The following is a 57,069-nucleotide window of genomic DNA, read 5'->3' as shown; positions in this document are numbered from 1 at the left end:
CTCATTGGGACATGGAACAGACGCGAGAAGTTTTCTGTGGTCGCTGCAGCCAGGGTTTCGATATCAACACCTTTCAGCACAGCCATATAATCCGCGACATCGCGCGTAAAGGCAGGCTGGTTTTCTTTGCCACGATGCGGAACCGGCGCCAGATACGGCGAGTCGGTCTCTACCAGCATGCGATCCAGCGGCACGTAGCGCGCGGCATCACGAATCTGTTCAGCATTGCGGAAGGTCAAAATGCCGGAGAAGGAGATATAAAAACCCATATCCAGCAACTGCGCCGCAGTCTCTTTATCTTCAGTAAAGCAGTGCAGAACGCCACCACACTTTTCCACCTGCTCTTCACGCAGGATTGCCAGCGTGTCTTCACGTGCATCACGGGTATGTACGATGATCGGCTTATTCAGCGCGATGCCGGTACGGATGTGTTCACGGAATGAGGCTTGCTGCTGCGCTTTGGTCTCCTGCTGATAGAAGTAATCCAGCCCGGTTTCACCCAGTGCAATCACCTGCTCTTCAGCTGCCAGTCGACGAAACTCTTCGACATCGTACGGTGCTTCCTGATTTAACGGATGCACGCCGCACGCCAGGGCAATGTTTTCCCTGTCGCCGACCAGTTGCTTGATCTTGTAGTAATCCGGCAGCGTGGTGGCAATCGCCAGCATAAACTTCACGTCACGCGCGGCGGCTTTGGCGATCACATCGTCCAGATCGCGGTGCTGCTTCTCATAATCCAGGCCATCAAGGTGGCAGTGCGAATCAACAATAAACATACTTCTCTCTTTTACGCTTAGCCGACCGCCGTGGGCGACATTAAGCGTCCCCAGGCTAACAGGCGATCGGTCAAAATCAGTTCACGGTTCAGGGCGGCGACATGCAACAGTTGCTCACGACATTGCATCCACTGCTGGGCGCTGGCGTTGAGCGCACTGCTGTTAAGCTGCTGAGCCAGTTGCGATACGACCTCAGGATGGTCGCCGTTGCTTAACCAGTTGCTGGCACCCTGCTGCACTTTCATTGCATCCACCAGTAATGAAATCAGCCAGCTGAGGCGCTCTGCCACATCGTCGCTGTTCAGCGCGGGCAGCAGCTGCAGTACATCGCTGTTCAACGCGTTGAGCAAGGTTTCACACAGCTTCTCACGTGCCTGCCAACGCTCAGGCTGCAGCAGGGTCAACGCCGCAGCAGGTGCGCCATTGCTCAAGCGCAGAGCGGCTCGCAGTACTGGCTCGGATTGCGGCAGCTGTTTCTGCAGCCATTGCAAACTGGGCAGCTCTTCTGGTGGGGAAAGATGCCATGTCATGCAGCGGCTGCGCAATGTTGCCAGCAAACGTGATGGCTCACGGACGCTGAGGAAAAACCAGCAGTTGGCAGGAGGCTCTTCCAGCGTTTTCAACAACGCATTGGCGGCGGCTTCAGTGAGCTGCGCTGCATCCGGCAACCAGACAATCTTTGCTCCGCCCTGCTGAGCAAAATGGTAGAGCTTCTCGGTGACGTCACGTACCGCATCAATACCCAGTGAAGATTTGCCTTTTTCTGCTTCCAGACGATACCAGTCAGGATGCGTCTGCGCCTGCATCAGCTGGCAGCCGTGGCAATGGCCGCAGCTCTTCAAGCCTTCCGGATGTTGGCACATTAACCAGCGGCTAACACCCCACACTAACGCATCGTCACCCATGCCATTAATGGCCTGTATCAGCAAGGCATGGTGTGCCTGACCGCTTTGATGACGGCTGATAATCTGCCGATAGGGCTGATTCAGCCACGGATACCAGTTCATGCCGCCTGACCTGCCAGCCATTTTTGTAGCGCTGATTTAAGTGACGATGTCACTTCTGCAATATTTTGTGTGGCATCAATGGTTAAAATGGTGTCATCGCTGGCAGCCAACGCCAGATAACGGTCACGTGTGCGTTCAAAGAAACGCAGTGATTCTTGCTCAATACGATCGAGTTCCCCGCGAGCACGCGCGCGTTGCAGGCCAATTTCCGGTGTCACATCCAGGTAGAGGGTCAAGTCCGGACGGAAGTCGCCCAATACCGCATCGCGCAGGGTGGTCATCAACTGCGTATCCAGGCCACGGCCACCGCCCTGGTAAGCCTGGGATGAGAGGTCGTGACGATCACCAACCACCCACGCGCCACGCGCTAACGCAGGCTTAATCACGTTCTCGACTAATTGAACACGGGCGGCATACAGCATCAGCAGTTCGGCTTTGTCTGTCACCTGTTCGCCATCAATTCCCTGCTTCACCAGCACGCGTAATTGTTCTGCCAGCGGCGTGCCGCCGGGCTCACGGGTGAACACTACATCGTCGATACCCTGCTCATGCAGCACCGCCACAATGGCATCACGCGCAGTGGTTTTGCCCGCACCTTCAAGGCCTTCAATGACGATAAACTTACTTTTCATTTTTTTCCTTCATAGCCAGCCGATAGACCTGCACCGCTTTATTATGGCTGGCGAGATTGGTGGTAAAGGTATGTCCGCCTTTGCCATCCGCGACAAAATAGAGATAGTTGGTTTTTTCTGGATGCGCCGCCGCTTCCAGCGAGGCTCGGCCTGGCATCGCGATAGGACCTGGCGGCAATCCGCTAATCGTGTAGGTATTGTAATCGGTCGGCGTTTCGAGGTCTTTACGCGTAATGGTACCGGTGTAGTTATCCCCCATACCGTAAATAACGGTAGGGTCGGTTTGCAGCTTCATGCCGGTGCGCAAGCGATTAATAAATACCGAGGCAACGCGCGCGCGCTCTTCCGTCACGCCGGTCTCTTTTTCAATAATCGAGGCCATGGTGACCAGATCTTGCTCATTTTTATAGGGCAGATTGTCCATCCGCCCCTGCCAGATCTCATCCACCAGTTTATTCATGCGCGTGTGTGCCCGCTCCAGCAGCGATATATCACTGGTGTTAGCCGTATACAAATAGGTGTCGGGATAGAAAGCGCCCTCAAGCTGATTTGCATCCATTCTCAGCGCAGCGGCGACAGTCGCAAACTGATCGTCAGTTAGCGTATGTTTGATATAGGGCGCTTGACGCAGTTCGGCCAACCACTCCTTCAGGCGTGAGCCCTCGACAAACCGTACCGGAAATTGCGCTTCTTTACCGCTGGCCAGTAACTGCAACAGCTGTCTTACCGTCATATTGCTTTCCAGTCGGTAGGTGCCGGCTTTGAACTTCGCGAGTTCAGGCTCAAGTTTCAAAAGCGGCCCAAACCAGATACTTTCCGGAATGATGTGCTGGCTTTCCAGTTGCGCTTCCAGCACGACCCGACCACTACCCGCGGGCAATGTGTAGATCGTTTCCTGATTAATGGTTAAAGGGGTATCGGCAAAACGTTCAATCTGCCAATAACTCAATGCCGCCGCGAGGCCGGCAATCGCCACAGCGCTGGCGAGTATTTTTTTCATTCGGGTCATGATGCTTCCATCTTCTGGCAACTGTTATACAGCTGCTGGTACAGCGTGCGTGCGGTGAACGAAACATCGTCAATTTTCCGCACAGGTAAAACCGGCATCAGGGCATTGCAGATCACCACTTCATCGGCGTTCAGCACATCCTCCCTGCTTCCTTCAATCAACTGACAAGCCTGGCCTTCCGACGCTATCTGCGCCATCAGATAACGGCGCATAATGCCATCGACACCCGCTTGCTCAAGACGCGGCGTGAAAACCTGATCACCTTTGCGCCAGAATAAATTGGCCGCACAGCATTCCACCACCGTCCCTGCAGTGTCAAGCACCAGCGCCTCATCAGCATCGGTGTGGTCAAGCTGCTGACGGATCAGCACCTGTTCCAGTCGGTTAAGATGTTTGAGGCCGGCGAGCAGTGGATTGCGCGCCAGTCTCACTGGGCTGGTTATGAGCGCTGCACCCTGCTGCTGCAAAGTGGTGTAGTGTTGCGGCCACGGAGAAAGGGAGAGGATGCGCGTCGGGGTTGTGCAACCGGTTCGGCTATATCCCCGTCCACCGACGCCTGGCGTCAGAATCACTTTTAAAACGGACTGGGTTTGACCATTGGCGGCATGCTGCATCTCCTCGGCCAGCTGCGCCATATCCGGTAAGGGAATGAATAAACGCTCACAGCCTTCCTGCAATCGCTGCAAATGGGCGTTCAGCAGTTGTATCTTGCCTGCCACTACCGCAGCAGTGGTAAAACAGCCATCACCAAACTGCACCGCGCGATCGCGCGCAGAAAGTTCGAACTGCTCTACGCCGTTTATCCACATACCGCTCACCTTTGGCTACCCTGCCAGTCTGAATATCACTGACAGCGGTAAGAATCCACGCCACTGCGTGACAAAATATAAAAAAGGCCCGCATTGCGGGCCTCTGTTTGGCTGGGTAAAACTTAGACCTTGCGGAAGATCAGCGAGCCGTTGGTGCCGCCAAATCCAAAGGAGTTACACAGCGTGTAATCCAGTCCGCTCACCTGACGTGCTGTATGCGGCACGAAGTCGAGGTCACAACCTTCATCTGGGTTATCCAGGTTGATGGTTGGCGGAACCGCCTGGTCGCGCAGCGCCAGAATCGAATAAATCGCTTCTACCGCGCCTGCTGCACCCAGCAGGTGCCCAGTCATGGATTTGGTAGAACTCACCATCACGCTGTGAGCCGCTGCACCAAATACAGACTTGACCGCCTGAGCTTCAGCTTTGTCACCCGCTGGCGTTGAGGTGCCATGCGCGTTGACGTAGCCAATCTGTTCAGCATTCAGCTGCGCGTCACGCAATGCATTCACCATCGCTGCTGCAGCACCTGAACCGTCCTCCGGTGGAGACGTCATGTGGTAAGCATCGCTGCTCATGCCGAAACCGATGATTTCAGCATAAATTTTCGCACCGCGCTTTTTCGCATGCTCGTACTCTTCCAGCACCACAATGCCTGCACCATCGCCCAATACGAAACCATCACGGTCTTTATCCCACGGACGGCTTGCCGCCTGCGGATTATCGTTATTGGTTGAGAGCGCACGTGCAGCACCAAAGCCACCCACACCTAGCGGGGTACTGGCTTTTTCAGCACCACCGGCCAGCATGACATCGGCGTCGTTGTACGCAATGATACGCGCAGCATGACCAATGTTGTGCACGCCTGAAGTACAAGCGGTTGCAATAGAAATGCTTGGACCTTTCAGACCGTACATGATGGTCAGGTGACCTGCCACCATGTTAACAATGGTAGAAGGAACAAAGAACGGGCTGATTTTGCGCGGACCGCCGTTAACCAGTGAACTGTGGTTGTCTTCAATTAAACCCAGTCCACCGATGCCGGAACCGATAGCTGCGCCGATGCGACCGGCATTCTCATCAGTCACGACCAGACCGGAGTCCGCCATAGCCTGAATACCAGCCACAATGCCGTATTGGATGAAGTCATCCATCTTGCGCTGATCTTTGCGCGAGATGAATTCATCGCAATTAAAATCTCTTACTAAGCCCGCAAAGCGTGTTGCGTAGGCACTAGTATCAAAATGGTCGATCAGGCTGATGCCGCTCTGACCGGCAAGGAGAGCACTCCAGGTAGACTCTACGGTATTGCCGACAGGAGACAACATGCCAAGACCAGTCACAACTACACGACGCTTAGACACGTACGTCCTCCAGGGAGGGAAAAAATAACGCTATGTGGGGCAAACATAAAACTCAGGCGGTCGAGGTGACCGCCTGAAGATATTCATTAGCCTTGGTGGCTATTGATGTAATCGATCGCTGCCTGAACGGTAGTGATTTTCTCAGCTTCTTCGTCTGGAATTTCAGTATCAAACTCTTCTTCCAGAGCCATTACCAGCTCAACGGTGTCAAGAGAATCTGCACCCAGGTCTTCAACGAAAGAAGCAGTGTTAATCACTTCGTCTTCTTTAACACCCAGCTGCTCAGCTACGATTTTCTTAACGCGTTGTTCGATATCGCTCATACTATTTAATTTCCTATCAAAACTCGCTTTCGCGATGGTTTTCGTAGTGTATAAAATGTTGAAAAAGATGCAACAAAATCCCGGCTGGTCGAACCACGATTTTGCGCTATTCTGCGGTGTTTACCGCAGATAATGCAAATGTTTTCGTGATTATCAGACCATGTACATGCCGCCATTGACGTGGAGCGTCTCACCCGTGATGTAAGAGGCTTCGTCAGAGGCTAAGAATGCAACAGCATTGGCAATCTCCTGCGGGTCGCCTAAACGACCTGCCGGCACTTCTGCCAAAATGCCCGAGCGCTGATCTTCGTTCAGTGCACGCGTCATGTCCGTCTCAATAAAGCCCGGAGCCACGACGTTTACGGTAATGCCACGTGACGCGACTTCTCGCGCCAGTGATTTGCTAAAGCCAATCAAACCTGCTTTTGCTGCCGCATAGTTTGTTTGACCCGCGTTACCCATGGTTCCAACTACAGAACCGATGGTAATGATACGGCCCACGCGTTTTTTCATCATGGCACGCATAACCGCCTTAGAAAGACGGAAGACTGATGTCAGGTTGGTATCGAGGATATCCGCCCACTCATCGTCCTTCATGCGCATCAACAGATTATCACGCGTAATGCCTGCATTATTGACTAAAATGTCCACTTCGCCAAATTCAGCGCGAACTTTCTCGAGCACGCTCTCAATAGAGGCCGCATCGGTCACGTTCAACAGCAGACCTTTGCCGTTATCGCCGAGGTAAGCACTGATTGCTTCCGCACCGCTTTCGCTGGTGGCGGTTCCCACCACTTTCGCACCACGCGCAACCAGCGTTTCCGCGATTGCACGGCCAATGCCGCGGCTTGCGCCAGTCACCAGCGCTACTTTACCTTCAAAGCTCATGTTTTTCCTCTTATTCCTGTGTAAGCGCAGCAGAGAGTGACGCAGAATCGTTCACGGCTGCAGCGGTCAGGCTATCCACAATACGTTTGGTCAGACCGGTCAGGACTTTACCTGGACCGATCTCCAACAACTGGCCAACGCCTTGGGTGGCAATAAACTCAACGGCTTCGGTCCAGCGCACCGGGCTATACAACTGGCGAACCAGTGCACTGCGAATCGCAGCGGCATCGGTTTCACACTTGACGTCTACGTTATTGACGACAGGCACACCAGGTGCATTGAAAGTAATATCTTCCAGTGCCACAGCCAGTTTATCTGCTGCGGGCTTCATCAACGCGCAATGCGAAGGAACGCTCACAGGTAATGGCAACGCACGCTTGGCACCGGCCGCTTTACAGGCAGCACCTGCACGCTCAACCGCTTCTTTGTTACCCGCGATAACCACCTGGCCTGGCGAATTGAAGTTCACCGGCGAAACCACCTGACCTTGCGCGCTTTCTTCGCACGCTTTACGGATAGACTCATCATCAAGCCCGATGATTGCCTGCATGGCACCGGTCCCTTCAGGAACCGCTTCCTGCATCAGTTTGCCGCGTAATTCGACTAACTTGATTGCGTCCGCAAAGTTCAGTACGCCAGCACATACCAGCGCAGAGTATTCACCCAGGCTATGGCCGGCCATCAGCGTAGGCTGCGGGCCATTTTTGCTCTGCCAGACGCGATAAATCGCGACGGAGGCCGCCAGCAACGCAGGTTGCGTCTGCCAGGTCTTATTCAGTTCTTCAGCTGGACCTTGTTGTACCAACTGCCATAAGTCATATCCCAGTGCGTCAGAAGCTTCACGGAAAGTGGCTTCAACCTGCGGGTTTTCCACAGCCAGATCGGCCAGCATGCCGACGGTCTGTGAGCCCTGTCCTGGGAAAACAAAAGCAAATTGTGTCATCTGTCGTTCCTGTCAATCAAAAGCGAACCAGCGCAGAACCCCAGGTGAAACCGCCACCAAAGGCTTCCAGCAAAATCAGTTGGCCAGGCTTGATACGGCCATCTCGCACCGCTTCATCCAGTGCACTTGGCACCGAAGCCGCTGAAGTGTTGCCATGGCGATCCAGCGTCACCACCACTTTTTCCATGCCCATGCCGAGCTTTCTGGCCGTTGCGCTGATAATGCGCAGGTTGGCCTGATGTGGCACCAGCCAGTCGAGCATTTCGCGATCAAGGTTGTTGGCTTGCAGCGTCTCGTCCACGATATGGGCAAGCTCGGTCACAGCGACTTTAAAGACTTCATTACCGGCCATCGTGAGATAGGCTGGCTCATCCTGATGTTCACGATCCTGATACGGCAGCGTCAACAGCTTGCCATAACGACCGTCAGCATGCAGATGCGTTGACAGGATACCGGGCTCTTCACTTTGCCCCAGCACCACAGCGCCAGCGCCGTCACCAAACAGGATGATAGTGCCACGATCGTTAGGATCGAGAGTGCGGGCTAAGACGTCCGCACCGATCACCAGCGCGTGTTTGACCACACCGTTTTTGATGTACTGATCGGCAACGCTAAGTGCATAGGTGAAACCTGCACATGCAGCGGCCAGATCGAAAGAAGCGCAGTCATTGATCTCCAGCATCTGCTGGATCATGCACGCTGAACTTGGGAAGGCATGGCTGGAAGAGGTGGTTGCCACAATAATCAGACCAACATCGTTGGCCGCAACGCCTGCCATTTCCAGTGCGCGCTGTGCAGCCGCAAAGCCCATAGTGGCAACCGTTTCATCTGGCGCGGCAATACGGCGCTCACGGATACCGGTACGCGTGACAATCCACTCGTCCGAAGTCTCCACCATTTTTTCCAGATCCGCATTGGAGCGAACCTGCTCAGGCAAATAGCTGCCCGTACCGATAATTTTGGTAAACATCTACGCTTTGTCACTCCTGGCTAATACAGCGTCAAGGCGCGCCGCAATCCTCTCTGGGACTTGCCTGCGCACCGCCTGCTCTGCCTGCTCTATCGCCACGGCAAACGCACGTTGATTCGCCGCACCGTGGCTTTTGATCACTGTTCCGCGCAATCCTAACAGACAAGCGCCATTGTACTGGTCGGGGTTGAGATGGCCGAAACGTTTAGCCAGACGCTTTTGCAGCCAGCGCCCTACCCATTTCAACCACCACGCCCGTTTTTTCCCATCCTCTGACGACTTGAGCAGAGAAAGAAACATTCTTACCACGCCTTCCATGGTTTTAAGCGTGACGTTTCCCACGAAGCCATCACAGACCAGCACATCCGTCTTGCCGGTGAGGAGATCATTCCCCTCAAGATAACCAATATAGTTGATTTGCGGCGTATCCCGCAGAACCGCAGATGCTGTGCGAATCGTTTCCAGCCCCTTGGTCTCTTCCTGCCCAATGTTGAGCAGCGCGACACGCGGTCTGTCGATTTCCAGCACTTCCTCGGCCATGACAGCGCCCATGATGGCAAACTGCACCAACATATCGCTATCCGATTCCACATTTGCGCCGAGATCCAGCACCACCGTTTTACCCTGCTGCTGATGCGGCAGAACGGTCATCAGCGCCGGACGCTCAATGCCATCCAGCGGCTTCAATAACATTTTTGCCAGCCCCATTAACGCGCCGGTATTGCCTGCACTGATGCAGGCTTGCGCGTTACCCTCTTTCACCAGCTCGAGTGCCACACGCATCGAGCTGCCGCGGCTGTTTCGAATGGCTTGTGAAGGCTTGGCATCACTTGCAATAACCGATTCGGCAGGGATCACCTGCACACGCCCCAGTAACGAGGAATCCGCTTTGGCAAGAAATGACGAGATGATGTCGGGATCACCGACCAGAAGAAGAACCAGATTCGTATGAGAGGCCAGTGCCTGCAAGGATGCAGGCACTGTCACGCAGGGACCGAAATCCCCGCCCATGGCATCAACTGCCAGGGTCAAACGTGTCAAGGTATCGCCTTGCGTAACCGCAAAGAATTACTTGGTGATAACCTTGCGACCGCGGTAGTAACCATCCGCAGTGATATGGTGACGCAGATGAGTTTCACCAGAAACTTTATCTACTGACAGAGCTGCGGTGGTCAGCGCATCGTGCGAACGACGCATACCACGCTTAGAACGGGTTGGTTTATTCTGTTGTACGGCCATGGACCTTACTCCTATTACTTACGCTTTAAACTGGCTAATACGGCAAAGGGATTTGGTTTTTCTGCCTCTTCAGGCAACTTGCCAAATACCATGTCCGCGTCGGACACTTCACAGTGTTCAGAATCATGCACCGGAACTACAGGCAGCGCGAGGATGAGTTCATCTTCGATAACTGCCAGCAAGTCGATTTCGCCGAAATCATTGATATCAACTGGCTCGTAAGCTTCCGGCAGTGCCTCGGCCTGCTCATCAGAAGAGACAGGACTGAAGCAATAGCTTAAGTGGACAGCATGCGGGAATGACTGGTTGCAGCGTTGACACGACAATGTCACCTGCACATCAGCTGTTCCTTGCAGAACCGCTAAGCGCTGGTTGTCAATCGCAAACGACATGGTGCATTCCACATCACTGTCCACACTCACGACCGTTTCGGCCAGGCGCGCCACCAATTCAGGTGCATACACACCTTGGTAATCAAGGCGCTTTTGCGCGGCGCGGGCCAGATCGATCGTCAGGGGTAATTTTACCTTTTGCATAGGGCGCGCATATTAACTTTGTAACGTCATAGAGTCAAAGAAAAAGGCCGGTTTACAGCATCTTTCACCCGTTAGTCGCATCCAGTGCGGCGCATAGTTTAAAATGCCTATCATCTTTACGCTATCTATTCTGAAAAAAAATCATGACACCGTTAATTCTGGCCTCCACTTCCCCATTCCGTCAGGCCTTGCTGAGCAAGCTTGGCCTGCCTTTTATTGCTGTTGCGCCCGATTGCGACGAGACGCCGCAACCGAACGAAACCGCACCGCAGTTAGTGCAACGCTTAGCACTGGCAAAAGCCCAGGCGCTAGCCGCTCAGTTTCCACAAAGCTGGATAATTGGTTCCGATCAGGTCTGCGTGCTTGATGGCAACATAACCGGAAAACCGCATACGGTGGAGAATGCCTGCCGGCAACTGGCTGCGGCCAGTGGCAAAGTGATTACGTTTTATACCGGGCTCGCCTTGATTCAGCCACAAACGGCACAACAGCAGGTGGTTTGTGAACCGTTCAACGTACATTTCCGTCATTTAAGTCAGGCAGAAATTCGTCACTATGTGGAAAAAGAGCAGCCGTTGAATTGTGCGGGCAGCTTTAAAAGCGAAGGTATGGGGATTTGCTTGTTTGAGCGGCTGGAGGGGCGCGATCCCAATACGCTGATTGGATTACCGCTGATAGCGTTAAATAAGATGCTGATCAAAGTGGGCATCAACGCGCTGGGTTGATGCCCGGAAAATCAGGCTTTTTTCTGACGCAACTGCGCCAGGCAGTGTTTCAGCGCATTATCCAGCGGCGCTTCCATTCGCAGGACTTCCCCGGTATTCGGATGGGTAAAGGTCAGCGCTGCAGCATGCAGGAACAACCGCGCCAGGCCCGTTGACGCGAGCTGACGATCAAAGTCCCGATCGCCATAGCGATCGTCAAAAGCGATAGGATGGCCACCATGCAGCGTGTGCACACGGATCTGGTGCGTGCGCCCGGTCACCGGACTGGCTTTTACCAGAGTGGCGAAACCAAAACGCTCTTCCACTTTGAAACGGGTCTCGGAGGGCTTGCCTTCCGCACTGACGCGCACCACGCGCTCACCGCTTTGCAAAATATTTTTCAGCAACGGTGCCTGCACCGCTTTCAAATGTGAAGGCCAGTCACCGCGCACCAGCGCCAGATAATCTTTCTGCATGCCCTTTTCACGTAACTGCTCATGCAGCGAACGCAGCGCAGAACGTTTTTTTGCCACCAGCAAAATACCGGAAGTGTCGCGGTCAAGACGATGTACCAGTTCGAGGAAACGGGCTTCAGGACGCAGCGCGCGCAGACCTTCAATCACACCAAAGCTAAGACCGCTACCCCCGTGTACGGCGGTACCTGATGGCTTGTTCAGCACCAGCAGATGATCGTCCTCATACAGGATGGCATTCGCCAGCGCGGCAACCTTATCGAGTTTCGGTGATACCGCCTGCTCTTCACGCTCGGCCACACGCACTGGCGGAATGCGCACTTCATCCCCCGCCTGCAGCTTATACTCGGGTTTCACGCGTCCTTTATTCACGCGCACCTCGCCTTTACGCAAGATGCGATAAATCATACTTTTCGGCACGCCCTTGAGCTGAGTGCGCAAAAAGTTATCAATACGTTGTTCGGCATTTTCAGCCGTAATGGCGACATAAAGTACGCCGGGATTCTCTGTTTTCATGGCGGCGATTCTAAATAGTGTCCCTGGATAGCGCCACCCCTTTTTCTGTGCTTAACTCTCTCTTTGTCGCGCGGACAAAAGGTCATAATGATGACTTTTTCACCGATGCGATGTTAAGCCCTGCAAATGAACAGGTTAAGGATGCACAAACTTCACAGCTCGGCAAAAGTCGCCTTGCTATATGTGAGTGAGCAATGGAATAATGCAGGGGTTTCTGCCCTGGAAAAATTCAGGCAGGAAAAAAGAGCGAAATAAGTCATTTTGCCGGATTGAACGGACACGCAGCAATGGCGTAAGACGTAATGTTAAATCAGGCACTTAGCGGGCTGCGGGTTGCAGCCTGGACGACAGACTGGGATGTGTGGATTTCTGAATTTTCTATAGCTATTCCACCTTCAGGCGCTGTTTTTCCTTATGAAAAACAGGCCACCGACAAGATTTGCGCCCCTTTAGCCGACGACAGCCGTGAGGTTGACGTCAGTGCATTAAGACACGGGGCCATCGGTTGATTCTCGTCCAGGGTAACGATGCCCGCAGCTACATCACTCATGTGAGAATAACGAGTAAGTCACGATGAAAAGAATGTTAATTAACGCATCTCAGCAGGAAGAGTTGCGCGTTGCCCTTGTTGACGGCCAACGTCTGTACGATCTGGATATCGAAAGCCCCGGACACGAGCAGAAAAAAGCCAATATCTACAAAGGTAAAATCACCCGTGTTGAACCCAGCCTCGAAGCGGCATTTGTCGATTACGGTGCTGAACGCCACGGTTTCCTCCCCCTGAAAGAAATTTCCCGCGAATACTTCCCTGCTAATTACAACGCACATGGCCGTCCTAACATCAAAGAGGTGTTGCGTGAAGGTCAGGAAGTTATCGTGCAAATCGATAAAGAGGAGCGTGGAAATAAAGGTGCAGCCTTAACCACCTTCATTTCTCTGGCCGGTAGCTATTTAGTCCTGATGCCGAATAACCCGCGTGCCGGGGGTATTTCCCGCCGTATTGAAGGTGACGATCGCACCGAACTGAAGGAAGCGCTGTCCGCACTGGAACTGCCAGACGGTATGGGTTTGATCGTGCGTACCGCAGGCGTTGGCAAATCTGCCGAATCACTGCAGTGGGACCTGAGTTTCCGATTGAAGCACTGGGAAGCGATCAAAAAAGCCGCTGATAGCCGCCCTGCCCCGTTCCTGATCCACCAGGAAAGCAACGTCATTGTACGTGCCTTCCGCGACTATCTGCGTCAGGATATTGGTGAGATTCTCATCGATAACCCTAAAGTGCTGGAGCTGGCCCGTCAGCATATTGCTGCGCTCGGACGCCCGGACTTCAGCAGCAAAATCAAACTGTACACCGGTGAAATTCCGCTGTTCAGCCACTACCAAATTGAGTCGCAGATTGAATCGGCATTCCAGCGCGAAGTGCGCTTGCCTTCCGGTGGCTCAATTGTTATCGATAGCACCGAAGCGCTGACCGCCATCGATATCAACTCCGCCCGTGCAACACGCGGTGGCGACATCGAAGAGACGGCATTCAATACTAACCTCGAAGCGGCTGATGAAATCGCTCGTCAGTTGCGCCTGCGCGACCTCGGCGGCCTGATTGTCATCGACTTCATCGACATGACACCGGTTCGACACCAGCGCGCGGTTGAAAACCGTCTGCGTGAAGCGGTTCGTCAGGATCGTGCACGCATTCAAATCAGTCACATTTCGCGTTTCGGTCTGCTGGAAATGTCGCGTCAGCGTCTTAGCCCATCATTGGGTGAATCCAGCCATCACGTCTGCCCACGCTGTAGCGGCACAGGCACCATCCGTGATAACGAATCGCTCTCGCTGTCTATCTTGCGTCTGATTGAAGAAGAAGCGCTGAAAGACAACACCAAAGAAGTGCATGCGATTGTACCGGTGCCCGTCGCCTCTTACCTGCTGAACGAAAAGCGTGATGCAGTCAGTGCGATCGAGAAACGCCAGGGTGGCGTGCGTGCCATCATCGTGCCAAACGATCAGATGGAAACGCCACATTACTCTGTGCTGCGCGTGCGCAAAGGCGAAGAGACGCAGACACTGTCTTACCACCTGCCGAAACTGCATGAAGCCGAAATGGCGCTGCCTTCGGAAGAAGAGCATGCCGAACGTCGTCGTCCTGAGCAGCCAGCTCTGGCCGCCTTTGTGATGCCTGATGCGCCGCCTGCGCCGGTTGAAGTGGAAAAAGAGAGCCGTAGTGCGGTTAAAGCGGATGCAAAACCGGCAGCTGCCGCCGCGGCACCTGCCGTTGCCAGCACTGGCTTAGTCGCTCGTCTGTTGAGCGGTTTGAAAAAACTGTTTGCTGGCGATGCGCCTGCTGCTGCACCTGTTGAAGCTAAACCAGAAGAGAAAGCCGCTGAAAGTGAGAATAATCAGCAGCGTGGCGACCGCCGTAACAACCGTCGTAGCAATAATCGTCGCGATCGCACTCCGCGCAACGGTGAAAATGCTCAGGGTCGCGAAGGCCGTGAACCGCGTGAAGCGCGTGAGCCACGCGAATCGCGTGAACCACGTGAAGCCCGCGAGCCGCGTGACAATCAGGAAAATCGCCGTAACAAGCGTCAGAACGAGCCTCGTGGTGAACGTCCAGCGCTGACCGATGAGCAGCTGCAGCAGCGTGATGAGCAGCAGCAACAGCGTCGTGAGCAGCGAGCTGAACGCCAGCGTCGTCGTCAGGATGAGAAACGTAATCAGCAGCAGGATCAAAAAGCCGCTGAAACCGTTGCTCAGACCGAAATCACTGATGAAAACGTTGCGCAGGAAGAAGAACGTGTGCAGGTCATGCCACGCCGTAAACAGCGTCAACTGACCCAGCGCGTGCGCGTGGATGATACTGGCGAAGTGGCGGCAGCCATCCCAGCACCAGCAGCCACGGAAGCGGTTGTGGAAAATGCACAGCGCACTGCATTCAATGAGCAATCTGAAGTCGCTCAGGATGAACAGGATGATAACGAGAACCGTGATAGCGCCAACATGCCGCGTCGCTCACGTCGTTCACCACGTCATCTGCGCGTGAGCGGCCAACGTCGTCGTCGCTACCGCGATGAGCGTTACCCAACCCAATCTGCCATGCCGCTGGAATCGGCTGCCTCTTCTCCAGAGATGGCATCCGGCAAAGTCTGGATTACCTACCCGGTTACCCAGGCCCACGATCAGTTCTCCTCTCAGGAAGCGCTGAACGAAATGCCTGATTACAGCTATCAACATACCGGTGAAGCGGACGCACTGCCGGTTGCGGCAGCAGCAGAACAGGTTACTCAGCCAGCAGCGCAAGAGGCTGTTCATCAGTCTGAGCCACAGGCACACACTGAAGTGCCGGTGGTGAACACCGATGACCTGACCCCAGTCGCTGCGCCTGTTAACGAAGAGCCTGCCGTGATTTCTGCCGCTGTTGAGCAGATTGCACAACAAACCGCTGCTGAAGCCGTACCGGCCGATGAAGTGACAACGGCACCGGCTGACACGGTCATCGCTAATGAAGTTGAAGATATTCAGGCTGAAGTTGCACCCGCTGCGGAAGTTGCTGCTGCATCGTCTGAAGTGGCACCGGCTGCGACGCCTGCATCGACTGAGACAGTTTCTGCTACTGAAGTGACACCAGCTGAGGAAGTCCCTGCTGCGGAAATTACCGCACCACAGGTCAGCGAAGCCGTGGCTGAGCAAGCGCCTGCTGAAGTTCAGCCTGCTGTTGCAGCGGCTGAGCAAGCGCCTGCTGACGTTGAGCCTGCTGTAGCAGCGCAAGTGGAAGAAGTACTGGCTGCACCCGTGGCTGCTGAAGCGCCTGCTGCACCGGTTACTGAACCGCATGCTCCTGTTGCTGCACGTGATACCGCAGTGAGCAACGCTGATACCCGCTGGAAGCACCACGCCACGGCGCCAATGACCAAAGCACCTGCTCCGGCATGGGAGCCAGAAGTCGTTCGTCACAGCGATTGGGTTCGCCCACCGTTTGACTTCGAAGGCCGTGGCTCTGCGGGCGGCCATAGCGCCACGCATCAGGCGACGGCACCGGCAACACGTCCGGAAAGCGTTTAAGTCTTAGTCGCTAATCAGCGTTAACAAAACCCCGACTGGTTCGGGGTTTTTTATTGCCTGTCGATCCTGCTCTGCCGCAATGACTCGTGATGATCTGGCAGAGTAGAAAAACCGACCGCTGCGCCGCAGGAGGCAGGTGCGAAGAGGTGGTGATCTGGCAGAGTACACAAACAGACCGCGGCTCCGCAGGTGCCAGGTGCGATGAACGGTGCGACGAAATGACAGGCAAAAAAAATCCCACGGCCCCAAAAGGCGGTGGGAGAAACTAAGCGCGCCCGGTTTAAGCACGCTCAAATTTTCAAGTCAGATCTTATGAATTTAGCTGGAACAGTGACATCTTCGACATATCAGTGAAGGTCTTGTAAGAGGCTTGCAGTGCTGTCTGTTGCATGGTGTAGCTGGAAATGGCGGAGGTGTAATCGACATCTACCAAATCACTCATTTGCGAGGTCATGATAGTATCACGATCGTCACCCTGCGCATTCAGCGTGTCGAGTTCTGACAGCTGTGTACCGACTGCAGAACGCACGGTCAAAACGTTGTTCAGTGAATTACTGAGGCCACGGTTGGTTTTATCCATCGCATCCTGGAACGTTTGTTTGGTCGCATCATCCGCATTGTCTTGTGGCACTTTAAGGGCCGCAATGGCGCTGTCGAGCATATTAAAGACATTGGTCTCGCTCGCCGTTCCATCTGGTTCAGCTTTCGCATTGCTGGTAATCGACATGAACACAGAAGAGCCCGTGCTGCTCACATCCATAGTGCGGCCTTCATCGACTTTCTGCGTGATAGCCTGATCGCCGCCCACATAGCTCACGCCAGTGCCGGCAGTATCGGTGAATGGTGCCGTATCGGTTTTGTAACCGGCGAAAATATAGCGACCATTACCATCCTGGCTGTTGGCCTGATTGAGCAACTGGGCGCGAATACCTTCCAGTTGGGTGGCGATAGAGGCACGGTCGTCATCGCTAAGTGTGCCGGTAGAGCCATAAACGATCAGGGTTTGTGCATCCTGAATGCTACTGGTCGCGCCTTTAAGCGCATTCTCTTCCATCGACAAGCTTTGATCCGCGAAACTACGCGCGGTCGCGTATTGGGTACTTTTCGCCTGAGACTGCGACAGCACCACGGCACGAGAAGCCGCAATGGGATCATCAGATGGGTTGTTAACACGACGACCGCTGGAAAGCTGTTCGCCCACTTTTAACCAGGAAGATTGCGAGTCAGTAATCCCGCGCACCTGCTGGTCAAAAATCATATTGGTACTAAGACGCATGGTTTTTATCCTCTATGCTTAGCCGCGGATGTCCATCAGCGCGTTGAAAATCGTGCTGGCGGTTTGCAATACCTGCGCATTCGCCATATAAAACTGCTGATATTTGGTCAGGTTGGCGTACTCTTCATCAAGGTTCACCCCTGAGACCGACTGCTGACGGTCGGTAAGCTGATCGACCACGTTTTTCTGCGTGGTACTGGCCGTTTCCAGTGTGCTGGTTTTGTTACCCACCGTGCTGACGATGCTGGCATACGCTTGCGCAATCGTTGCGTTGCCGTTAACCAACTTCGCATCCTGCAAATCCAGCATTTTTTGGGCGTTGGTGTTGTCACTTTCGCCACTGGTCGCACTGGATGCAGCAGCGATTTGCGATTCATCCGTGATAGCCACAGACATACTGCTAATCACGTTCTGGACCGGTTTTACCAGGAAACTATCTTTATTATCAGGCGTACCGGTAACGGTTAATTTCAGACCATCAAAGCTCAGTGTGCCGTCTGTCGCATCAGGCGTAACGCTAAATTTCACGTTGTCAGACAAGCGAGTCACAGACCAGGTACTGCTGGCGCTGTCATAGCTCATGGAGTAGTTTGAGGCTTTAAGCGCACTGGTATCAGACCATTCTGCGGTCACCGTTGCAGTGGACGTATTCTTGCTGTTACTCACTACGTTCGGTGAGCCGATGTTGAAGAATTTCGTGCCCAGATCGCCGTTACTGTCATATCCTGCAGTTTGCACGGCGTTAAAGCTGGTGGTGAAGGCTGCCGCTAACTGGCCAAGCTGATTCTGTGCGGTATCTAAATCCTGCGTGCGGAACGCCAGCAAACCACCCAGTGAACCGGTCGTCAGGGTTTTTTCAGGAATTTCGACATTACCTGCTTGCTTGTCGACATAACCAACAGTGATACGCGAGTTATCGGCGCTGGAAGGCATCGCGACCAAATTAGTCGAATTTTTGCCGTTAACCAGAGTGACACTCCCCATCGAGACGATATAGCTACCATCTTGCTGAGAGACGTTTACCCCAACGATGTTATTAAGGTTGTTCACCAACTGATCGCGTTGATCCAGCAGATCATTCGGTGCAGCACCGTTGCCGGTGGTCAGTTTTGCAATCTGGGTGTTGAGATCGGCAATCTGGCTGGTGTAGGTATTAATCTGGTCAACGTTAGAGGCAATGTCCGTATTCACGCTGGTTTGCATGTTATTCAAGTACTGCGCCGTGGTCTGGAACTGATTGACCAACCCCTGTGCATAGCTCAGCATTGATTGACGTGCAGACGGATCGTTTGCATTACTTACCACGTTTTGCACATTGGTAAAGAAGCTTTGAATCGACGTTGAAAGGCTGGTGGTCGATGTCGACAGCAGGTCATCAATGTTTGAAATCTGACTGTATTGGGTATTCACCGCGCTGTAATTGGCATTGGATCCGCGCAACTGAGCAGTAACAAACTCATCATATTCACGCTGCACGCCAGACAGCGTCACGCCATTGCCATAGTAGCTGTTGCCTTGTAGGGTGCTATTGGCCTGCGACAGAATGGTGGTCTGACGTGAGTAACCCGCTACCGTGTAGTTGCTGATGTTGTTACTGGTGGTGCTTAATGCGGCCTGTGCGGCGCTCAGCCCACTCATCGCTGAGTTAATTATGCTGGACATCTCGGTTCCTTTATTTCCCGTTAACCGGGCTGGCAGTCATCAGTGCGATTGGGCGGGCTAAAACGCCCGCAGCTTATGATGGTTATCGGCGTGCTTAAGTGAAACTTGAGGTAAAAAATCAGAACAAATCGGTGATATCCTGGCTGTACGCCTTCACGACTTTCTCGCCCATGTTTCTGAATTGCTGGATCATTCCCACCAATTTCTGCGCATATTTCGGATCGGTGGCGTAGCCCGCTGCCTGCAGGGCTCGTGCGCCCTGCTCCGGCGTTGCGGCATTGGCAACGGCGGCATAGCGCGGGTTATTGGACAGCAGTTTGACGTAGTCGCTGAGGGCTTCCATATAGGAACCATACACACGGAAGGTGGCACGCACTTTCTTCGCCACGCCACCTTCATATTCGGTGGTCATGATGTCGGTGGTTGCGCCCTTCCAGTCACCACCGGCCTTAATGCCAAACACGTTGTAGCTCGGCTTGCCGTCGCGCGTCAGAATCTGGCGTTGTCCCCAACCCGATTCCAGCGCCGCCTGGGCAAGGATCAAGTGATGTGGAATACCACTCTGCTGACTCGCAGCCTGCGCGGGTTGGGATAACTGGGCAATAAAGTCGTTGCTATCCGCTGGGAAACTGGACGGCGAGACCGGCAGACGCGGCACCGCTTTGCGTACCATCTGCTCCAGTTGGTTGGAAGGCAGATTGCTATAAATGAAGCTGTTATCCAGCTTCATCGGTACCGTGCCAGCGGTTTCATCAGGCTCTTGCGCGGGCTGCATCTGTTTGACGATCAAATCCGCCATACCCAGCCCGCGTTTACCGATTTCCTGCGCAATCTGCTGATCGTACATTGAGGTGTACATCTTCGTTGAGTCGCTGCTGAAGATGCCATCCTGCGGCAACGCTTCACGCATGCTCTTCAACATCATCTGTACGAACATTCCCTCAACCTGTTTTGCCACCTGCAGCGCCTTCCCTTTCGGGTCGGCGGCTGCTTCGCGTTTCAGGTTGTTCAGTGAGCGGCTGTCATAGGCCGCACTCATCAGCGATTGCGTATCGGTCATCAGATGATTTCCAGTTTGGCGCGCAGACAGCCTGCACTTTGCATCGACTGCAGAATCGACATCAGCTCAATCGGCGTTGCGCCCAGGGCGTTAAGGGCACGGACCACGTTATTAAGGTTGGCGCTGGCGTTAACACGCTGCAAGGCTCCGCCGCTCTGGCGCAAGTCGATCTGCGTCTGCGTAGTCGCCACGGTTTGTCCACCGGCGAACGGCGTGTTCGGCTGGCTGACGTTCTGCTGCTGATTCACTGTCACCGACAAGTTGCCTTGCGCCACAGCACAGGTATTGAGCGTTACCTCGCGGTTCATGACCACCGAACCGGTACGCGAGTTGATGATGACTTTGGCATCTTCAACCGGCACAGAAACGTCTATATTCTGGATTTCTGACAGCAGGCGCACCTGTGAACTGTTGTTGGGTGAAACGCGAATCTGCACGGTACGCGCATCGAGTGGTTGCGCTGAACCCACGCCACGGCTATTAATCGCATCGGCAATACGCTGCGCCATGGTGAAATCTTCAGTATTCAGTTGGAGATTGATGGTGTTTTGGCTGCCAAAGTTACTTTGCAGCTCGCGCTCTACCGTTGCACCATTAGTAATGCGGCCACCGTTTAGCTGGTTAACCTGCACACTGCTGCCGCCTGCAGATGCACCTGCACCGCCCACCAGAATATTTCCCTGCGCCAGCGCGTACACCTGGTTATCAACCCCTTTCATCGGCGTCATTAACAGCGTGCCACCGCGCAGGCTTTTGGCGTTACCCAGCGAAGAGACCACTACGTCAATATTCTGCCCCTGTCGTGCAAACGACGGCAGCTTTGCCGTGACCATAACCGCCGCCACGTTTTTCAGCTGCATATTGGTGCCGGTGGGCACGGTGATACCGAGCTGCGACAGCATGTTGCTTACCGTCTGGGTGGTAAACGGGGTTTGCGTTGTCTGGTCACCTGTCCCATCAAGCCCCACCACCAGGCCGTAACCGATCAGCTGGTTTTCGCGCACGCCCTGTACGGATGTCAGATCGCGAATGCGGTCAGCCTGGGCCATCAGACTGACACTGAGCAGCAGGCTCAGGCTCAGACGCAGCAGAGTGTTCATTTTCATCATTACCTCGATTACATCGGCGACACGTTCAGGAAGAAACGCTGGAACCAGCCCATGGTTTGCGCCTCATTGATATACCCGTTTCCGACATACTCAATACGTGCATCGGCCACCTGCGTTGACAACACGGCGTTGCTGGCGCTGATGGTGCGTGGGTTAACCACACCGGAGAAGCGAATAAATTCGGTTCCCTGGTTAATTTCGATCTGTTTTTCACCGACCACGCGCAGGTTGCCATTCGACAACACCTGATTCACGGTGACGGTGATGGTGCCGGTAAAGGTGTTATTGGCCGTTGCGCCACCTTTGCCAGCGAAGTCATTTTTGCCATTGGCATCCAGTCCGGCTTTCTCACCGGCGGCGCCGACCAGACCGCTCAGGCCGGTTGGCACAGTGCTCACGCCAAAGCTGTTGCTGCCATCGCGGCTCGCATTGGCTGAAGAACTTTTGCTGGCGCTGACATTTTCTTGCAGCGTAATCGTCAGAGTATCGCCAATGTTACGTGGACGGCGGTCTTCGAACAGCGGCTGATAGCCATAGTTCAGTGGCGCAACGCCCTGGAAAATGGAACCGTTTACCACTGGCGGTGCGGAAGGCGTGGGTTCTGCCGTTGTTGCACCCTGCACCAGAGGCGTACGCGGGACTAACGCACAACCGTTTAATGTCAGTAGCAGCGTGGCTACTAACCAATGCCCAGGCTTGAGAATCACTTGCTTCGCCACGGAGTTCTGACCTTATTCATGTTCTTAATCGGGCCAGCCAGGCTGGCCCAACGGCCCCAGATTAAACCTGGGTTAATTTCTGCAGCATCTGATCAGAAGTGGTGATCGCTTTGCTGTTGATTTCATAAGCACGCTGCGTCTGAATCATGGTGACCAACTCTTCCGCCACGTTGACGTTAGAGGTTTCAACATAACCCTGATACAGCAAACCAGCGCCGTTCTGCCCTGGCGTACTCTGCGTCGCCGCACCGGATGCCTGCGTTTCCTGATAGAGGTTTTCACCCAGGCTATCGAGGCCCGCATCGTTCATAAAGGTGCTCAGCGTCAACTGTCCCACCTGCGCTGGGTTGGTCTGCCCCTGCTGCGTCACGCTCACCACACCGTCACGCGAGATGGTGATGCTGGTGGCGTTCGCCGGAATAGTGATCCCAGGCTGAACCGGATAGCCGGCGTTGGTCACCAGCTGACCGTTCTGGTCTACCTGGAATGAACCGTCACGCGTATATGAAGAGGTACCGTCTGGCATCTGCACTTCGAAATAACCCTGACCGTTGATCGCCACGTCTTTTGAGTTGCTGGTCTGCGACAGGTTGCCCTGGGTATGCAGACGCTCGGTGGTCACTGGGCGCACACCGGTACCAATCTGCAAGCCTGAAGGCAATGTGGTCTGTTCTGATGACTGCGTGCCCGGCTGGCGCAGCGTCTGATACATCAGATCTTCGAACACGGCACGCGAACGTTTAAACCCGTTGGTTGAAACGTTCGCAAGGTTGTTCGAAATGACGTCCATATTGGTTTGCTGGGCGTCAAGGCCGGTTTTAGCGATCCATAAAGAACGAATCATGTTGTTTTCCTTACGCCTTAGCTGCTCATGTTGAGCAGTTGATTGGCTTTTTGTTCGTTTTCATCGACGTTAGTGATGACTTTCATCTGCATCTCGAAACGTCGGGCGTTGGCGATCATGTCGACCATGGTTTCCACTGGCTTAACGTTACTGCCTTCCAACACACCTGGCATGACTGCGACCGTTGCATCAGGAGCTAAAGCCGCACCGCGTGTCGCCTGCGTCGCCTGAGTCGGACGGAACATACCGTCGTCGCCACGCTGTAACTCTTTGCCCGTGGCTTTCACCAGCTTCAGCTTGCCAATCTGCACCGTGGCGTTGGGTGCATCACCCGCATTACGCGAGGTGATGGTACCGTCAGCCGCGATGGTCAGTTCAGAGCCTTGCGGAATGGCGATTGGACCGCCATCGCCCATTACGGGATTGCCTTGAACGGTCAAAATACCGGTCGAGCTGATCTGCATGTTGCCGTTGCGGGTATAAGCCTCAGAACCGTCAGCGGTACGCACCGCCAGCCAGCCATCTTGCTGCACGGCCACATCCAGCGGACGACCGGTGTTGTCCATTGCGCCGGGCGTCATATCGGCACCCGGTGTTGAAGCGGCAACCAGGGTGCGCGTTGGCAGCGACCAGCCGTTGACCGGCACCGCGCGCAACGCGTTGAGCTGGGCGCGGAAGCCCGGCGTTGAGGCGTTGGCGAGGTTGCTGGCAGTCACCGATTGCTGTTCCATCGTCTGACTGGCGGCGCCCATCGCGGTATATATTGCGTGATCCATAATGCAATCCCGTTAGCGAATTAACGTAAGTTGATCAGGGTGTTGAGGATCTGATCCTGCGTTTTAATCGTCTGGCTGTTCGCCTGATAGTTACGTTGTGCAACGATCATGTTGACCAGCTCTTTACTCAGATCGACGTTGGAGGCTTCCAGTGCACCTGAAGTCAGTGAACCGTAAGTGCCGGTATTCGCGAGACCGATGGCTGCCTGACCTGAAGAGTTAGTCGCTGACCAGACGTTATCGCCTTCTGACTGCAAACCTTCCGGGTTAGAGAAGCTAGCCAAAACGATTTGACCCAGCAGCTGAGTTTTCTGGTTCGAATAGGTACCGGTGATGGTGCCGTCATCGTTGATGGCGTAGCTGGTCAGGTCGCCCGGCGCATAACCATCCTGAGTGGGGTTTCCGAATGAAGTGGTGCCGGTGTTTTGTTGCTGGCTTCCAAGTACGCTCAGCGTGATGGCCTGATTAGCCGCAGCACCATTAGCTCCCTGAATCGTCAAGCCAACAGTGGTTGCACCTGGGGTAGTTGTCCCGCCGCTTGTGATTGATTGCAGCTTACCGTTGGAGTCGAAGGTCATGGAGAAATCACCTGCTGACGTTCCAGTCGTGGAATCAATCGCGTGCACATCCCAGTTGTTATCGCTGGTTTTCACATAATAGAGGTCGAGTGCATGATCGTTACCCTGTGAGTCATACACAGTGATGGTGCTTTTGGCGTTGTAGCTATCGACGTCTGACGAGCTGAAGGTTGCCACAGTTGGCACGCTATCTGTGGAGTTCAGGTTAGAAACCAAACCTGCTGTGGTTGTCGCGCGCGCCGACATCTGTGTCGTCGGTACGCTCAATGCCACCGGGTTTGCACCCGTCTGAATCGTCGGCGGTGTACCGGTTGCCGGATAGCCGGTCACGCTCATGCCCTGGGTATTCACCAGGTTACGGTTGGCATCCAGCGTGAACTGACCGTTACGAGAGTAGTACACGCTACCCGCGGCATCGGTCATTCGGAAGAAACCGTTACCGCTCAGTGCCACGTCCAGACCACGGCTGGTTGAGGTCGTGGTACCGTCGTTGAAGTTCTGAATAACCGCAGCGACCTTAGTACCCATACCGATATTTGAACCAGCAAACATATCCGCGAACGAAATGGTGCTGGATTTGAAACCCGCGGTCGCGGAGTTGGCGATGTTGTTACCAATGACATCCAGGTTACTGGAGGCCGCATTCATACCACTGACAGCTTGAGAAAAAGACATAACGTGTCTCCTGCTAAAATTGAATTAGAGAATCTGACGAACTTCATCAAGAGTGGCGGAGCCCATGGTGCCGAGGTCCAGTTTTGAGGTGTTATCCACCGTACTCACGCCATTCACGTAAGCGTAATTAAGCGGTTGTGCCACCAATTGTGTGCTGCCATTACTGGCGGCAATTGATACAGAATATTTACCATCAGCCACTGTCGTGCCATTCGCATCTTTGCCGTCCCAGGAGAAGGCGTGAACGCCGGACGTCAATGCGCCCAAATCGACAGTGCGAACCACAGTGCCGTTCGAATCTTTGATGGTCGCGGTGGTGGCGGTAGAGGCCGTGCTCAACTCCACACCGAAGGGTGTCGTGGTACCACTGCCAACCAGGATCTGGCTGCCATCAATCATCACACCATGCCCAATCAGCGTCGTACTCTGCAGTGACTGGCTTGTAGTGAGCTGACCAGAGATAGAACCCAATGTGGTATTCAGCTTCTCAATGCCGCTCAGGGTGTTAATTTGCGCCAGCTGAGTGGTGAGCTGGCTGTTGTCCATTGGGTTGGTGGGATCCTGGTTCTGCAACTGCGTCACCAGCATGGTCAGGAACTGGTTCTGCAAGTCCTGAGCACTGTTTCCCGTCCCTGTTGAACTGGAAGAACTCAGTACCGTTGGGTCAAGATTGGCATTAACGCCGACTGCTACGCTCATGTTCGTGCTCCGTTATTGACCCATCGTCAGGGTTTTCATCATCATTGATTTCACCGTATTCAACACTTCGACGTTGGCCTGATAACTGCGGGACGCTGACATGGTGTTAACGGTTTCTGATACGACATCGACGTTTGGCATCTTGACGTAACCCTTCTCATCCGCCATCGGATTACCGGGGTCATACACCAATTTGGCCGGGGTAGGATCGTTCACCACGCCCGCGACTTTGACGCCACCGGTCGCCGCGCCAGGGGCGGCATCGGTCTGGAATATCACCTGTTTTGCCACATAAGGCTGGCCATCCGGCCCGGTGACGCTGTCGGCGTTGGCCAGGTTACTGGCACTGACGTTGAGGCGCTGTGATTGCGCGGTCATCGCAGAACCGGCGATATCAAAAATATTCAGCAATGCCATGGTTATTGCCCCTGCAGAACGCTCATCATGCCTTTGATTTGGCTACTGATGAGGGTGAGATCGGTTTGGTATTTCAGGCTGTTATCAGCAAACTGCGTACGTTCACGATCCATATCCACGGTGTTGCCATCCGCGGCAGGTTGATCGGGAATGCGGTACATCAGGTCCATGGATGGCTGAGAGTTGGTTTCAGCAGCGATGTGGCGTGAAGAGGTGACTTTCAGCGCCATGCTGCTCCCCTCCGCGCGACCATTTTCCATCACCTTGCTCAGCTGGCTGGCAAAGTCGATATCCCGCGCCTGGTAGCCCGGGGTATCGGCGTTGGCAATATTGGACGCCAGGATTTCCTGGCGCTGAGCACGCAGATTTAACGCTTCTGTACCAAATCGCAGCGCGGCATCGAGTTTGTCGAGCATGCTTCCTCCGCGAATGAGAATTTCGAGCTGACAGCTTAAGTGGACAAATGCAAGGGTGATCGTCTGAATAGCAGCAAAAATCACGGCTATTTTTGACATTGAATTTTTCGCGCGAAGAGTAGACTCAGGCCATCTTCTCGACAGGAGGCGTTTATGCGCAGTTCTTTATCTTTGCTGGCCACGTTGTTGTTGGCCTTCGCGCTGCCCGTTCATGCGGCGGACCTGACCGCACAGTTAACGCAGTTTTTTAAAGCGCGCGATCCGCAACATGCCGCGGGGATGACCGTGGTGGTGCGCACGCCCAAAGAGCAGTGGCCGACCTGCGAGGCACCGGCGTTACAACTGCCGGGCAACAGCCGCCAGTGGGGTAATCTCAGCATTGCCGCCAGTTGCGATCAGAATCGTCGTTTCCTGCAAGTTCAGGTACAGGTGACCGGTCAGTATTTAGTTGCCAGCCATCAGGTCGCCCGTGGCAGTACCCTCGACCCGAATGATTTCCGTCTCGAGACCGGGCGTCTGGATGAACTGCCTCCGCGAGCCCTGTTCGATAACAACAGTGTGGCCGATGCGATTGCGCTGCGCGACATCCCGCCTGGACAGCCGGTGACCGCAATGATGCTGCGTCAGCCCTGGCGGGTCAAAGCAGGACAAAATGTGATGGTGGTAGCCAGCGGAAACGGGTTTAATGCCAGTAGCGAAGGACGTGCGCTGAACAACGCCAGCGCGGCACAAATGGTGCGCGTGCGCATGGGAAATGGTCAGGTTGTCAGTGGGCGCGTCGACGCGGATGGGAATATTCTGATATCGCTATAAAGCGTTAAAGAACCTTGTTGTTCTGCCGATAGAGATATCAACAAAGACATTACCCTATGCTGACTCAGTTGACTGACCCTCAGCTGACCTTACAGGAGCACGACCATGAGCATCGACAGAACGCAGCCTTTAATTCCGGTGAGCACTGTACAATCCCGCGACACCAACGATAACAACGGCAAGGTGCGCCAAAACGTGACTGCTTCAACCAACGCCAGCACCAGCGAAAGCGGTGCCGAAGTGAAGTTGAGCACGGCTCAGGCGCAGTTAATGCAGCCGGGCAGCAAAGACATCAACACTGCACGTGTTGAACAACTGAAAACCGCTATTCGTAATGGCGAACTGAAAATGGATACCGGTAAGATCGCCGACGCGCTGATCGCCGATACCAAGGCGTATTTAGAGGGTAACTAATCCCAATGGACAATCTGCTGACCACCTTAGATAAAATGCAAGACGTGCTGGCTTCACTCACTGTGGTGATGGATGAAGAGCAACAGCAACTGTCTGCCGGCCAGGTTAATGGCAACCTGTTGCAGCGCATATCAGAAGATAAAAGCGCGCTGCTGACGACGTTGAATTATCTGGACGACATGCGCCGAAATACCGAAAAATCACTCGGTACTCAGGCGCCCTATGATGGTCACAGCGATCGTGAACGCCGCTGGCAGAGCATTCAGCAGCATACCCGCCGTTTGCGCGATACCAACACTCATAACGGTATTCTGCTGCAGCATCAAATCAGTTTCACCAATGATGCGCTCTCGGTACTGAAACCGCACCAGACTCAGGCGTTTTACGGTCCCGATGGATTAGGCAAAGGTCAGTCGACGCTCAGCCGCAAAGGTTAATAAAGAATAATCCCGCCGAGGCGGGATTTTTTTATGCCAGCGTGCGGCGGGCAAAATCTCTCGGGCGGAAGCCCAACAGACCCAGCATGACAAAGTAAGCACCACCGCCAATAGCACAGACTGCAGCCAGACGCAGTAACCGCCACCACATCTGCCCTTCTTCCCAGGCCGGCATCACATGCAGAATGCCCAGCAGCGCTGCTGCCATGACCACAACCGCAATCATCAGACGCACCAGGAAGCTAAACCAACCCGGCTGCGGCTGGAAGATATCCTGTTTACGTAATTGCCAGTACAGCAGCGCGGCATTCAAACAAGCCGCTAATCCAATCGACAACGACAATCCGGCATGTTTGAGCGGGCCGATAAACGCCAGGTTCATCACCTGCGTCATGATCAGCGTCACAATTGCAATCTTCACCGGGGTCTTAATGTCCTGACGCGAATAGAATCCGGGCGCCAGCACTTTGACCACAATCAGCCCCATCAATCCTACCGAATACGCCACCAGCGCACGCTGCGTCATGGCGGCATCGAACGCGGTGAATTTACCGTACTGGAACAGCGCCACGGTCAGTGGGCCAGAGAGGATGCCGAGGGCAACGGCGCTCGGCAGGGCCAACAGGAAGCAGAGGCGCAGGCCCCAATCCATCAGACGCGAGTACTCATCATGATTGCCGCTGGCGAAACTCTTCGCTAACGATGGCAGCAAAATCGTGCCCAGTGCGACACCCAATACGCCCGACGGGAACTCCATCAAACGGTCAGCATAGTACATCCACGACACTGAACCCGAGACGAGGAATGAGGCGAAAATGGTGTTGATGATCAGGGATATTTGGCTCACCGATACGCCAAGAATCGCCGGTCCCATTTGGCGCATGACGCGCCATACGCCGGCGTCACGCAGGTTGAGGCGCGGCAACACCAGCATGCCGATTTTCTTCAAGTGCGGCAGCTGGTATAACAGTTGCAACACCCCACCGACCACCACAGCCCATGCCAGCGCCATCACCGGTGGATGGAAATGCGGGGCAGCAAACACCGCAAAGCCAATCATGCTGATGTTTAATAACGTCGGCGCAAATGCCGGAACCGAGAAGCGATTCCAGGTGTTGAGTATCGCACCGGCCAGCGACGCCAGGGAGATCAGCAGAATATAAGGAAAGGTAACGCGTAGTAGCGAACTGGTCAGCGCGAATTTATCGGCGGTATCAGCAAATCCGGGCGCAGTGACCATAATCACCCAGGGCGCGGCAATCATGCCGAGCACCGTCACCACCGCCAGCACCAGCGTCAGCAAGCCGGAAACGTAGGCCACAAATACGCGTGTGGCCTCTTCGCCCTGCTTGCTTTTGTATTCGGCAAGAATGGGCACAAACGCCTGAGAAAAGGCGCCTTCCGCAAAGATACGGCGCAGCAAATTGGGCAGTTTAAAGGCCACGAAGAAGGCATCGGTGGCCATACCGGCACCGAAAACGCGTGCCACTATGGCATCACGGGCAAAGCCCAGCACGCGGGAAAAAAGGGTCATCGAACTGACCGCAGCCAGCGATTTCAACAAATTCATTTTGAGTGGCGCATCCTGAAAAGTGTCGGATAAATGAGCAACTTAGCGCGGACATCTGCTGATGTCCGGCGATAGTCTACTGCCACTGCGGGAAATGACCAGCATTGAGTGTTACAAGGGGTTATTCCTGTTCGGCATCGCGCCACAGTTTTTCCACCAGACGCTGCGCCGCCAGCGCCTGTTCACCGCTGGTTTCAGGCATCGTCTGATTTTGTACGCACTGGATAAAATGCTGTGCCGCACCGCTGAAACCACGCTGAGCAAGATGGCTTTGCCAGGAGGCTACCGGGTCGGTACGTAAGCCGCCGAGGTTCTCCTGCTGCCAGTCACGCATCTCATTAATTTCGATGTAGTCACCGTCGCAGATGGCGCTCACCACTTCGCGCTGTGTGCCGGCGCGACGATGCATACTGGTGGTGATTTGCAACGCTCCCGCCGAGAAGTGATGTTCGGCGTACAGCATCGCCCCCTCCTCATTGGTTTCAATAAAGCCCTGCTCACGCGTGAGTTTGCCCCCTGCCAGCCACAGCGCCGTATCCACCACGTGCAGGTAGTCATCCAGCAGAGTAAAGCGCAAATCCCCTGGACCCACGCTATCCGCGCGATGCTTCTCAATACACAGTGAAGCCGCTCGCGGCATTTCCGCTTTCAACTGTTGATAGCGTGGCGCAAAGCGACGATTAAACGCCACCATCAGTTTACGTTTGCGCTTCTCTGCCAGTGCCACCAGCGCTTCCGCCTGCTGCAGGGTTTCGGCTAATGGTTTATCCACGCAAACATCTTTGCCCGCCAGCAGCAGCGCCTGCACCACTTCAAAATGACTGGCGGTGCTGCTGTGCACAAAGACCGCATCACTGGCGGCTGCCAGCGCGTCCAGCTGACTGAAATATGGCATGCGGTAGCTGTCGCAAATCGGCTGGGCTTTAGCCTGATTCGGCGAAAACGCCCCTGCCAGCTGCCAGTCGGTGGCGTGCGACAACACGGGCAACCAGGCTTTTTGCGCGATGCCGCCTAATCCAACAATACCGATACGTAGCGTCATGTTATTGCTCCTTCTGCAACAGGTGCTCCAGCTGGGATTGCAGCTGAGCCACCTGTTGTTCCAACTGCGCAACCCGGCTGACCAAATCTTCACTGTCCATCTCATCCGTGCTCGCGGCGGGTGCTTCAGCCACATCGCCGCCGAACAGATGCATATAACGGCTTTCGCGTTTACCCGGCTCACGTGCCAGACGCACCACCATCGGGCCGTCATCACGGGTGATTAAGCCGTTCAACGTTTGCTCGACCTCATTCATATCGCTGAACTCATGCAAACGTCCACTACGGGTACGTAGCTCACCCGGCGTCTGTGCGCCGCGTAAGAACAGTAGCGTCAGCACCGCCACTTCTGCGCTGTTAAGCTGCAAATTACCGAATGCAGAGTTACAGAAGCGCTGTTCATACTTACTGACGCGTTGACCGAACCCGTTATTGGAGGTGGCCAGATGCTTTTTCACCAGCTCATCAAGCTGAGATTGCACCTCCATTTCACTCAGGTTCATCACCGGTTCACGGTTGGATTTTTGATTACAGGCAGTGACCACGCCGTTAAGGGAAAGCGGATATTGATCCGGAGTAGTGACCTGTTTCTCTAACAGGCAACCGATCACACGCAGCGCCTGCGCGGATAAAGCCATCTTCATGCGGTTTTCCTTTTATTGTCCACGACGATCCGCGGTCCACTCCTGCCACGTCAGCGCGGTCAGCACGTGATCCTGCCAGCGTCCATCAATCAGCAGGTAATCTTTGGCATAACCCTCTTTCTCGAATCCGAGACGCGCCAGCAAATCACCGCTGCGCTGATTATGCGGCATATAGTTAGCCATAATGCGGTGAATGCGTTGCTGCCGCTGCATATAGCGAATCGCTGACTGCAACGCTTCAAACATCATGCCTTGCCCCTGCCACTTCTCGCCTAATGAATAACCAAGGTAACAGGCGTGAAATGAACCGCGCAGCACATTGCTAAAATTGGCGACACCGCGCACTTCATGCTCTTCCGGGTCCATCAGCACAAAATAGTAGGCTGAGCCCTGTTTGTGCATATCCGCGATCAGTCCCAGGCGTGCCTGCCAGCCCGAGGGATAGCAGTGGCTCTCGTCGCGCACCGGCTCCCAGGGTTTAAGAAAGACGCGGTTCTCTGCATAATAATCTGCCAATCGCCAGGCATCGCGCTCGTGAACTAAACGGACCACCAAACGATCGGTAGTCAGGCGCACGCGGGGTCCAGCGGAACGATAGCCAAACATCATGACTCCTGAAATCCATAACTTTAAGAAAGATGTACGCCTGAGGCGATACTTCTCACTATAACCGTCCCTTTCACTACGGTAAAACCCTCAAGACCCTGCCACGCAATTCATCCTTATCCAGGATTAATTTTTCTGCGGATTCGATGAAAAAATATCATCCTGGATACGCTGTCTTTCCCGTCAGCGCAGGCGGAAAATAGACCAACTGGTCACTTTTCTCTTCTCTTGCTCAGGATTAAGCATGTCTCGGGTAGCGCGGGCACGACGCCTCGGTAAAACATTCCTCTTAGTCGATAACATGTTGGTGGTGTTAGGCTTTTTCGTGGTATTTCCACTGATTTCTATCCATTTCGTTGAGCAACTGGGCTGGGCGGCGTTAATGGTGGGTATCGCGCTGGGTTTGCGTCAATTTGTACAGCAGGGGCTAGGCATTTTCGGCGGCGCGATTGCGGACCGTTTTGGCGCACGTCCGCTGATTGTGACGGGCATGCTGATGCGCGCAGCCGGATTTGCCTGCATGGCGCTGGCGCATCAACCCTGGATGCTGTGGCTGGCCTGTTTGCTTTCCGGCCTCGGTGGCACCTTGTTTGACCCGCCCCGCAGCGCCATGGTGGTAAAACTGGTGCGCGCTCGTGAGCGTGGTCGCTTCTTCTCGCTGCTGATGATGCAGGACAGCGCGGGAGCGGTGCTAGGGGCGCTGATTGGCAGTTGGTTGCTGGCGTGGGATTTCCGCCTGGTGTGCTGGGTGGGTGCAGCGGTGTTTGTCGCTGCGGCGATATTTAACGCCGTGTGGCTACCGGCGTGGCGCATCTCAACGGAACGCATTGCGATGCGCGAAGGTATGCAGCGTGTCTGGCAGGATAAACGTTTTCGCCTCTATGTGCTGACGTTGACCGGCTACTACATTCTGGCCGTGCAGGTCATGCTGATGCTGCCGGTGATGGTGAATCAGGTGGCTGGTGCGCCGGCCGCCGTGAAATGGATGTACGCCATCGAAGCCATGCTGTCGCTCAGCCTGCTCTATCCGCTGGCCCGCTGGAGCGAAAAACGCTTCCGCCTGGAAACCCGGCTTATGGCGGGTTTATTCCTGATGACCTTTAGCCTGCTACCTGTCGGCATGACCCAATCTCTCCCTTCGCTGTTTTTGTTAATCGGCGTGTTCTACCTGGGGTCCATCATCGCCGAACCGGCACGCGAGACGCTCAGCGCATCGTTGGCCAGTTCTCGCGCGCGGGGCAGTTACATGGGATTCAGTCGTTTAGGTCTGGCCATCGGCGGTCTGATTGGCTACTCCGGTGGCGGGTGGATGTTCGACATGGGCCAGCAATTGGCTCTGCCTGAGCTGCCCTGGATGTTGCTGAGCAGCGTTGGCATCATCACCCTGCTGGCCCTGTGGTGGCAGTTCCAGCCGCGCCCGGTGGCACCGATCATCTTCAGCAGCTAGTTTGCCCCTTCGGATGATCTCTTCCATACTTCCCGCACGTCCGAAAAAAGGGTGACCTCCGTCACCCTTAGATTTACACAGGAGAAACGGGATGAAACTCTACATCTACGATCACTGCCCTTTCTGCGTAAAAGCACGCATGATTTTTGGCTTAAAGAACCTGCCGGTTGAATTGATCGTTATGCTCAATGACGATGAGCAGATGCCAAAAAAACTCATCGGGCAGAAGATGGCGCCCATTCTGCAAAAAGCCGATGGCAGTGCGATGCCAGAGAGTATGGACATTGTCCGATTGGTGGATAAGCAGGATCGCGAGCCGCTGCTTAATGGTAAAAACAACCCCGCCATCAGCGAATGGCTGCGCCGCGTTAACGGCTATATCAATAAGCTGCTGATTCCGCGCATCGCTGATGCCTCGTTTGCGGAATTTGCCACGCCGGAAGCGCGGAGTTACTTTCGTGAGAAAAAACAGGCCAGCGTCGGAGATTTCACTGAGCTGCGTAAACACGCGCCCGGGCTGATAAAAAACATCAGTGATGACCTGCGCCAACTCGATAAGCTCATCGTCAAACCCAATGCCGTGAATGGCGAACTGTCTGAAGACGATATCAATCTGTTTCCGCTCCTGCGTTCGCTCACCTTAGTGGCTGGCATCGAATGGCCGAGTCGCGTAGCGGATTACCGCGACAATATGGCGAAGCAAACCCAGATTAACCTGCTCTCTTCCATCGCGGCATAGCCCCGTCCGATGAGAAACGCTGCGGCGTTTCTCATCCCTCTCCTGGTGACACCTGGCCCGGTTTCAGGCAGGCTATGGCTGTTTTGCCGTATCGTTCAGGATGAGGATCTATGAAAAAGGCGATGTCTGGGCTATTAGCCCTGTTTTTAGCCGTGCTGTTGAGCGGCTGTAATCAATTGACGCAATACACCATTAGCGAACAGGAAGTGAATCAAGCGCTGCAGAAGCGCAATAACTTCGAAAAAGACGTCGGCGTATCCGGGCTGGTCAATGCACACATCGTGCTCAGCGATCTCACCAGTCAGATTGGTCGTGAAGAACCCGGTAAGATTACCCTCTCCGGCAAAGCAAACATCAATGTCAGCTCGCTGTTTGGTCCGCAGCAGGCTGAGATGCAGCTGAAGATGAAAGCGCAGCCGATTTTCAATGCGCAGGAAGGCGCGATTTATCTGCATGATATTGAAATTGTCGACGCGCAAGTACAACCAGAAAAGATGGCGTCCATCATGAAAACACTGACGCCTTATCTTAATGAGTCTCTCAAACGCTACTTCAATGAGAAGCCTGCCTATGTGCTGAGCGAAGACCGTAGTAAAGGGGAAGCACTGGCGAAGAAATTTGCCAAGGGTATTGAAGTGAAACCGGGACAATTGGTGATTCCGTTTACGGATTAACCTCAACCACCGCACCTTCGGGTGCGGTTTTTGTTTCCGGCAATAAAATCCCGTGCAAACGGTTGCTCACACCCTTATGATTACTCCCCGGCCTAAACGTGCCCATTCGTTTTTTCTCAGCCGGAGCCTTTTTGAATGACAGCCCAACCCCAGCAAATCACGATTCGCCGCCCTGACGATTGGCATATCCATCTGCGCGATGGCGCGATGCTTAATGCAGTTTTGCCTTATACCAGTGCGGTCAATGGTCGTGCGATTGTCATGCCAAACCTGGTTCCACCGGTGACCAGCGTCGATGCCGCCATTGCCTATCGCGAGCGCATTATGGCTGCGCTGCCTGCAGAACACGCTTTTACGCCACTGATGACCTGCTATCTCACTGATTCCTTAGATCCGGATGAAATTGAGCGTGGCTTCCGCAACGGGACTTTTACCGCAGCGAAACTCTATCCCGCGCATGCCACCACCAACTCCAGCCACGGCGTCACCAATATTGACTCCATTGCCAGCGTGCTGGATCGTATGCAGCAGATCGGTATGCCGATGCTGGTACACGGTGAAGTCACGGATTCGCACATCGATATTTTTGACCGTGAAGCACGCTTTATCGAAACCGTGCTGGAACCGCTGCGTCAGCGTTTCCCTGCCCTGAAAGTGGTGATGGAACACATCACCACCAAAGAAGCGGCAGAATATCTGGCTGCGGGCAACGACCTGCTGGGTGCCACCATCACGCCGCAGCATTTGATGTTTAACCGCAATCACATGCTGGTGGGCGGTGTACGTCCTCATCTCTACTGCCTGCCGATTCTGAAACGCAACATTCACCAGGAAGCACTGCGCAGCCTGGTGGCCAGCGGCAATCGTCGCGTATTCCTTGGCACGGACACCGCACCACATCTGCGTCACCTTAAAGAGGCGAGCTGCGGCTGTGCCGGCGTGTTTAACGCCCCGACATCACTGCCTGCCTATGCCACGGTATTCGAAGAGTTGAATGCGCTGGAACATTTCGAAGCGTTCTGTTCAGAAAACGGTCCGAACTTCTACGGCCTGCCGCTAAATGAGGGCACACTGACGCTGGTACGTGAGTCCTGGACAGTGCAGGACACCATCAACGTGGCCGATGACACGCTGGTGCCGTTCCTGGCAGGTGAAACCCTAAACTGGCGTATCAAAGAATAATATTGCACAGCTTGCCTTTGGGATAATTTTACTGTACAAATAACCAGTATATTATCCCGGAGGCTTTTATGCGTGTTGAAATTACCGTAGCGAAAACTCAGCCCCTTCCCGCAGGTGCACTGGATGCACTCAGTGCCGAACTTACCCGTCGTATTTCCCGTGATTTTCCCGATGACGATCACCATGTCAAAGTCCGTTATGCGGGTGGCAATCAATTGAGTGTATTTGGTGGCTGTAAAGCGTCACGCGAACGCATTAGCGATATTTTACAAGAAACGTGGGAAAGCGCAGACGACTGGTTTATTACTGATTAACTGCCACTGTGCCGTTTTTGCCGGGTTTCGCCACCCGGTTTTTTTGTTTTAATTTCCCTCTCGCCAGATAAAGTCGCTGCATCTAGACTCATGTTTAACGATCCCCTATCCTTGCCTCGTCATGCTTACGGGAGGTGTTTTACATGACTACTGAAAAACCAGAAGAGGCGATGACCTTCGGTGAATTGCTGGCATTAATTGCTGAACAGCAGCGACGTTTAACGGTGCTGGAAAATGCCTTTGCCAGTTTGACGTTCTGCCTCGACGATCGCGCCAGTCAGTTACTGGTGCATAATCTGTCGCTCGAAGCGCAAAATCAGAACCACGACGCACAGTTACAGCAGCACTTTACTCGGTTGGCTGAAGAGATTCAGCGGCGTAATGGCCAGCTGCCTCCAGAAGCGCAGGCCTGAAACTGGCCTTTTTTTACTTGTCGCTGAAGCGTAAAGTTTTCCCCTAACGCCGCCGATAACTAAGGTGTAGCCACTGTCACGATTATCGAATAAAGGCCCGAAGCAGCGGGCACTTTATTATTCGACAAAAGTCGCATTCTGAACGCATTTATTATCGTTCTCTTTTTAATCGCCACACGTTTTAACTATTGTACCGCCTGTTTCATGTTATAATTGTTCCGCTAGTGCAAGAAAAGCCGCATTGAACCTCAAGAAGCACTTCGTTTAACGAGTAATAAGGAGGTTATAATGGACAGAAATAAAGACGTCATTCAGACTCATCCGCTGGTTGGATGGGACATCAGTACCGTAGACAGTTATGACGCCATGATGATCCGCCTGCACTCGCTATCATCGCAGGATCAGAAAGAAGAAGAAGCTGACGTGGGACCCACCTACTGGCTGACTACCGACGTAGCCAGACAGTTCATCTCGATACTCGAAGCTGGCATTGCAAAGATTGAGTCCACAGAGCAATACCTACGCGATAATCAAAAGCACTAATTTCTTACTTCGCGTGAAAGGGCACCCAATAGGGTGCCTTTTTCATGGGCACGATTTTTTTGCTATGCTGTTGAAAAATTTCGTCGTTTGGCAGGAGTGATGTGGTTATGGTTTATGATCTGATTGTGGTGGGCAGCGGATCGGTGGGAGCCGCCGCCGGTTTTTACGCAACCCAGGCAGGCTTATCGGTATTGATGATTGATAGTGCCCATCCTCCGCACAGCCAGGGCACACACCACGGTGAAACACGCCTGATCCGCCATGCCTATGGCGAAGGTGAACGCTATGTCCCGCTGGTGCTGCGCGCACAAACCTTGTGGGATGAGCTGGAACGTCAGAGCGGTGAACGCATTATGCATCGAAGCGGCATCCTCAATCTGGCCCCCCTCACTTCCTCATTTATCCAAAATGTCATCGACAGCGCCAAAACCTATCAACTGGAAGTAAAAATCCTGCAGGCAGACGAAGTGCGCAAGCGCTGGCCGCAGATCTCTGTGCCCGACGGCTACATTGGGGTATTCGAACCTCACTCCGGCTTCCTGAAATGTGAGCAGGCGGTTCGTAGCTGGATACAGCTGGCTGAACAGGCGGGCTGCGCACAACTGTTTAATTGCCCGGTGAGTGAGATCGCACGCGATGGTGACTTGCAGCAAGTCACTACCCGCGACGGCGTGTTTCGCGCGCGTAAATTATTGGTCAGTGCCGGAACCTGGGTGAGTGAGCTGGTAAAAGATTTGCCAGTACAACCGGTGCGTAAAGTCTTTGCCTGGTATCAGGCAGATGGACGTTATAGCGAGAACAACCAATTTCCTGGCTTCACGGTGGAGATGCCTGATGGCAGTCACTTTTATGGCTTCCCTGCCGACAACAATGCATTAAAAGTGGGACGTCACGATGGCGGGCAGCTGATGCAGAAACCCGAAGATCGTAAACCTTTCGGCAGTATCGCTGCAGACGGCAGCGAAGCCTTCAGTTTCCTGCGTCAGTTCTTACCAGGGGTTGGCGTTTGCTTACACGGTGAGGCCTGCAGTTATGACAACACATCTGATGAAGACTTTATTATAGATACCCTTCCAGGCGAGCCAAATCGATTAATTATTACCGGCTTGAGTGGACACGGATTTAAATTTGCCAGCGTATTAGGTGAACTTGCCAGTGAATTTGCCCAGGATAAGCCCTTCTCCTTTGACCTGAAGCCGTTTTCACTTTCGCGCTTTGCTTAACGTTGTCTCGCTGGCGCCTCAGGCGCCAGCGTTATATTGACGCAAGCTTACATTAATAGTTCTTTCCTGACATTTTAGCGTTAAGATTGCCGCATTAGGTGTAGCAATATTCAATTCAATTTTATTTCCCCGCCACCTATACAGCCATCGTCAATATTTCTGACGCAGACATCGATATAAACGCACAATTTCCGAATGTCTTTTTAAATTTTATAGAAAGGTAAGCTTAATTGCTTTCATATTTCAAAGTATGGATGCTTATTACCACCTATTTCCAGATATAGATTCACTTTTATGTGGCGTAACTCCAGACAACATTTCGGGCTAATGACCATTATGTTGCATTGGCTGATGGCGCTGGTCATTTACGGCATGTTTGCGCTGGGTCTGTGGATGGTCGGATTGGGATATTACGATGGCTGGTATCACAGCGCCCCGGAAATCCACAAAGGCATTGGCATGCTCCTATTTGCCACATTACTGCTGCGCCTTGGCTGGCGTGTTATTTCTCCCCCACCCGCACTCTTACCACACTATTCTCCCTTAATTCGCCGCTCCGCCAGCCTGGCTCACGGGCTGTTGTATGGCTTGTTGTTGCTGCTACTGGTAAGCGGCTACCTGATATCGACCGCCGATGGCAAAGCTATCTCTGTGTTCGGATGGTTCGAAGTGCCCGCCCTGTTAAGTGGAGCAGGTGAACAGGCTGATTTGGCTGGCGATCTGCATTTGTGGCTGGCCTGGGGATTAGTGCTGTTTTCCGCGCTGCATGGGCTGGCGGCATTAAAACACCATTTTATTGATCGAGACGTCACATTGAAAAGGATGCTGGGTTACCGCATCCCGTTAACCTCTGAACAGGAGAAGTAAAATGCTCAAGAAGACGCTACTGACACTGAGTGCCGCCAGTCTGTTAGGCCCCAGTTTGCTGGCCAGCGCAGCAGACTATAAATTTGATAAAGAAGGCCAGCACGCCTTCGTACAGTTCCGTATTCAGCACCTGGGTTATAGCTGGTTATACGGCACGTTTAAGGATTTTGACGGGACTTTCAGCTTTGACGAAGCTAACCCTGCGAGCGATAAGGTTAGCGTCACGCTGAACACCGCCAGCCTCGACACTAACCATGCCGAACGCGACAAGCATATTCGCAGTGCCGATTTTCTTAACACTGCCAAATTCCCACAAGCCACCTTTGCCTCAACCGCAGTGAAAAAAGAGGGCAAAGAGTACAAGATCACGGGTGACCTGACGCTCAACGGCGTGACAAAGCCGATCACGCTGGACGCCCGACTGCTGGGCGAAGGTAAAGATCCCTGGGGTGGCTATCGTGCCGGCTTTGAAGCTCACGGTGAAATTGTGTTGAAGGAATTCAATATCACTAAAGATCTTGGACCGGCATCGCAGAAAGCAGAGCTGATTATTTCTGTGGAAGGTGTGCGGCAGTAAGGCAGAGCCAGCCTGAGATCATGTGACTTCAGGCTGGATGTCGTTTACTTTTTCTCTGGCGCGGGGATCGCCATCGTCATATTGAGTAAACCACGCGACTTGTTGAACACTTTATTACCGTTTTCACGGCCTGCGCGGCGTGAACGCTGCTCTTCCGGTGTTAATGTCGCCTCTTCCATGCACAGCGGGCTGCAGCAGTTGTGGTATTTCTCCGCACAGCTCGGGCACTGAATGAACAGCAGATGGCATCCGTCATTGACGCAGTTAGTGTGACTATCGCACGGCACGCCGCACTGGTGGCAACTCGAGAGAATATCGTCAGAAATACGTTCGCCCATACGTTCATCAAACACAAAGTTTTTACCTTTGAAACGGACAGGCAAACCCTGCTCACGCGCACGGCGGGTATATTCAATGATGCCGCCTTCAATGTGGTAAACATCATTGAAGCCTTTGTGTTTCATCCACGCACTGGCTTTTTCGCAGCGGATCCCGCCGGTACAGTACATGACAATCTTTTTGTCTTTATGCTCCTGCAGCATATCCACGGCCATCGGCAGCTGATCGCGGAAGGTGTCGGCCGGGACTTCCATCGCCTGATCGAAGTGGCCCACTTCGAATTCGTAGTGATTACGCATGTCGACAAACACCGCATCGGGATCATCCAGCATCGCATTGACGTCTGCGGCTTTTAAATAGGCACCGACATCGCTGGCATCAAAGCTTTCATCTTCAATGCCATCGGCCACAATGCGCTCACGAACTTTCAGGCGCAGTACCCAGAAAGATTTGCCATCATCGTCCAGCGCAATGTTCATTCGCAGGTTATTTAACGCCGGGTCAAACGCATACAGTGCAGTTTTCATGGCTTCGTACTGGCTGGCAGGAACGCTGATTTGCGCGTTGATCCCCTCTTTTGCCACGTAGACGCGTCCAAAAACCTTGAGCTTTGTTAGCGCAATGTAGAGGGCATCACGGAAGACTTTCGGGTCGGCAATCTGGAAGTACTTGTAAAAAGAGACTGTGGTACGCGGCTCGTTTTCAGCCAGCATACGTTCTTTCAGCTCTTTATTGGAAACAAGGTTATGTAACACTGGCATGGTGTTCGATCCTGTTAGCAATCAGAGAAATTTAGCGCGCACATGATACCTGAATTCCGCTCGATGCAAAGCCCCTGGTCAGATAATCCTGAATGGCGTGATTACCGACGCAATTCTCCGCCGCAGTTGTAGATTAATGCGCAATCTGACTGCCTTACACCCGCCTGCAGGCTATGCTTGATTTCCGTCAGCACGAAAAAATGGCATAATCACGACAAATAACAGAAACCGGACTCTCTGGCACAAGACGCAGGATACTGACATTTCCATGACTCAACTTCCCCAATTTTCCCGTGAACTTCTTCACCCGCGTTACTGGCTGACCTGGATAGGTATCGGCTTTCTTTATCTGCTGGTGTTACTTCCTTACCCGGTGCTGCATACGATTGGCTGTGGCCTGGGCCGCATTGCCATGCGCTTCTTAAAACGTCGTGTGGAAGTCGCGCAACGTAACCTGGAACTCTGTTTTCCGGATATGCCTACCAGCGAACGTGAAGCCATGGTGAAGCACAACTTTGAATCGGTTGGCATGGGGCTGATTGAAACCGGTATGGCGTGGTTCTGGCCTGACTGGCGTATTCAAAAATGGGTGGCCACTTCCGGGCTCGAACATGTCAGCCATGCGCTGGCGGAAAAACGCGGCATTTTATTGATTGGCATGCATTTCCTGACGCTGGAGCTGGGTGCTCGCGTGTTTGGCATGCACAATCCCGGCATTGGCGTTTACCGCCCGAATGACAATAAACTCATCGACTGGCTGCAGACCTGGGGACGCATGCGCTCAAATAAGAGCATGCTGGATCGTAAAGATCTTAAGGGCATGATTCGCGCCATGAAGAACAATGACATCATCTGGTACGCCCCCGATCATGATTATGGCCCGCGCAGCAGCGTGTTTGCCCCGTTTTTTGCCGTGCAGGATGCGGCAACCACCACTGGCACGCATATGTTGATTCGATTGGGCAATCCCAGCGTGATCCCGTTTCTCGCCCGCCGCCTGCCCAACGGACGCGGTTATGAGCTTAAAATGATGCCTGACATTCGCCATAAGTTCTCGCTCGAGAATGAACTCGATACCGCTGTCGTGATGAATAAAGTGGTTGAAGAAACCGTTCTGTTGGCACCAGAGCAGTACATGTGGTTGCACCGCCGTTTTAAAACCCGCCCTGAAGGTCAACCATCGCTGTATTAATGTGATGTGGAGCACAGTCTGTGCTCCATGCTTTCCTGAAGAAATTTGCGTTATTTCACGACGATAGTCTGTCAATTTAGTCAAACCGGACCAGCCTGAATTCAGGCTGATGGCATTGTTCGGTCCAGCTTTAACTTAATCCATGGAGCAGAATAACCTGTAGAAATGCAGAATATTAATCTTTGTTAACGAAATGTAAACACTAAAGTGCGCATCTCTTTGAATTCTCATCCAGCAGCATCAAAAAGCTTCATCAATTGAAACAGGTGGTCACGGATCTAATTTTCACGCATTCCAGGCCTATTCCTATTTAATATTGCTGAATGCTTTTGCTCCGCTTATCAATCCAGTAAAATTAACTTAAATAACAAGGTATTGTCTTAGTCCACCCCCTTTATATTCTGTTTCTACAAAAGAAGAGCTATGCTTATTCCTTTCTGGAATTTGTTAGCGAAATCGATTCCAGTTAATTTCAACCGTGACAGTTAGCCAAATAACTGCCCTTCTAAAATATAAAAAGATTACACACAGCAAATATATCGCAGGAACCTATAATATGAATAAAGGCATCTATTACTACGTGACAATCAGTACTGATCAAGAGGGATACCACCTCTTGCATCGGAAAGAGTGTAAACGTCTACCCGTTAAGGAGGATATGGTTTTTATCGGTACGCTCTATAATTTAAATCAGGCTTTATCAACCGCTCGTATTAATTTTAAAAAGGTGAAACCCTGTATTAAATGCTGCATTCGTTACTCTGCTCCTATTATTCGCGAGTCAGTACGTCCTGTACTGCATTTCCCGCAAAAGATGATCTAAACGGTTTGGGCGGTTGAATTGCATTCATCCGCCCGCCGTTATTCTATGCCTGCCCTGCACACTTCCATTTTTCGTCTATTCTTCTGTGAAATCCCTTTCAATAGACATGGAGTTCATTATGAGCTTGTACAGCACGCTTGAAGAAGCTATCGACGCCGCACGCGAGGAGTTTCTCGCCAGCCAGACGGATGTGCACGAAGACGATGCCAGCGTGAACCAGTTCTCGCTACAAAAGTACGTGATGCAGGATGGTGACATCATGTGGCAGGCAGAGTTCTTTGACGGTGAAGATGAGCAAGGTGAATGCCTGCCGATCTGCAGCGGCGAAGCAGCCCAGGCGATATTTGACGGCGATTTCGACGAGGTGGAACTGCGTCAGGAGTGGCAGTCGGAAAACACCCTGCACGAGTGGGATGAAGGGGAATTCCAGCTGGAGCCACCACGCGATCTCGAAGAGGGTGAAGCTGCGGCAGAGGAATGGGAAGATGACGATAGCCCATCGGATAAATGGGCGTAAGCGTTACTCGTAAGGGCCGTGGCTGGCATCGACGGGCAGCAACAGCGTATCCATCACCAGCGAGAGTGGCAGATCAAGGATGGTCAGCACGCGCCATGGCCCGTCACGCACATCCCATTGCACACCGGGATAATACTGGCTGCCATGTCCCTGTCCCGGGATGGTTCGGCTGATAATACTGCCGCAGCCGCTCAACACGAGTGTGGTGGCACACAATAGGGTTAATTTAAGGAAATAATTCACAACATTTACTCACAATGAACTGGCGTTAGTTTAACCGGGTCACGGGTGGAATAACTACACCTGCGCGCGTAAAGATTGTGTTAGTCGGAATGTTGGCAAAAAAAAAGCGGCATCGCTGCCGCTTTTAGGTTTTCGAGGTTAGCGCTGTGGAAGCGCCTCAGGATTGAGTGTCAATTTCTGATAACTCTCCACCCATTGATGATATTTCTCTGCACTTTCCCACAGGCGTGAGTGCACGCGCGCCAGCACTACTGGGTCACTGATGAGCTGCAAACGTTGCTCGCGGTTCAGTTTCTCAGGCGCATCGCTCAGTGCCTGATCGACACGGCGGTCGCGTGCATGATCCAGCAACGCACTCTGTTTGTGACGCGACGTGGCCATTGCGGTTGCCAGTGCATTGAATGCCGGGTTGAACAAGGCATGCATAAATCCATTCTTCAACGCCCGCTCGCGGTTCAACTGCAGGTAGTGATCGGTATCAACCAGCTCTTTTGGTGGTTCATACTCTTCCGGGATCAGGAACAGCTTCGCATTCTTACTCTTCTGTCCCACCGTTGCACGGCTCGACATCACCGACACAAACGGCGATAGAATCAGTGAGAACACAATCGGCGCCAGCCACCATAAGAAGTTCAGATCGAGCACACCCATACCGGCCGCCCAAACGATACCTAACAGCATCTGAGAACCATGACGACGGAAAGCTTCGCCCCATGGTGTGGCATCGTCATCTCGCTGCGGTGAGTTCCACACCACTTCCCAGCCGAGGAACGCGCTGACCACGAATACCGTGTGGAACAGCATACGCACCGGTGCCAGCAACACCGAGAACAGCATTTCCAGAATCAGCGAGCAGAACAGGCGAATGGCACCACCGTACGGTTTGGCACCTTTGAACCAGATCAACACCACACTGAGCAGCTTCGGCAGGAACAGCAGCACCAAGGTAGTGGAGAACAGCGCAATCGCCAAATCAGGACGCCACTGCGGCCACACCGGGAACAGCTGGCGCGGTTGCAGGAAGTAGGTCGGTTCCATCAGCGTATGCACCACCTGCAATGCAGTGGACAAGGCGAGGAACATAAACCACAACGGCGCTGACAGATAAGACATCACACCGGTCAGGAACACCGCACGGTGAACCGGGTGCATGCCTTTCACCAGGAACAGTCGGAAATTCATCAGGTTACCGTGGCACCAGCGACGGTCACGCTTCAGTTCATCCAGCAGGTTCGGCGGCAGTTCCTCGTAAGAGCCCGGCAGATCATAGGCGATCCACACCCCCCAACCGGCACGGCGCATCAGCGCGGCTTCAACGAAGTCATGTGACAGAATTGAACCGGCAAAAGAACCTTCACCAGGCAGCGGTGCTAACGCACAGTGCTCGATGAACGGCTGAACACGGATGATGGCGTTATGGCCCCAGTAGTGCGATTCGCCCAACTGCCAGAAGTGCAGACCGGCGGTAAACAGCGGGCCATAGACGCGGGTCGCGAACTGCTGACAACGCGCATACAGCGTGTCCATGCCTGACGCTTTTGGCGACGACTGGATAATACCGGCGTTCGGATTGGCTTCCATCATGCGCACCAGTCCGGTGAGACACTCACCGCTCATCACGCTGTCAGCATCCAGCACCACCATGTAGCTGTAATTGCTGCCCCAGCGACGGCAGAAGTCATCGATGTTACCGCTTTTACGCTTCACACGACGACGGCGACGGCGATAGAAAATCTTGCCTGCGCCTCCGACATCACGCACCAGCTCCATCCAGGCTTTCTGCTCAGCGATGGCGATATCGGCATCGTAGCTGTCGCTCAGGATATAGACATCGAAGTGCTCGGCATTACCTGTGCGCTGCACCGATTCCCAGGTGGCACGCAGACCGGCGAATACGCGTTCAACGTCTTCGTTACAGATCGGCATGATCAGCGCAGTACGATGCTCCGGATTGAGCGGCTCATCACCCGTGGTCGAATACGAAATGCTGTATTTGTCGCGACCCATCATCAACTGCAGGAAGCCCATCAACGCGGTCCAGAAACCAGCGGACACCCAGCAGAACAGAATGGCAAACAGGAACAATATCCCGGTTTGCAAAATGTAAGGCAGGATCAGCTCTACCGACTGCAGCCAGTTCTGGTTAAACAACTCGATAGGATCGAGCAGCGTCCAGCCCTGATATGGCAGAATGGTTTTCATGTACCAGGTCGCCACTACCGTCTGTAAAATCGTCAGAATCAGCAGGACATAACGGCGCATAGAACCGACATGACGCCACTTATCTTCGGTCTTTTGCTCTTCCGCTGTGGCATAACGCGGCGTGGATTTTTTCCCACGCACAGAATCCCATGCACGCGCGATCGGGTTGGTGCGCCAGATCTCAGGGAACATCAGCGAGCGCTTCACTTTAGGCATCGCCTTCAGCGTGGTGCGGTCGAGATAATCCTTACTGAGTTGTTGACCCTCGGCCAGTGAATCCGGCCAGGCCATCTGTACGCGTGATGACACCGATTTTAGCGGCGCATCATCCGGGCGATCGCTGGCGGCAACATCTTGCCCCAGCGCCGTATGAATAGCGTGGAACGCCTGTGCATTCTGTAACGAATCACTCAGACGAGCACGCCCCGCCGCATCAAGCGGCAGGGCCTCCACGTAAGATTGAGGTAAAAAAGTCGATTTATTCATTGGCAGGTAGCTGATAGCTCCAGGTTTCCGTCAATGTCTTGTCGCCGCTCACCAGCGCCGCACGCATTTCGGTCGGCTGCTTGTTATCTTTCACGCGCAGACGCAATACCAAACGCCAGCCTTTGGTCACCGGGTTGTAGCGTACACTCTGCTCAACCACGTCGGCATTGTTGCCTACACTGACCTGAGGCGCGACCTGAGTATTGTCCGGCAGTTTGCTCATCGCTTTACCGACGAAGTCGATGGTAAAGGCAATTGAGCCATCCGGCTGACGTACCAGGTTAGACTGCTTCACATCACCCGCAGAACGCAGCGTGTTTTTCACCCATGCCACATCATCCTGATGCAGTTGGTTTTCATCACGCGTGAAGTGCAGACGATATTGGAAATTCATCTCTTTGCCCGGCTCTGGCAATTTCTCAGGCGTCCAGAAAGCCACGATGTTGTCGTTGGTTTCATCCGCTGTCGGGATTTCGACCAGTTCGACACGGCCTTTACCCCAGTCACCCTGTGGCTCAACCCAACCGCTTGGACGCAGATCGTAGCGATCGTCGAGATCCTGGTAATGGCTGAAATCACGGCCACGCTGCAGCAATCCGAACCCTTTCGGATTTTCGATGGTAAAGGTGCTCACCGCCAGGTGTTTCGGGTTGTTCAGCGGACGCCAAATCCACTCACCGTTGCCCGCGTGAATGGACAGCCCATTCGAGTCATGTAACTCGTTACGGAAATTGGTCACCGGTGAAGGCTGGTTAGCACCAAACAGGAACATGCTGGTCAGTGGTGCCACGCCCAGTTTGCCGACGTTGTCACGCAGGTAAACCTTAGACTGCACATCCACCGTCGACTCTTTGCCCGGTTTGATAATGAAGCGATAAGCACCGGACGCACGTGGCGAATCCAGCAGTGCATAGATCACCAGCTGCTTGTCCTGAGGTTTTGGACGTTCAATCCAGAACTCTTTAAAGCGCGGGAACTCTTCACCTGATGGCAGTGCAGTATCAATCGCTAAGCCGCGCGCTGAAAGACCATACACCTGACCTTCGCCAATCACGCGGAAATAGCTGGCGCCCAGGAAACTGGTGATTTCGTCGTCTTTACCCTTTTTGTTTAGAGGATACAGTACTTTGAATCCGGCAAACCCGAGGTTCTTGACGGAATCAGCATCGTGTTTCACGTTGCCGAAGTTGAAATAGTCAGGGTTATATTTGATTTCACGTACTGATGAGGCGGTGACTTCATTAATTTTCACCGGCGTATCGAAATACATGCCCTGATGGTAAAACTCGAGCTTAAACGGCGTGCGCAGTTTGCCCCAGTATGCTTTGTCGTGGTTAAACTGGATCTGCTGATAATCCGCAAATTTCATATCACGAAACTGAGAGGGTAAATTGCTCTTCGGCGCTTCGTAACCTTTCCCTGCCAGCGCCTTGGCTTGTTTTGCCACATCATCAATGTTGAACGCCCAGCTATTGTTGGCGTACAACGCCAGCAGAACTGCCGCGCCTACCCAGCGCATTTTTACCAGTCCCACTTTTTTATTCACTTTATTTAGCACATCCCCCCCTTTCGTGTGCTCAGATCAAACCCATTTATCTTAAAGGATTATTCGGTTTTCCGACAGCTTATGCACAAGATTGTTCCGCTGATTTGTAAGCTGAAAGTGTGCTTTTCGGATAATTAAACCCTTCAGGTTAAGATACAGAATCACCTGATAGTATACGCTGTTTACAGGCGGTAGAATTTTCATCCAGCATAATCCGGTTTCAGGGTGAAACCGGCAAGTAAACTGACAAATTGGAAGCTTATGAGTTCAGCAAAACCCGAACGCGAATATTTTCTCGACTCCATTCGAGCGTACTTAATGTTATTAGGCGTGCCCTTTCACGTCTCGTTGATTTACTCCACACAGCGCTGGGCCGTGAATAGCCACGATGCCTCGATGTGGTTAACCGTTTTGAATGACTTCATCCACGCCTTCCGCATGCAGGTGTTCTTTGTTATTTCTGGTTATTTTTCCTACATGCTTTACCTGCGCTACCAGCCACAACACTGGCTGAAGGTCCGCATGGAGCGTGTAGGTATCCCGCTGTTAACCGCCATTCCGCTCATTACCCTGCCGCAGTTTTTTATGCTAAAAAATCTGACCGACAAAGTGGGTCATTGGGATAGCTTTTCTTTATATGACAAGTACAACACGCTGGCGTGGGAACTGATTTCTCATCTGTGGTTTTTACTGGTTTTAGTGATTCTGACGGCATTCGGCATGCTGACCTTCCGCTGGCTGCGCAGCCAGAAACGGAAAATTGATTATCAGCAGGTTGGCTGGGGGAAACTGACGCTGGCGTTTTTGGCTTATGCATTGATCTGGTGCCTGTTCCGCCGCGTGCTGTTTTATGCCGTGCCTAATGTGTTCGCCGATGGTCTGTTTAGCGTGGCCGTGATGCAAACCCTGACGTTCCTGCCGTTCTTTATGCTCGGTGCACTGGCATGGAAACATCAGGCGCTGAAAGCCTTGTTTGTGCGCTTCAATCCGGTGATGTGCTTTGGCGCCATTGCGGTGTTTATCGCCTATAGCCTGAATCAACGCTACAGCAGCGGCGATGGCTGGCTGTATGAAATCGATGAGGTGATCTCAACCTTGATGGGACTTTGTATGCTGAATGTCTGCTTTAGCTTTGGCCACAAGCTGCTAAACAGCCACTCACCGCGCATCATGTATTTAGTGAATGCCTCACTGTTTATCTATCTGGTGCACCATCCGCTGACCATTCTGTATGGCATTTACGTCACCCCACACATTAGCAGCAATACGCTGGGCTTTTTTGTGGGCTTGCTGATGGTGTTTGGGATTGCTTTTACGCTGTACGAAATCCATCTGCGCATTCCGCTGTTGCGTTTCCTGTTCTCCGGTAAACCACAACGTCAAACGCCGCAAAAGGCGTAAAGCGTGCACTGTCGCGGCGTGAGTTAGTGCGTCGCGACAGTGAATCAGGATAAATTGCGGCTACAGTAACCACTCCACCGGTAAGCGCCACACCAATCGCACCAGCAGTCGTTGTATCCAGGTACACTGCGGCTCATGCTTGTGCACCACCTCACCTGCTTCACCGGGATACTCAACCCAGTTCACCCGCCCCCAGTTGTCCAGACGCAGTGTCCAGGCGCGATCGCGCATCCCGGCAATAAAGCGCTGATGGGTTTGCTGCGCCAGGGCTTCACTCTCAATCACCAGCCCCATTTCAGTGTTAAGCACCGCAGAGCGGGGATCAAAATTGAATGAGCCGATAAACACTTTCCGGTTATCGACGGTGAACGTTTTGGCATGCAAGCTAGAACCGGAATTACCGGTTAACCCGCGGTCATGCGGGGCGTCACTGGCGTTGGCTTGCGGCTTCGTCTCATACAGCGCAATACCATGACGCAGCAACTTCTTGCGCCAGCGCGCATAACCTGCGTGTACCACAGACACATCATTGGCCGCCAGTGAATTGGTGAGTATGGCGATTTTGACACCCCGCCGCTTCAGTGCGACCAGATGAGCCACGCCGGCACGCGTGGGCACAAAATACGCCGAGATGATATCGAACTGCTGTTGCGGTGTGCCAATCACCTCCAGCATGCGTTGCGGCAACAGGCTGGAACGTTTCGCTTTGCCAAGTCCCTTGCGTGGATCATCACTCAACAGGCGCGATTCTGCCCACGTCATCTGCATTGATCCCTGTTCCATTTGGCTGACAAAAGAAGAGTGCTCCAGCCGCGCCAGATAACGCTGAACGGCTTCACTCTGCTGCCACTCTGCCGGTAAACGCACAGCCTGATGGGCATCGCCCGAGACATCTACTACCGCGCGCAAGGGTGAAACCGCTTTACTGTGCCAGTAGCGCTCGAAATCGTGCGCGACTTGATGTACCACCGGGCCAATCGCCAGCACGTCCAAATCGGTAAACAGCGGCTCATCGCCAGTCCCGAAATATTCGTCGCCGATATTGCGCCCACCGACCAGTGTCACGGCCCCATCCACCGTCAGGCTCTTATTGTGCATGCGTCGATTAAGTCGGGCGAAATCAGTCAGGTAACCGAGCGCGCGCAGGGTGCGAAAGGAAAAGGGATTGAATAAGCGCACCGCAATATTGGGATGGCGATCGAGTTCGGCCAGCGTGTCATCCAGGCCCGGCGTATTATTGTCATCTAATAGCAAGCGAACGTTGACGCCACGTTCGGCGGCATCCAGCAACGCGCTAAACAACAGACGGCCAGACATGTCGTTGTGCCAGATGTAGTACTGCACATCAATAGTGTGTTGCGCCATGCCCATCAGCAGATAGCGCGCGGCAAAAGCGTCCAAACCATCGTTAAGGGGATGAATGCCACTCATCCCAGGATGCAGCGCACAACGTGCATCAACAATCTCTCGTAACCCTTCGCCCGCTGGCGGTTGCTGAACGGATGCTGCTTCACTCATACCGAATCCCTGAATTCACTGGATCTATTATTGTTGGTCTTACCGCATCGGATGGCCATCAGAGATATCTGCTACCGCTCGCTGACGCGTCTTTAGTTTACAGTCTAGACTTAGGCGTGCGTTCTGCATCCGACGTTTACCGTGAGGAGAGGATGATGACTCAGCAATCCCCGCGCCATCACCCGCAGCTTTTCCGCAGTTTCTTCCAGGGTAGCTTCCCCTGCTCCACCGCCTGCCGCAGCGGGGGCCGTCGTATGGATATGGTGATCAGTAGTGGTCACGATATGTTACTGGAGAAAGATTACGCTGCGCTGGCGCAGGAAGGATTACACACTGCCCGCGACGGTGCACGCTGGCATTTAATCGAAGCCACGCCTGGTGAATATGACTGGCGCAGCTTTTTACCGATGGTCCATGCCGCCGCACGTCACGATATGCAGATCATCTGGGAATTAGCCCATTTTGGCTACCCGGAACACCTTGATATCTGGCGTAGCGCCTTTGTCGATCATTTTGAGCGTTTCGCACGTGCCATGGCGCAGTTGATGCGTGATGAAGGCGTTGAACACCCTTTTTTCACCCCAATCAACCAAATCTCGTTCTGGTCGTGGGCCGGGGCAGATGTTTCCTGGCTTGATCCCTATGCCAGCGAGCGCGGCCGCGAGCTAAAACGTCAGCTGGTACGCGCCTCGCTGGCGGCGATGCATGCGGTTCGCGAGGTTTATCCTGATGCGCGCTTTGTACTCACCGATCCGCTGGTGCAAATCGCTGCCGACCCCGACAACCCCGACAGTAAGCCCTATGCAGATGCCCAGCATCAGTCCCAGTTTGAAGCCTGGGACTGGATTGCCGGGCGCGATGCGCCGGAGCTGGGCGGACGTGAAGACTTCCTCGATATTCTCGGCCTGAATTACTATCCCGATAATCACTGGTTCTTTTCCGGCGACACCATCCCCGCTGAACACGCGACTTATCAACCGCTGCATCGCCTGATGCTGCAATGCTGGCAACGCTATCAACGTCCATTATTGCTGGCAGAAACCGGTGCGGAAGGCGACGCGCGCGCGCCCTGGCTGCGGCATGTCACGGAAGAGGCGCTGTTAGCCCTGGACGAAGGGGTGGCGCTGGAAGGCATTTCGCTCTATCCGGTAGTCGAATATCCGGCCTGGGCAGACGATCGACGTTCACCTGGCGCGCTGTTTGGCCTGGGCGATCCCAATGGCAATCGCACGCTACACGAAGCCCTGGCGTTAGAGCTACGTAGTCAGCAAATTAAGTGGCACAACCGGGAAAAGTAGGATTAAGAGTGTTGCGTCGGATGAACTTTTGGTGGACAGGTTTGTACATCAAGCGTGGGATCGGCGGGATGGCGCACATCGGTCAGCCATGTCATGGTGAACAGGAACACCACGCCGATTAAACAGGCGGAGAGCAGGCCAATTATGGCGATCAGTTTGTCATCTCGGGCTTCCATCGACATCTCCTTGCAGGCTTCCATGAACTGTTGCTGACCTTAGCTCATCCATAACGTCACCATCAGGACGAAGATTATAAGGGTAACAGAGGTCACTGCAAGTACCACAATAGCGAAGTGCGCATCATCCAGAGATTGTCGTAAAGGCTCGTCGTGATCGTCAGGTGGCGCGGGTGAACTCATGTCGACTCAATAACAAAAACTTTTGTGCGCGGGATTGCCGCACTGAGTGTAATGGAATGCGTGGCAAGGTACAGAATTATTTCAGTATGAAATGACAACAGGGACGCAATGGCGTCCCTGTTAAGAGCCGGATTAGAAATCGTAGCTCATGGAGACTTTCAAGGTGCGAGGGTCGCCCTGCACCAGATAGGTGCCAGTACCATCGACGTTGGCCCAGTATTTCTCATTGGTCACGTTATCCACACCCACGCGCCAGACCAGATCGTTCTGGCTGACCTTCATGCGGTAACGCACACCCAAATCGAGCGTGGTATAGCTACCCAGTTTCAACGTATTGGCTGAGTTAGCATACTGCGAACCGGAGTGATTCAGCATGGCTGTCGCGGTTAAACCATCAACAGGCTTGATGTCGTACTCAGCACCCAGCACATAGTTGTAACGAGGCACACCGATAGCCTGTTTGCCATCATAGGTGCCGCCGGAGGTTTTCGTCATCACTGGATCGATCCAGGTCGCACTGGCATTTAAGCGCAGACCCAGAACCGGCTCACCAAAGACGTTGGCTTCCAGCCCACGGTGACGCTGCTCGCCATCCATCACATAAGCGCCGTCGCTGTTTAACAGGCCTGATGGTTTCTTGATTTCAAAAAGACCTAACGATCCGCCCATACGACCGAAGTCGGTTTTCACCCCGATTTCGTTTTGCTTGGAGTGTGCAACACCCGTTACGCTGCCATAGTTAGTCGCGGTGTTAGGTGCCACGCTGCCTGGCTGTAACGCTTCGGTGTGGTTCGCGTAGAAGGACACCTGTTTCCACGGCTTATAAACCACGCCGTAAGTTGGCATCCAGCGATCATTGGTATAACGAGAACTGACATCTTCCGCGCCTGTTCCGTAAGCATAATTACGCACCACCACTTTCTGATGACGCGCACCCACGGTGAACAGCAGCGTATCGTCAAACACGCCTAATGTGTCACTCAGCAGATAACCTTGCGTACGTGTTCGGGCTGTCGTCAGCGGATCTGAGAATTTACCACCGGCGAAGGTCGCTGCCGGCTCTGCAACATCACCGCTGTTGTAAATGTTGAACGGCGTGCCGACCAGCGACATGTTGTAGGCGTTTTTGGCATTGGTGGTTAATGCTGAATAGCCCACATTGACTTTATGACTGACGAAACCGGTGTGGAAATCACCGCGCAGACCCACCATACCGCTCATGTTGTCCTGAATGCGGTTGGAGTAGAAGCTGCTGATAGTGCCATCACCATTAGTGTCGGTAACCGTTGGCGAACCATAGTTACCGGTTTCGTGGGCGTGCTGCGCACCCAGTCCGGCATAGGCCGTCCAGCTATCGGTGATATCGTATTCCGCTTTCGCCATTCCGAATTCGGATTCCATATCGCTATACACCCATTTCTGGCTGTAGTTATGCGAATTGGAGGGAACTTCTGGAATGAAGTCGCCGAATTTCACGCCTTGCAGCGCATCATGATAGGTCTTTTTCTGATAGCCCACGTCCAGTGAGGTGCGCAGACGATCGCCACGATAATCCAGGCCCAATGATGCTGCCGTGGTGCGTTTCTTTTCGCCATCGACGCCAGTCTCACCTTCGCGATGAACTGCATTGAAACGTACGCCAAACTGGTTGTTATCACCGAAACGACGACCCACGTCCAGCGTTCCGCCGACCTGAGAAGAAGAGGTGTAATCCACGCCAACGCGGGTAATCGGCGTATCTTCCGCGTGCTTCGGCTCAAGGTTGATCATGCCACCGACGCCAGATGACGCCGCGCCGTTAACCAGGCTGTTAGCGCCTTTGAAAATTTCGACGCGATCAATCAGGGAAGCGTCCATCACCTGACGCGGCACCACGCCTGCCAGACCACCGAAGGTCATGTCGTCGCCATCCAATTCAAAGCCACGGATGCGATAAGCCTCGGCAAAGTTACCGTAGCCTTTAACATTTTGAACGCCTGCGTCATTACGCACCACGTCAGCGATGGTTTTCGCCTGCTGATCCTGAATCATTTTCGAGGTGAAGCCGATGACGTTAAACGGCACGTCCATGGCATTCTGCTCACCCAGCATGCCGAGGCGGCCGCCGTGGGCGATTTGCCCGTCGAGGTACGCGGGTACTAAATCATTGCCGCCGGATTTGAAGTCAGCTTGTGGCGTCGCGGTTACGGTCAGCGTCTGCTGCTCGTTTTTGGCCGCGGTTGAAGACGTTGTGGTGTTGGTGGTAGCAGCCATCACTGGCAAACAACCGGCACTGACCAGAACAGCAAGCAGCGTCGGTTTCAGTCCGGGATTGAAAGGCGAAGTACGCATGGATATCCCCTGATACGAAATATATTGATAATCATTTTTATTACGGTTTGCGATTATGCGGAGTGTTATTACGAAAGCAAGCAAAATCGCTGAACTTCCTCAACTCAGCGTGGTCAGATGCGCTTATTTGTTAAGAAAACGAAAACACCCTGCGCTAATTGCCCTGACCACTGTAATTTCACTCAGAAAATGTGGGGATTTAAGGCCGGTAAAAATAAGAGTACCGCGGCTTCGTTTATTGAAACCGCCGTCAGTCTGGGGGATTTAGGCGTTGTGACTTCGTTGATTGAAACCGCTGACTGTGTGGGAATTTAGGCGTCGCGGCTTCACTTATTGAAGCCGCTGACAGTCGGGAATTCAGGCGTCGCGCCAGCGTTTAAACACCAGCGAGGTGTTGATACCCCCGAAGGCAAAGTTGTTGGATTGAATATAATCGGTATCGATCGAGCGTGATTCGCCGATGATATAGTCCAGATCGCCACACTCTGCGGCGGGCTGCGTCAGATTCAGCGTGGGCGCAAACCACCCTTCTCGCATCATCTCAATGCTCATCCAGGCTTCCAGTGCACCACAAGCACCGAGCGTGTGACCAAAATAGCTTTTCAGCGAGGAGATTGGCGTGTCATTGCCAAAAATCGCCGCGGTGGCCTGACTTTCAGCGATGTCGCCGCGATCGGTGGCCGTGCCATGGGCGTTGATATAGCCAATCTGCTCCGGCGTCACACCCGCCGTTTTCAGCGCGCGTTCGATGCAGATCTGCATGGTTTCACGCTGCGGCTGGGTAATATGCGCCGCATCACAGTTGGTGTGGAAACCCACCAGTTCGGCGTAAATGGTGGCGCCGCGTGCCTGGGCATGCTCCAGTGATTCGAGGATCAAGGTTCCCGCGCCTTCGCCAATCACCAACCCATCGCGATGCTGATCAAAAGGTGACGGTGAAGAATGCGGTGCATCGTTGCGTTGGCTGGTGGCAAACAACGTGTCAAACACCGCCGCTTCGGAAGGACACAACTCTTCCGCACCGCCCGCCACCATCACGGTTTGATAACCATGGCGGATCGCTTCCCACGCATAGCCAATCGCCTGGCTGCCCGAGGTGCAGGCGCTGGAAGTCGGGATCACCCGGCCGCGCAGGCCAAAGAACAGCCCGGCGTTCACCGCCGTGGTATGCGGCATCATCTGCACATAGGTGGTGCCGGTAATGTTGTTGGTATGTTTTTCTGTCAGCATGGTGGCAAATTCACTGACCGGGCCGGTGCTGCCAGTAGATGAACCATAGGCAATACCGGTTTCCCCGCTGGTCAGCACCGGGTGATCGATCAAGCCGGCCTGTTCCAGCGCCAACTCGGTGGCGCGCGTCGCCATTAGCGACACTCGCCCCATCGAACGAATGCGTTTGCGCGTGTAGTGCGCAGGCAGTTCGAAGTTATCGACCGGGGCACCGAGCAAGGTGTGTAAGCCGTCGTAAATCTGCCATTCCGGCATTTTACGCACTGCATTTTGCCCCTGCTTAATGCGCGCAGCCACCGCTGGCCAGTTTTCACCAAAGGCAGTGACGCCCCCCATTCCGGTTACCACGACCCGCTGCATCACAGCATACCTCCATTAATTGAAATCACCTGACGCGTTACGTAGCCCGCAATATCCGACATCAAATAGCTGGCGAGCCCGGCGACTTCCTCAGCCGCGCCCATCCGTTTCATCGGGATGATTTTCAGCGCTTCGTCGATCACCATCGGCTCCAGATCCGTCATGCCGGTGTCAATCAAACCTGGCGCGATACAGTTCACGGTGATTTTGCGTTTTGCTAACTCGATGGCCAGCGCTTTGGTGGCACCAATAATCCCTGCCTTGGCCGCGCTGTAATTCACCTGACCGCGATTGCCCATGATACCGGACACCGAGGATAGGGTGACGATTCGGCCGCCTTTACGCAGACCAATCATCGGCATCACACAGGGATGAATCACGTTGTAGAAGCTGTCGAGGTTGGTGTGGATCACGCTGTCCCACTCATCTTCGGTCAGGGCCGGGAAAGCGCCGTCACGCGTAATACCGGCATTGTTCACT

59 protein-coding genes (2 of these 59 cut by a window edge) are annotated in these 57,069 nt (G+C 53.6%); 21 read left to right on the top strand and 38 right to left on the bottom strand.

Translation table 11 applies throughout. The features are described from left to right. The 13 genes from AC6I8L_RS07630 to yceD all read right to left on the bottom strand — a co-directional run. Positions 1–776, bottom strand: the 5' portion of a protein-coding gene (locus AC6I8L_RS07630; RefSeq protein ID WP_034830707.1) for a metal-dependent hydrolase. The gene continues 16 nt to the left of window position 1, outside the view; only the first 776 of its 792 coding nucleotides appear in the window; its start codon is at positions 774–776; the stop codon falls past the left edge of the window. Between the two features lie 17 nt (positions 777–793). Then, positions 794–1,783, bottom strand: coding sequence for a DNA polymerase III subunit delta' (holB, locus tag AC6I8L_RS07625; protein WP_058959579.1), 990 nt, complete (start codon positions 1,781–1,783; stop codon positions 794–796). Further along, on the bottom strand, positions 1,780–2,415 hold the full coding sequence (tmk, locus tag AC6I8L_RS07620; RefSeq protein ID WP_058959580.1) for a dTMP kinase: 636 nt from the start codon (positions 2,413–2,415) through the stop codon (positions 1,780–1,782). Before tmk ends, holB begins: the two co-directional genes overlap by 4 nt. Then, on the bottom strand, positions 2,405–3,424 hold the full coding sequence (gene mltG / locus AC6I8L_RS07615) for an endolytic transglycosylase MltG (protein ID WP_058959581.1): 1,020 nt from the start codon (positions 3,422–3,424) through the stop codon (positions 2,405–2,407). The genes tmk and mltG overlap by 11 nt, the downstream gene beginning before the upstream one ends. Beyond that, positions 3,421–4,233 carry an aminodeoxychorismate lyase gene (pabC, locus tag AC6I8L_RS07610; RefSeq protein ID WP_058959582.1) on the bottom strand — a complete coding sequence of 271 codons (813 nt, stop codon included), beginning with the start codon at positions 4,231–4,233 and terminating at the stop codon, positions 3,421–3,423. The genes mltG and pabC overlap by 4 nt, the downstream gene beginning before the upstream one ends. A 122-nt stretch (positions 4,234–4,355) precedes the next feature. Beyond that, complete coding sequence (fabF, locus tag AC6I8L_RS07605) at positions 4,356–5,597, bottom strand: beta-ketoacyl-ACP synthase II (protein WP_058959583.1); 1,242 nt, start codon at positions 5,595–5,597, stop codon at positions 4,356–4,358. An 86-nt stretch (positions 5,598–5,683) separates the two neighbouring features. Next, the gene (gene acpP / locus AC6I8L_RS07600; RefSeq protein WP_007885774.1) at positions 5,684–5,920 is read right to left on the bottom strand and encodes an acyl carrier protein; all 237 of its coding nucleotides are present in this window, start codon (positions 5,918–5,920) and stop codon (positions 5,684–5,686) included. Between the two features lie 153 nt (positions 5,921–6,073). Continuing rightward, positions 6,074–6,808, bottom strand: coding sequence for a 3-oxoacyl-ACP reductase FabG (fabG, locus tag AC6I8L_RS07595; RefSeq protein ID WP_034830697.1), 735 nt, complete (start codon positions 6,806–6,808; stop codon positions 6,074–6,076). A gap of 10 nt (positions 6,809–6,818) precedes the next feature. Continuing rightward, positions 6,819–7,751, bottom strand: coding sequence for an ACP S-malonyltransferase (gene fabD / locus AC6I8L_RS07590; RefSeq protein WP_058959584.1), 933 nt, complete (start codon positions 7,749–7,751; stop codon positions 6,819–6,821). A 16-nt stretch (positions 7,752–7,767) separates the two neighbouring features. Next, positions 7,768–8,721 (bottom strand): beta-ketoacyl-ACP synthase III, encoded by a 954-nt coding sequence (locus AC6I8L_RS07585; RefSeq protein WP_058959585.1) that lies wholly within the window; start codon positions 8,719–8,721, stop codon positions 7,768–7,770. Continuing rightward, complete coding sequence (plsX, locus tag AC6I8L_RS07580; protein ID WP_034830692.1) at positions 8,722–9,762, bottom strand: phosphate acyltransferase PlsX; 1,041 nt, start codon at positions 9,760–9,762, stop codon at positions 8,722–8,724. A 27-nt stretch (positions 9,763–9,789) separates the two neighbouring features. Next, positions 9,790–9,960: a 50S ribosomal protein L32 gene (gene rpmF, locus AC6I8L_RS07575; RefSeq protein ID WP_007885783.1), complete on the bottom strand. Its 171-nt coding sequence runs from the start codon at positions 9,958–9,960 to the stop codon at positions 9,790–9,792. Between the two features lie 14 nt (positions 9,961–9,974). Next, positions 9,975–10,496 (bottom strand): 23S rRNA accumulation protein YceD, encoded by a 522-nt coding sequence (gene yceD / locus AC6I8L_RS07570; protein WP_058959586.1) that lies wholly within the window; start codon positions 10,494–10,496, stop codon positions 9,975–9,977. Positions 10,497–10,639: 143 nt separating this feature from the next. On the opposite strand from yceD, the gene AC6I8L_RS07565 reads away from it, so the two are divergent. Then, positions 10,640–11,221: a Maf family protein gene (locus AC6I8L_RS07565; protein WP_167347095.1), complete on the top strand. Its 582-nt coding sequence runs from the start codon at positions 10,640–10,642 to the stop codon at positions 11,219–11,221. An 11-nt stretch (positions 11,222–11,232) separates the two neighbouring features. Here the strand turns inward: AC6I8L_RS07565 and rluC are convergent, their stop codons facing one another. Then, positions 11,233–12,189 carry a 23S rRNA pseudouridine(955/2504/2580) synthase RluC gene (gene rluC, locus AC6I8L_RS07560; RefSeq protein ID WP_058959588.1) on the bottom strand — a complete coding sequence of 319 codons (957 nt, stop codon included), beginning with the start codon at positions 12,187–12,189 and terminating at the stop codon, positions 11,233–11,235. Between the two features lie 302 nt (positions 12,190–12,491). Here rluC and AC6I8L_RS07555 point away from each other — a divergent pair, with 302 nt between their 5' ends. Both AC6I8L_RS07555 and rne read left to right on the top strand, forming a co-directional pair. Continuing rightward, positions 12,492–12,698 carry a hypothetical protein gene (locus tag AC6I8L_RS07555; protein ID WP_141399045.1) on the top strand — a complete coding sequence of 69 codons (207 nt, stop codon included), beginning with the start codon at positions 12,492–12,494 and terminating at the stop codon, positions 12,696–12,698. 64 nt (positions 12,699–12,762) lie between these two features. After that, on the top strand, positions 12,763–16,248 hold the full coding sequence (rne, locus tag AC6I8L_RS07550; RefSeq protein ID WP_058959589.1) for a ribonuclease E: 3,486 nt from the start codon (positions 12,763–12,765) through the stop codon (positions 16,246–16,248). A 310-nt stretch (positions 16,249–16,558) separates the two neighbouring features. Here rne and flgL read toward each other — a convergent pair whose 3' ends face one another. The 11 genes from flgL to flgB all read right to left on the bottom strand — a co-directional run bounded on the left by flgL (position 16,559) and on the right by flgB (position 26,479). Continuing rightward, a complete protein-coding gene (gene flgL / locus AC6I8L_RS07545; RefSeq protein ID WP_058959590.1) occupies positions 16,559–17,524 on the bottom strand; it encodes a flagellar hook-associated protein FlgL in 966 nt (321 codons plus the stop codon). Positions 17,525–17,542: 18 nt separating this feature from the next. After that, on the bottom strand, positions 17,543–19,186 hold the full coding sequence (gene flgK / locus AC6I8L_RS07540; RefSeq protein WP_034830682.1) for a flagellar hook-associated protein FlgK: 1,644 nt from the start codon (positions 19,184–19,186) through the stop codon (positions 17,543–17,545). Between the two features lie 118 nt (positions 19,187–19,304). Beyond that, a complete protein-coding gene (gene flgJ, locus AC6I8L_RS07535; protein WP_058959591.1) occupies positions 19,305–20,246 on the bottom strand; it encodes a flagellar assembly peptidoglycan hydrolase FlgJ in 942 nt (313 codons plus the stop codon). Then, a complete protein-coding gene (locus tag AC6I8L_RS07530) occupies positions 20,246–21,352 on the bottom strand; it encodes a flagellar basal body P-ring protein FlgI (protein ID WP_058959592.1) in 1,107 nt (368 codons plus the stop codon). Before AC6I8L_RS07530 ends, flgJ begins: the two co-directional genes overlap by 1 nt. An 11-nt stretch (positions 21,353–21,363) precedes the next feature. Then, a complete protein-coding gene (locus AC6I8L_RS07525) occupies positions 21,364–22,074 on the bottom strand; it encodes a flagellar basal body L-ring protein FlgH (RefSeq protein WP_034830679.1) in 711 nt (236 codons plus the stop codon). A 61-nt stretch (positions 22,075–22,135) separates the two neighbouring features. Continuing rightward, complete coding sequence (flgG, locus tag AC6I8L_RS07520) at positions 22,136–22,918, bottom strand: flagellar basal-body rod protein FlgG (protein WP_034830678.1); 783 nt, start codon at positions 22,916–22,918, stop codon at positions 22,136–22,138. 17 nt (positions 22,919–22,935) lie between these two features. Then, on the bottom strand, positions 22,936–23,694 hold the full coding sequence (locus tag AC6I8L_RS07515; RefSeq protein WP_058959593.1) for a flagellar basal body rod protein FlgF: 759 nt from the start codon (positions 23,692–23,694) through the stop codon (positions 22,936–22,938). A 20-nt stretch (positions 23,695–23,714) separates the two neighbouring features. Continuing rightward, complete coding sequence (gene flgE, locus AC6I8L_RS07510) at positions 23,715–24,947, bottom strand: flagellar hook protein FlgE (protein WP_034830674.1); 1,233 nt, start codon at positions 24,945–24,947, stop codon at positions 23,715–23,717. 24 nt (positions 24,948–24,971) lie between these two features. After that, a complete protein-coding gene (flgD, locus tag AC6I8L_RS07505; RefSeq protein WP_034830672.1) occupies positions 24,972–25,646 on the bottom strand; it encodes a flagellar hook assembly protein FlgD in 675 nt (224 codons plus the stop codon). Between the two features lie 12 nt (positions 25,647–25,658). Then, complete coding sequence (gene flgC, locus AC6I8L_RS07500; RefSeq protein ID WP_034830669.1) at positions 25,659–26,063, bottom strand: flagellar basal body rod protein FlgC; 405 nt, start codon at positions 26,061–26,063, stop codon at positions 25,659–25,661. 2 nt (positions 26,064–26,065) lie between these two features. After that, complete coding sequence (gene flgB / locus AC6I8L_RS07495) at positions 26,066–26,479, bottom strand: flagellar basal body rod protein FlgB (protein ID WP_034830667.1); 414 nt, start codon at positions 26,477–26,479, stop codon at positions 26,066–26,068. Positions 26,480–26,632: 153 nt separating this feature from the next. On the opposite strand from flgB, the gene flgA reads away from it, so the two are divergent. From flgA to flgN, 3 genes are all read left to right on the top strand, one after another. Then, positions 26,633–27,292 carry a flagellar basal body P-ring formation chaperone FlgA gene (flgA, locus tag AC6I8L_RS07490; protein ID WP_058959594.1) on the top strand — a complete coding sequence of 220 codons (660 nt, stop codon included), beginning with the start codon at positions 26,633–26,635 and terminating at the stop codon, positions 27,290–27,292. Positions 27,293–27,397: 105 nt separating this feature from the next. Further along, the gene (gene flgM, locus AC6I8L_RS07485; protein WP_034830662.1) at positions 27,398–27,706 is read left to right on the top strand and encodes a flagellar biosynthesis anti-sigma factor FlgM; all 309 of its coding nucleotides are present in this window, start codon (positions 27,398–27,400) and stop codon (positions 27,704–27,706) included. A 5-nt stretch (positions 27,707–27,711) separates the two neighbouring features. Then, positions 27,712–28,143: a flagellar export chaperone FlgN gene (flgN, locus tag AC6I8L_RS07480; RefSeq protein WP_058959595.1), complete on the top strand. Its 432-nt coding sequence runs from the start codon at positions 27,712–27,714 to the stop codon at positions 28,141–28,143. A gap of 31 nt (positions 28,144–28,174) precedes the next feature. On the opposite strand, the gene murJ is transcribed toward flgN, so the two are convergent. The 4 genes from murJ to rimJ form a co-directional block, all read right to left on the bottom strand. Then, the gene (murJ, locus tag AC6I8L_RS07475; RefSeq protein WP_058959596.1) at positions 28,175–29,713 is read right to left on the bottom strand and encodes a murein biosynthesis integral membrane protein MurJ; all 1,539 of its coding nucleotides are present in this window, start codon (positions 29,711–29,713) and stop codon (positions 28,175–28,177) included. A 121-nt stretch (positions 29,714–29,834) separates the two neighbouring features. Beyond that, the gene (locus AC6I8L_RS07470; protein WP_058959597.1) at positions 29,835–30,755 is read right to left on the bottom strand and encodes a Gfo/Idh/MocA family protein; all 921 of its coding nucleotides are present in this window, start codon (positions 30,753–30,755) and stop codon (positions 29,835–29,837) included. A gap of 1 nt (position 30,756) precedes the next feature. Further along, on the bottom strand, positions 30,757–31,398 hold the full coding sequence (locus tag AC6I8L_RS07465; RefSeq protein WP_034820121.1) for a DUF480 domain-containing protein: 642 nt from the start codon (positions 31,396–31,398) through the stop codon (positions 30,757–30,759). A 12-nt stretch (positions 31,399–31,410) separates the two neighbouring features. Further along, positions 31,411–32,004, bottom strand: coding sequence for a ribosomal protein S5-alanine N-acetyltransferase (gene rimJ, locus AC6I8L_RS07460; RefSeq protein WP_034820126.1), 594 nt, complete (start codon positions 32,002–32,004; stop codon positions 31,411–31,413). Positions 32,005–32,248: 244 nt separating this feature from the next. On the opposite strand from rimJ, the gene mdtH reads away from it, so the two are divergent. The 10 genes from mdtH (at position 32,249) to AC6I8L_RS07410 (ending at position 39,983) form a co-directional block, all read left to right on the top strand. After that, positions 32,249–33,451: a multidrug efflux MFS transporter MdtH gene (gene mdtH, locus AC6I8L_RS07455; RefSeq protein ID WP_034820128.1), complete on the top strand. Its 1,203-nt coding sequence runs from the start codon at positions 32,249–32,251 to the stop codon at positions 33,449–33,451. A 91-nt stretch (positions 33,452–33,542) separates the two neighbouring features. Then, positions 33,543–34,190, top strand: coding sequence for a glutaredoxin 2 (gene grxB / locus AC6I8L_RS07450; RefSeq protein WP_058959598.1), 648 nt, complete (start codon positions 33,543–33,545; stop codon positions 34,188–34,190). Between the two features lie 110 nt (positions 34,191–34,300). After that, entirely contained in the window at positions 34,301–34,864 is a 564-nt protein-coding gene (locus AC6I8L_RS07445; protein WP_038647632.1) for a lipoprotein, read from the top strand. A gap of 135 nt (positions 34,865–34,999) precedes the next feature. Next, positions 35,000–36,046 (top strand): dihydroorotase, encoded by a 1,047-nt coding sequence (gene pyrC, locus AC6I8L_RS07440; RefSeq protein ID WP_058959599.1) that lies wholly within the window; start codon positions 35,000–35,002, stop codon positions 36,044–36,046. Positions 36,047–36,114: 68 nt separating this feature from the next. Further along, on the top strand, positions 36,115–36,360 hold the full coding sequence (gene dinI / locus AC6I8L_RS07435) for a DNA damage-inducible protein I (RefSeq protein ID WP_034820137.1): 246 nt from the start codon (positions 36,115–36,117) through the stop codon (positions 36,358–36,360). A gap of 143 nt (positions 36,361–36,503) precedes the next feature. Continuing rightward, on the top strand, positions 36,504–36,773 hold the full coding sequence (locus AC6I8L_RS07430; RefSeq protein WP_034820140.1) for a hypothetical protein: 270 nt from the start codon (positions 36,504–36,506) through the stop codon (positions 36,771–36,773). Between the two features lie 288 nt (positions 36,774–37,061). Continuing rightward, complete coding sequence (bssS, locus tag AC6I8L_RS07425; RefSeq protein ID WP_013508627.1) at positions 37,062–37,316, top strand: biofilm formation regulator BssS; 255 nt, start codon at positions 37,062–37,064, stop codon at positions 37,314–37,316. Positions 37,317–37,423: 107 nt separating this feature from the next. Beyond that, positions 37,424–38,539: an N-methyl-L-tryptophan oxidase gene (gene solA / locus AC6I8L_RS07420; RefSeq protein WP_058959600.1), complete on the top strand. Its 1,116-nt coding sequence runs from the start codon at positions 37,424–37,426 to the stop codon at positions 38,537–38,539. 294 nt (positions 38,540–38,833) lie between these two features. Beyond that, on the top strand, positions 38,834–39,406 hold the full coding sequence (locus AC6I8L_RS07415) for a cytochrome b (protein ID WP_058959601.1): 573 nt from the start codon (positions 38,834–38,836) through the stop codon (positions 39,404–39,406). Between the two features lies 1 nt (position 39,407). Further along, positions 39,408–39,983: a YceI family protein gene (locus AC6I8L_RS07410; RefSeq protein WP_058959602.1), complete on the top strand. Its 576-nt coding sequence runs from the start codon at positions 39,408–39,410 to the stop codon at positions 39,981–39,983. Between the two features lie 44 nt (positions 39,984–40,027). On the opposite strand, the gene trhO is transcribed toward AC6I8L_RS07410, so the two are convergent. Continuing rightward, positions 40,028–41,083, bottom strand: a complete 1,056-nt coding sequence (gene trhO, locus AC6I8L_RS07405; RefSeq protein ID WP_058959603.1) for an oxygen-dependent tRNA uridine(34) hydroxylase TrhO — start codon at positions 41,081–41,083, stop codon at positions 40,028–40,030. 268 nt (positions 41,084–41,351) lie between these two features. Between trhO and AC6I8L_RS07400 the strand changes: the two genes are divergently transcribed. The 3 genes from AC6I8L_RS07400 (at position 41,352) to AC6I8L_RS07390 (ending at position 43,615) form a co-directional block, all read left to right on the top strand. After that, positions 41,352–42,275, top strand: coding sequence for a Kdo(2)-lipid IV(A) acyltransferase (locus tag AC6I8L_RS07400; protein ID WP_058959604.1), 924 nt, complete (start codon positions 41,352–41,354; stop codon positions 42,273–42,275). Positions 42,276–42,831: 556 nt separating this feature from the next. Next, positions 42,832–43,098 carry a hypothetical protein gene (locus AC6I8L_RS07395; protein WP_034820172.1) on the top strand — a complete coding sequence of 89 codons (267 nt, stop codon included), beginning with the start codon at positions 42,832–42,834 and terminating at the stop codon, positions 43,096–43,098. Positions 43,099–43,216: 118 nt separating this feature from the next. Continuing rightward, a complete protein-coding gene (locus AC6I8L_RS07390) occupies positions 43,217–43,615 on the top strand; it encodes a MysB family protein (RefSeq protein WP_058959605.1) in 399 nt (132 codons plus the stop codon). A gap of 3 nt (positions 43,616–43,618) precedes the next feature. On the opposite strand, the gene AC6I8L_RS07385 is transcribed toward AC6I8L_RS07390, so the two are convergent. From AC6I8L_RS07385 to AC6I8L_RS07375, 3 genes are all read right to left on the bottom strand, one after another. Further along, a complete protein-coding gene (locus AC6I8L_RS07385) occupies positions 43,619–43,858 on the bottom strand; it encodes a YceK/YidQ family lipoprotein (RefSeq protein WP_058959606.1) in 240 nt (79 codons plus the stop codon). A 138-nt stretch (positions 43,859–43,996) separates the two neighbouring features. Further along, the gene (gene mdoH, locus AC6I8L_RS07380) at positions 43,997–46,546 is read right to left on the bottom strand and encodes a glucans biosynthesis glucosyltransferase MdoH (RefSeq protein ID WP_058959607.1); all 2,550 of its coding nucleotides are present in this window, start codon (positions 46,544–46,546) and stop codon (positions 43,997–43,999) included. Then, positions 46,539–48,074, bottom strand: coding sequence for a glucan biosynthesis protein G (locus AC6I8L_RS07375; protein ID WP_182058499.1), 1,536 nt, complete (start codon positions 48,072–48,074; stop codon positions 46,539–46,541). The genes mdoH and AC6I8L_RS07375 overlap by 8 nt, the downstream gene beginning before the upstream one ends. A 279-nt stretch (positions 48,075–48,353) precedes the next feature. Here AC6I8L_RS07375 and mdoC point away from each other — a divergent pair, with 279 nt between their 5' ends. Next, complete coding sequence (gene mdoC / locus AC6I8L_RS07370) at positions 48,354–49,493, top strand: glucans biosynthesis protein MdoC (protein ID WP_058959608.1); 1,140 nt, start codon at positions 48,354–48,356, stop codon at positions 49,491–49,493. Between the two features lie 60 nt (positions 49,494–49,553). Here the strand turns inward: mdoC and AC6I8L_RS07365 are convergent, their stop codons facing one another. Next, complete coding sequence (locus AC6I8L_RS07365) at positions 49,554–51,011, bottom strand: phospholipase D-like domain-containing protein (protein ID WP_058959609.1); 1,458 nt, start codon at positions 51,009–51,011, stop codon at positions 49,554–49,556. Between the two features lie 155 nt (positions 51,012–51,166). Between AC6I8L_RS07365 and AC6I8L_RS07360 the strand changes: the two genes are divergently transcribed. Then, positions 51,167–52,309, top strand: a complete 1,143-nt coding sequence (locus AC6I8L_RS07360; RefSeq protein WP_058959610.1) for a glycoside hydrolase family protein — start codon at positions 51,167–51,169, stop codon at positions 52,307–52,309. Positions 52,310–52,311: 2 nt separating this feature from the next. On the opposite strand, the gene AC6I8L_RS07355 is transcribed toward AC6I8L_RS07360, so the two are convergent. The 4 genes from AC6I8L_RS07355 to AC6I8L_RS07340 all read right to left on the bottom strand — a co-directional run. Beyond that, positions 52,312–52,485 carry a hypothetical protein gene (locus AC6I8L_RS07355; RefSeq protein WP_166931874.1) on the bottom strand — a complete coding sequence of 58 codons (174 nt, stop codon included), beginning with the start codon at positions 52,483–52,485 and terminating at the stop codon, positions 52,312–52,314. A gap of 315 nt (positions 52,486–52,800) precedes the next feature. After that, the gene (locus AC6I8L_RS07350) at positions 52,801–54,999 is read right to left on the bottom strand and encodes a TonB-dependent receptor (RefSeq protein WP_058959611.1); all 2,199 of its coding nucleotides are present in this window, start codon (positions 54,997–54,999) and stop codon (positions 52,801–52,803) included. A 357-nt stretch (positions 55,000–55,356) separates the two neighbouring features. Next, entirely contained in the window at positions 55,357–56,589 is a 1,233-nt protein-coding gene (locus tag AC6I8L_RS07345) for a beta-ketoacyl-ACP synthase (RefSeq protein WP_058959612.1), read from the bottom strand. After that, on the bottom strand, positions 56,589–57,069 hold the 3' portion of the coding sequence (locus AC6I8L_RS07340) for a 3-ketoacyl-ACP reductase FabG2 (RefSeq protein WP_034820202.1). The gene runs 251 nt beyond the window's last position; only the last 481 of its 732 coding nucleotides appear in the window; the start codon falls outside the window, past its right edge — the gene reads right to left on this strand; the stop codon is at positions 56,589–56,591. Before AC6I8L_RS07340 ends, AC6I8L_RS07345 begins: the two co-directional genes overlap by 1 nt.

It is taken from the genome of Type-E symbiont of Plautia stali (genome assembly GCF_059731115.1).
The sequence above is the reverse complement of the archived record's forward strand: the minus strand, read 5'-3'. Positions and strand labels throughout refer to the sequence as shown.

Coding starts and splice junctions, on each gene's coding strand:
- rluC (WP_058959588.1), bottom strand. CDS start 12,189: ATGAAAACAGAGAATCCCGGCGTACTTTATGTCGCCATTACGGCTGAA.
- acpP (WP_007885774.1), bottom strand. CDS start 5,920: ATGAGCGATATCGAACAACGCGTTAAGAAAATCGTAGCTGAGCAGCTG.
- grxB (WP_058959598.1), top strand. CDS start 33,543: ATGAAACTCTACATCTACGATCACTGCCCTTTCTGCGTAAAAGCACGC.
- AC6I8L_RS07530 (WP_058959592.1), bottom strand. CDS start 21,352: ATGAAAATGAACACTCTGCTGCGTCTGAGCCTGAGCCTGCTGCTCAGT.
- mdtH (WP_034820128.1), top strand. CDS start 32,249: ATGTCTCGGGTAGCGCGGGCACGACGCCTCGGTAAAACATTCCTCTTA.
- AC6I8L_RS07555 (WP_141399045.1), top strand. CDS start 12,492: ATGTTAAATCAGGCACTTAGCGGGCTGCGGGTTGCAGCCTGGACGACA.
- AC6I8L_RS07445 (WP_038647632.1), top strand. CDS start 34,301: ATGAAAAAGGCGATGTCTGGGCTATTAGCCCTGTTTTTAGCCGTGCTG.
- flgA (WP_058959594.1), top strand. CDS start 26,633: ATGCGCAGTTCTTTATCTTTGCTGGCCACGTTGTTGTTGGCCTTCGCG.
- murJ (WP_058959596.1), bottom strand. CDS start 29,713: ATGAATTTGTTGAAATCGCTGGCTGCGGTCAGTTCGATGACCCTTTTT.
- flgL (WP_058959590.1), bottom strand. CDS start 17,524: ATGCGTCTTAGTACCAATATGATTTTTGACCAGCAGGTGCGCGGGATT.
- flgB (WP_034830667.1), bottom strand. CDS start 26,479: ATGCTCGACAAACTCGATGCCGCGCTGCGATTTGGTACAGAAGCGTTA.
- AC6I8L_RS07400 (WP_058959604.1), top strand. CDS start 41,352: ATGACTCAACTTCCCCAATTTTCCCGTGAACTTCTTCACCCGCGTTAC.
- AC6I8L_RS07415 (WP_058959601.1), top strand. CDS start 38,834: ATGTGGCGTAACTCCAGACAACATTTCGGGCTAATGACCATTATGTTG.
- solA (WP_058959600.1), top strand. CDS start 37,424: ATGGTTTATGATCTGATTGTGGTGGGCAGCGGATCGGTGGGAGCCGCC.
- flgD (WP_034830672.1), bottom strand. CDS start 25,646: ATGAGCGTAGCAGTCGGCGTTAATGCCAATCTTGACCCAACGGTACTG.
- AC6I8L_RS07465 (WP_034820121.1), bottom strand. CDS start 31,398: ATGAAGATGGCTTTATCCGCGCAGGCGCTGCGTGTGATCGGTTGCCTG.
- mdoC (WP_058959608.1), top strand. CDS start 48,354: ATGAGTTCAGCAAAACCCGAACGCGAATATTTTCTCGACTCCATTCGA.
- flgN (WP_058959595.1), top strand. CDS start 27,712: ATGGACAATCTGCTGACCACCTTAGATAAAATGCAAGACGTGCTGGCT.
- rimJ (WP_034820126.1), bottom strand. CDS start 32,004: ATGTTTGGCTATCGTTCCGCTGGACCCCGCGTGCGCCTGACTACCGAT.
- flgK (WP_034830682.1), bottom strand. CDS start 19,186: ATGTCCAGCATAATTAACTCAGCGATGAGTGGGCTGAGCGCCGCACAG.
- flgC (WP_034830669.1), bottom strand. CDS start 26,063: ATGGCATTGCTGAATATTTTTGATATCGCCGGTTCTGCGATGACCGCG.
- holB (WP_058959579.1), bottom strand. CDS start 1,783: ATGAACTGGTATCCGTGGCTGAATCAGCCCTATCGGCAGATTATCAGC.
- AC6I8L_RS07585 (WP_058959585.1), bottom strand. CDS start 8,721: ATGTTTACCAAAATTATCGGTACGGGCAGCTATTTGCCTGAGCAGGTT.
- AC6I8L_RS07350 (WP_058959611.1), bottom strand. CDS start 54,999: ATGCGTACTTCGCCTTTCAATCCCGGACTGAAACCGACGCTGCTTGCT.
- rne (WP_058959589.1), top strand. CDS start 12,763: ATGAAAAGAATGTTAATTAACGCATCTCAGCAGGAAGAGTTGCGCGTT.
- AC6I8L_RS07355 (WP_166931874.1), bottom strand. CDS start 52,485: ATGGAAGCCCGAGATGACAAACTGATCGCCATAATTGGCCTGCTCTCC.
- AC6I8L_RS07430 (WP_034820140.1), top strand. CDS start 36,504: ATGACTACTGAAAAACCAGAAGAGGCGATGACCTTCGGTGAATTGCTG.
- pabC (WP_058959582.1), bottom strand. CDS start 4,233: ATGTGGATAAACGGCGTAGAGCAGTTCGAACTTTCTGCGCGCGATCGC.
- flgE (WP_034830674.1), bottom strand. CDS start 24,947: ATGTCTTTTTCTCAAGCTGTCAGTGGTATGAATGCGGCCTCCAGTAAC.
- flgM (WP_034830662.1), top strand. CDS start 27,398: ATGAGCATCGACAGAACGCAGCCTTTAATTCCGGTGAGCACTGTACAA.
- AC6I8L_RS07410 (WP_058959602.1), top strand. CDS start 39,408: ATGCTCAAGAAGACGCTACTGACACTGAGTGCCGCCAGTCTGTTAGGC.
- AC6I8L_RS07390 (WP_058959605.1), top strand. CDS start 43,217: ATGAGCTTGTACAGCACGCTTGAAGAAGCTATCGACGCCGCACGCGAG.
- dinI (WP_034820137.1), top strand. CDS start 36,115: ATGCGTGTTGAAATTACCGTAGCGAAAACTCAGCCCCTTCCCGCAGGT.
- flgG (WP_034830678.1), bottom strand. CDS start 22,918: ATGATTCGTTCTTTATGGATCGCTAAAACCGGCCTTGACGCCCAGCAA.
- mltG (WP_058959581.1), bottom strand. CDS start 3,424: ATGACCCGAATGAAAAAAATACTCGCCAGCGCTGTGGCGATTGCCGGC.
- yceD (WP_058959586.1), bottom strand. CDS start 10,496: ATGCAAAAGGTAAAATTACCCCTGACGATCGATCTGGCCCGCGCCGCG.
- AC6I8L_RS07345 (WP_058959612.1), bottom strand. CDS start 56,589: ATGCAGCGGGTCGTGGTAACCGGAATGGGGGGCGTCACTGCCTTTGGT.
- mdoH (WP_058959607.1), bottom strand. CDS start 46,546: ATGAATAAATCGACTTTTTTACCTCAATCTTACGTGGAGGCCCTGCCG.
- trhO (WP_058959603.1), bottom strand. CDS start 41,083: ATGCCAGTGTTACATAACCTTGTTTCCAATAAAGAGCTGAAAGAACGT.
- AC6I8L_RS07470 (WP_058959597.1), bottom strand. CDS start 30,755: ATGACGCTACGTATCGGTATTGTTGGATTAGGCGGCATCGCGCAAAAA.
- bssS (WP_013508627.1), top strand. CDS start 37,062: ATGGACAGAAATAAAGACGTCATTCAGACTCATCCGCTGGTTGGATGG.
- fabG (WP_034830697.1), bottom strand. CDS start 6,808: ATGAGCTTTGAAGGTAAAGTAGCGCTGGTGACTGGCGCAAGCCGCGGC.
- AC6I8L_RS07395 (WP_034820172.1), top strand. CDS start 42,832: ATGAATAAAGGCATCTATTACTACGTGACAATCAGTACTGATCAAGAG.
- fabD (WP_058959584.1), bottom strand. CDS start 7,751: ATGACACAATTTGCTTTTGTTTTCCCAGGACAGGGCTCACAGACCGTC.
- flgJ (WP_058959591.1), bottom strand. CDS start 20,246: ATGACCGATACGCAATCGCTGATGAGTGCGGCCTATGACAGCCGCTCA.
- AC6I8L_RS07565 (WP_167347095.1), top strand. CDS start 10,640: ATGACACCGTTAATTCTGGCCTCCACTTCCCCATTCCGTCAGGCCTTG.
- AC6I8L_RS07515 (WP_058959593.1), bottom strand. CDS start 23,694: ATGGATCACGCAATATATACCGCGATGGGCGCCGCCAGTCAGACGATG.
- tmk (WP_058959580.1), bottom strand. CDS start 2,415: ATGAAAAGTAAGTTTATCGTCATTGAAGGCCTTGAAGGTGCGGGCAAA.
- AC6I8L_RS07365 (WP_058959609.1), bottom strand. CDS start 51,011: ATGAGTGAAGCAGCATCCGTTCAGCAACCGCCAGCGGGCGAAGGGTTA.
- pyrC (WP_058959599.1), top strand. CDS start 35,000: ATGACAGCCCAACCCCAGCAAATCACGATTCGCCGCCCTGACGATTGG.
- AC6I8L_RS07360 (WP_058959610.1), top strand. CDS start 51,167: ATGACTCAGCAATCCCCGCGCCATCACCCGCAGCTTTTCCGCAGTTTC.
- rpmF (WP_007885783.1), bottom strand. CDS start 9,960: ATGGCCGTACAACAGAATAAACCAACCCGTTCTAAGCGTGGTATGCGT.